Source organism: Nonomuraea antri (assembly GCF_013283785.1).
Taxonomy (GTDB): domain Bacteria; phylum Actinomycetota; class Actinomycetes; order Streptosporangiales; family Streptosporangiaceae; genus Nonomuraea; species Nonomuraea antri.
On sequence record NZ_JABCPZ010000062.1, the window covers coordinates 1 to 47,444 of the forward strand.

A 47,444-nucleotide genomic window follows, 5' to 3' on the forward strand; every position below is an offset into this window, starting at 1 on the left:
GCGACTCCCGGCACCTCCTCGACAAAACCGCTGACCAGCCAGTTGACGTCTCGGGCCGCCTGGCTCAATTCCTTCATGCGTCGTCCTCCTCTAGCTCCGGACTGCCCAAACGCACGCCGCGGGCGAACCTCGTGCCGGGCACGGCCGCGCCGCAGACGGCGCCCCCCGCTCCGCCGGTCTCCCCCGACCGGCTGCGTAACAGGCTCGCCAGCTACCAGCAGGGCGTGCGCAAGGGACGCGCGGAGCTAGAGGAGGACGACGCATGAAGGAATTGAGCCAGGCGGCCCGAGACGTCAACTGGCTGGTCAGCGGTTTTGTCGAGGAGGTGCCGGGAGTCGCGCACGCGGTGGTCGTCTCCGCGGACGGCCTGCCGATGGCCTTTTCCCGCGGTTTCCCCAAGGACCGCGCCGACCAGCTGGCCGCCATCGCGGCCGGATTGATCAGTTTGACCCAGGGCGCCTCGCGGGTCTTCGAAGGCGGCGGGGTCACGCAGACCCTCGTCGAGATGGATCGCGGCCTGCTGCTGGTGATGTCGATCAGCGACGGATCCTGCCTGGCGGTGCTGGCCGCGCCCGACTGTGACATGGGCCTGGTGGCCTACCAGATGACGATCCTGGTCGAGCGTGCCGGGCAGGTGCTGACGCCTGCCGTACGGGCTGAGCTCTCGGCCTCTCGCCCCTGGTGATGATGGGAGAGCGCAGTGGCATCGTGGCATGACGGGGAGCCGGAGCCCGAGCGGAGCTCGCTGGTGCGGATGTACACCGTCACCGGCGGCCGCACCGCTCCGCGCACCGGCCTGGCCATGGAGGCGCTGGTCTCGTCGGCGACCTCGGCGCAGCTGGGCATGTCGTACACCAGGGAGTACCGCGCGATCAGCGACCTGTGCCGCCAGGTGCGCTCGGTCGCGGAGATCTCCGCGCTGCTGAGCATCCCCCTGGGCGTGGCCCGGGTGCTGGTGGCCGACATGGAGGTGGAAGGGCTGGTCAGGGTGTACCAGCCGCAGCTCAACGCGGGCCTTCCGGACAGGAGCCTGCTCGAAAGGGTGCTCAGTGGACTACGCAGGCTCTAGCCGGCTCACCTCCACGAAGATCGTGGTGGCGGGCGGGTTCGGCGTCGGCAAGACCACCTTCGTCGGCGCGGTGTCGGAGATCATGCCGCTGACCACGGAGGCGGTCATGACCGAGGCCTCGTCCGGCGTGGACGACCTGGCGCACACCCCCGGCAAGACGACCACCACCGTGGCGATGGACTTCGGCCGGGTCTCCCTCGACCGTGACCTGATCATGTACCTGTTCGGCACGCCGGGCCAGCAGCGGTTCTGGTTCATGTGGGACGACCTGGTCAAAGGCGCGATCGGGGCGGTGGTGCTGGTCGACACGCGGCGGCTGGCCGACAGCTTCTCCGCGATCGACTACTTCGAAGAGGCCGAGCTGCCGTTCGTGGTGGCGCTCAACGGCTGGGACGGCGCGTTCCCGCACATCGAGAGCCAGGTCAGGGAGGCGTTGTCCCTGTCGGGGCACGTGCCGATCGTGCGCACCGACGCGCGTGCCCGCGAGGCGGTCAAGAACACCCTGATCACGCTCGTCGAGCACGCGCTGAGCGTGCGTTCCTCCTGATCCCCGGCCGGGTCTCCTACTGGTCGATCCACCAGTGGGCCGCGACCAGCTCGGCGACCAGCGTCTCGGTCAGCAGCGGGACGTCCGCCTCGGCCTCGTGCGCGTAGCGGATCGCGGCGGCGGCGTCCTTCACCTCGGCGCCGACCGAGATCACCGTCGAGCCGCGCTCGCGCACCCAGTCCATGGCCTGCTCGTCGTAGCGCGAGCCCGGGTAGAGCAGCGCCCGGTAGTCGAGGGTCTTGGTGAGGTAGACGTCCACGTGGGACCAGTCGCCGCTCTCGCAGGCGTCCGCTCGCCGGCGCGGGCCCTCGCGGAACATCAGCGCCGACTGCTCGGCCGACGACAGCCGCTCGGCCGGGGCGATCGTGTGGACGCCGTGCGGGCCGTCCAGCAGCTCCAGGGCCAGGGGGAGCCATTCGTCGCGGCGTTCCAGCAGGTCGGCGGTGGCCTCGGCGGTGCGGCGGACGAGCGCGGGCAGGTCACGGTCCACGCCGGTGAGATGCGACTCCAGGGCCAGCAGCAGCGCCAGCGTGTGCTGGAAGGTGCGGCAGGCGACGCCGCCGCGCTCCTCGCCCGCGTGCATCGGGATCACCAGGTCGGCCGACTCCTCGATGGGCGAGCCCGCCCGGTTGGTGAGCGCGGCGATGAACGAGGGGCCGCCCGCGTAGCGGGCCACCGCGTCCAGGGTCTCGCGGCTGCCGCCGGTCGCCGAGATCGGCACGACCAGCGTGTTCTCGCCGGCCGGGTAGGTGGCGGCGGCCGAGGCGTAGTCGGCGTAGGCGTCGATGCCGGCCGCCCGCAGCCGCAGCGCGGCCACGCCGGCGGCGTAGCGGGAGCTGCCCATGCCCAGGAACAACACCCGCTCGACGGTCGAGGGCAGCCGCTCGAACGGGTCGCCCTCGGCGAGTACGTCGGCCAGCTCGGCCAGCGCGGCGGGCTTGGCCTCCAGGTCGGCCAGGTAGAGCTCGGAATTCACGGGGTCGTCTCCTCGGTGTACCAGGTGCGCAGCACGCCCATGGGGGCGTAGCGCCAGCGGGGCAGGTGGCGGGCTGCGTAGATCAGCTCGCGGCATTCCTGCTCGATCTCGAACGGGCGGATGAGTGAGGTGTCCAGGAGGTCCGCCGCGCCGTGCTCGGACAGCCGGGCGCGGTAGGCGGTGAGCAGGGCCTCGCGGGAGCCGGCCGCCCAGCTCGCCGCGTCGGCCGGCGGGGTGCCCCGGCGTTTGATCGCCACCTGGGCGACGTGTTCGAGGCTGGTGGTGAGCTGGGCGACGTCCCTGGCCGCGGGCTGGGGGGCGTCGGGGTCGGCGACGGTGGGGTTGCCGTCGAAGTCGATCACCGCGTAGCCGTCGCGCCAGCGCAGGATCTGGCCCACGTGCAGGTCGCCGTGGATGCGGATGCGCGGCGTGGTGACCGGCCGGGCGAGGGCGGCCAGCTCCGCGCGCAGGTCGCCGGCCCTGGCCCGCAGCCACGCACCGTCGGTGCCGTCGGTCAGCGACAGCGCCTCGTCGAGCGCCCGCTCCGCCCTGGCCGCCAGATCAGCGGGATCGGCGGGCGGGCCGCCTTCGGGACCGGCTTCGGGACCGCCGGGCTCCAGCGTCGACAGGGAGAGGTGCAGGTCGGCGGCGAGCCGGCCGAGGTGCGACGCGAACGCGGTGCTGCCGGACTCGGCGTCGGCCACGCACCACTCCCAGCCGTCCTCGGCGTCGGGGAGATAGCCGGTGATCAGCGCGAGCAGGAGTTCGCCGTGCTCGTCGGCGCGGGTCAGGGCCGCGTACGGGGGCGCGGTCTCGTTGAATCCCGTATCAGTCAGGTGGGCGAGGATCTCCGGGGTCCGGTGCGGCAGCCTGACAGGCGGAGTCAGCCATTTGACCACCACCTGGTCGCCGACGACCACCGAGTAGTTCGTCTGGTCGACGTGGTCGCCGAAATCCCGCTCAGCCGGGACCCCGGTGTGGGGAGCCCCTGCCCCGTGCGAGAAAGTGGGCAGCGGGCGGAATCGGCGGACGCCGAACGGCGGTGGAACGTCGCCGGTCAACAGCGTCACGAGCGCCGCGGTGAGGCCGCGATCTCCGGGGGTGAGTGGGTTCTCACCCAGGGAGAGCAACCGGCTCCCTATTGAATCCCAATTCAACAGTCTGACCAAACTTCCTGGTAGCAATGTCGGGAAAAGTCTTGCTCATGTTGATTTCTGCTGCAACACTCCTTGATCTGGTCTGCCGTGCCCGTAGGTCGCGCGACCCTTGAAACATCGCACTTTCAGAAGGAGTAGCGGACGTGTTCCGTACCCGGTTCAGCCGTCGTCTTCCGGCAGCCGTTGCGGTGGCCGGCCTCGCGCTCGCCGTCGCGGCGTGCGGTGGAGAGTCGACCAGCTCAGACGGCACGACCAAGGCAGCAGCCGAACTCAAGCCCAACGCGGACCTGTCGAAGCAGTCGCTCCAGATCACGGTGTGGGACGGGTACACGCCCAAGGAGCTGCCGGAGCGCGTCAAGACCGACCTCAAGGTCCAGGACCTGAAGATCGCGCTGCACGACACCAACGAGACCGCCATGACCAAGCTCACCGTCAGCGGTGACAGCGGCATCGACGTGGCGTTCGTGTCCGGCCAGTACGCCCAGGCGCTCAACGCGATGGGCCTGCTCGAGCCGATCCACCCGGAGCTGATCCCGAACCTGGCCAACCTCTACCCCGAGGCCACCCAGCTCTCCTACGACAAGGGCAACAAGTTCTCGGTGCCCTACACGTGGGGCACCACCGGCATCTGCTACCGCAGCGACCTGGTCAAGGCCACGCCGACGAGCTGGAACGACCTGCTCAAGCCGCCGGCCTGGGCCGAGAAGAAGGTCACCATGATGACCACCGAGCGCTGGCTGGCCCTGCCCGCGCTCAAGTCGCTCGGCTACTCGATCAACACCGACAAGGACGAGGAGATCGCCAAGGCGAAGGAACTCCTCATGGCGGCCAAGCCGCACCTGCTCGGCTACGACGACACCACCTTCGGCGACCGCCTGAAGTCCGGCGAGGCCCTCATGGTCGAGGCCTGGGACGGCTGGTGCCCGACCACGGACGAGAAGCAGAACATCAAGTTCGTGGTGCCGAAGGAGGGCAGCGACCTCTGGGTGGACACCATGGTGATCATGAAGTCCTCCAAGAACAAGGAGGCGGCGCATGCCTTCATCAACTACATCCTCAACCCGGACACGCACCGCTGGGCCGCGGAGAACATCAACTACAAGGTCCCGAACAAGGCCGCGATGGACAAGGTGCAGATCCCCGAGGGCTCTCTCCTCGGCATCAAGCCGGCCGAGCTGCTGAACGGCGAGTCGATCATCGACCTGGGTCAGGGGTCTACCAAGTACACCCGTCTCCAGACCGAGGTCACGGCGAAGTCGTAGTCTTGCGGTGAGCACAGAGGTCAAGGCGGCTCAGCCGGCGTCCCCGTCCCGGGGCCGCCGGCTGGGCGCGTTCGTTTTTCTCACGCCGGGTCTGGCGTACCTGGTCGTTTTCCTGCTGGTGCCGCTGGCGCTGGTGCTCGGTTACACGGTCTTCCAGCGCGGCCGCTACGGCGGCGTGATCTACGAGTTCACCACCGAGAACTTCACCCGCCTGGCGGACTCGCTCTACGTCGGCGTGTTCGTCGACTCCCTGAAGATCGCCACGCTCACGACGCTGATCGCGCTGCTGCTCGGCTATCCGACGGCGTACCTCATCGCGCAACTGCCGCGTAAGTGGAAGACGATCGCGCTGGTCGCCATCGTGCTGCCGTTCTGGACGAACTTCATCATCCGGGTCTACGCCTGGATCATGCTGCTGAGCCCGGTCGGGCTGGTCAACTCGGCGCTGGGCACCGAGCTGGAGCTGCTGTACAACCAGGGCGCGGTGGTCACCGGGCTGCTCTACTCGTACCTGCCGCTGATGGTGCTGCCGCTGTACGCCACGATCGAGAAGCTCGACCCGCAGTTGCGCGAGGCGTCGGCGAACCTGGGCGCGTCGGCGTTCACCACGTTCAGGAAGGTCACACTGCCGCTGACCGTGCCCGGCGTGCTGACCGGCAGCCTGTTCGTGTTCGTGCCGAGCTTCGGCAACTTCGTCATCCCCGAGATGCTCGGCGGCGGCAAGACCGTGATGGTGGGCAACCTGATCCGCACCGAGTTCCTCAAGGCGCGCGACTGGCCGTTCGGCTCGGCGCTCGCGCTGGCCCTCATCGCGGTGCTGGTCGTGCTGCTGACGGTGCAGTCGTGGGCGGCCCGCCGTGCGTAGGTCGAAGCTGCTCTACCTGCCGTTCTGGGCGACCTACGCCTTCCTGTACCTGCCGATCCTCGTGCTCGTCGTGATGTCGTTCAACTCCGGCGAGTCGGCCTACAGCTACGAGGGCTTCAGCCTCAAGTGGTACGGCCAGCTGCTGGAGAACGAGCGCGTCATGGCGGGCCTGGTCAACACGCTGATCGTGGCCGCGGGCTCGACGGTGATCGCCACCGTGCTCGGCACGCTGCTGGCCGTCGGCCTGGCCAGGTACACCAGGTCCAAGACGCTCGACGCGTTCGCGCTGATGCCGGCCGTGCTGCCCGACCTGGTGATCGCGATCGGGCTGCTGCTGTTCTACGGCCTGATCCAGCTCACGCTCGGGCTGTACTCGGTGATCATCGCGCACGGCGTGTTCGCCATGGCGTTCGTCGCCGCCGTCGTCCGCACCAGGCTCACCAACAGCGACACCTCGCTGGAGGAGGCCTCGCGCGACCTCGGCGCCGGGCCCGTGGTGACGTTCATGAAGATCACGCTGCCCCAGCTGCTGCCCGGCATCGTCGCCGGCGCGCTGCTGGCGTTCACGCTGTCGCTGGACGAGTTCGTGATCGCCTTCTTCACGATCGGCAACGTCGAGCAGACGCTGCCCATCGTCATCTACTCAATGATCCGTTTCGGGGTGACCCCGGAGATCAACGCGCTGGCGGCGATCCTGCTCCTGGTGAGCTTCACGGCGGTGATCGCCGGGCAGCGCCTGACCAAGATCGGGGAGTCACGTGCTCAAGATTGACGGCATCAGCCGCAGGTTCGGCAGCGTCACCGCGCTCGACGACGTCTCGCTGCGGATCGAGCAGGGCGAGTTCTTCGCGCTGCTCGGGCCTTCGGGGTGCGGCAAGACCACCCTGCTGCGCATCCTGGCCGGGTTCGAGACCCCCGACAGCGGCACGGTCACGCTCGACGGTGAAGACCTGCTCGGCAAGCAGCCCAACCGGCGGCCGATCAGCCTGATGTTCCAGTCGTACGCGCTGTTCCCGCACATGACCGTGGCCAAGAACGTGGCCTACGGCCTGGAGCGCGAGAAGCTGCCGCGCCAGGAGATCAAGAAGCGGGTCGGCGAGGTGCTGGAGACCGTGGGCCTGTCGGCGCACGGCGGACGCAAGCCCGCCCAGCTCTCCGGCGGCCAGCGCCAGCGTGTCGCATTGGCTCGTTCCATCGTCAAGCGGCCCCGGCTGCTCCTGCTGGACGAGCCGCTGTCGGCGCTGGACAAGAAGGTCCGGGCCGACATGCAGCTGGAGCTCAAGCGGTTGCAGAACGAGGTCGGCATCACCTTCGTGGTCGTCACCCACGACCAGGAGGAGGCCATGTCGCTGGCCGACCGCATCGCCGTCTTCGACAGCGGCAGCGTGCGCCAGGTCGACGAGCCCATCTCGCTGTACGAGCGGCCGCGCTCGCCGTTCGTGGCCGACTTCGTCGGCGCCAACAACCTCTTCCACGGCGCCGCCACCGGCCTGGACGCGCTGCAGAGCGACGAGTTCGGCATGCTGCCCGGCACCCCGCTGACCGAGCTGGGGGCAGGTGCGAAGGCGCTGCTCGCGGTGCGTCCGGAGAAGGTCGAGCTGGCCGACGACAACGCCGTGCGCGGTTTCAAGGGCAGCGTGCTCGACGTGAGCTTCTACGGCGGCGTCTCGCACATCTCGGTGGACGTCCCGGGACGGGCCAAGCCGGTGCTCGTGGCCGTGCAGGGCGCGAGCACCGTGCGTCAGGGCGCCAAGGTGAAGCTGCGCTGGGAGGCCAAGGACGCGGTCATCATGGCGGCCGATCAATGATCGAGGTCGTGACCCGTCACCGTGCGGGCGTAGGACAGGATCAGCTCGGCCGCCTCCTCGGGGCCGATCAGCGGGTGCCTGGCGGTGATGCGGTAGCCGTAGGCGTCCTCGAGCGCCACCAGGTTGCGGGAGATGGTCAGCGCGTCGGCCCGCAGCGTGAACACCCCGAGCGCGGCCCCGGTGTCGAGGATCGACTGGTACATCGACACCTGCCGGTCGTAGAGCGAGGTGAGCAGGACGCCGTAGACCCGGTTGCGCCCGGCGGCCCCGCCGAGCTCGTTGAGCAGGCGCACGTCCGGGTCGAGCGGCCCGGTGGGCAGCCCGGACCTGATCGTGACGACCAGCTTCTCCGCGGGGTCGGTGAGCCTGGCGAGCTGGCGCATCCGCTGCTCGTAGAAGCGCTCCATGCCGGCGTGCTGGGCCTCGATCAGCAGCTCGCTCAGGTCGGGGTAGTGGTAGAGCACGGCGCCCGAGGTCAGGCCGGCCTCCTCGGCGACATGGGAGAGCTGTACACCGTCTATGCCATGGCGGATGATGGCCCTGCGCGCGGCCTCGATCAGGTCGATGCGCCGGTCACTACGGCTTTTGCGCTGGGCCACGCGCACCACCCCATTCGTTCGTTCCGCGTTCAGTTAGCCGTGACCATAGTGCCCTGAAGTTGACCTTCCCGCTAGATCAGTATTTGAATTCCTCTTCAATTTGCTAGTCCACCCCCGGAGCGGTCTGATGTCTCTCACCATCCTGTTCATGCCGGAAAGCGCCTACGGGCCCACGAACAACTCCATCGGCATCGGCGACATCCTGCGCAATCGCGGGCACCGCGTGGTCTTCGCCGCGGAGTCGTCGTGGAAGGGCAAGCTCGAAGCGCTCGGCTTCGAGGAGGACCTGGTCGACCTGGCCCCGCCGGCCGAGGAGGAGCAGGACGCGGGCCAGTTCTGGAAGGACTTCATCCGCGAGACCGCGCCCGAGTACCGCAAGACCACCTTCGAGCAGCTCGAAACCGTCACCAAGCCCATCTGGGACTCGCTCATCGACGGGGCGAAATACTGCGAGCCGCAGCTCAAGGCCATCATCGAGCGGGTGAACCCGGACGTCATCGTCGAGGACAACGTGATCACGTTCCCGGCGCTGCTGACCGCGGGCAAGAAGTTCGCCCGCATCGTCTCGTGCAACCCGCTGGAGGTGCGCGGCGCCGACGTCGCGCCGGTCTTCTCCGGCCTGCCCGCCGACGACCGCGGCGAGTGGGACGCCTTCCGCGCCGAGTACGAGCGCACCCACAGGGAGATCTGGACCGCCTTCAACGAGTGGTGCGTCGAGCAGGGCACCGAGCCGCTGCCCGACCTGGACTTCATCCACGAGGGTGACCTGAACCTCTACGTCTACCCGGAGATCCTCGACTACACCGACGCCCGGCCGCTCGGTGAGTCCTGGCACCGGCTCGACTCCTCGGTGCGCGAGACCGACGAGGACTTCACGCTGCCGTTCGACCGCGGCGAGAACGGGCTGATCTACTTCTCCCTGGGCTCGCTCGGCTCCTCCGACGTGGAGCTGATGCAGCGGGTGATCGACGTGCTGGGCACCACCCCGCACCAGTACATCGTCTCCAAGGGCCCGCTGCACGAGGAGATCAAGCTGGCCGACAACATGTGGGGCGCCGAGTTCCTGCCGCAGACGAAGATCATCCCGCTCTGCGACCTGGTCATCACGCACGGCGGCAACAACACCACCACCGAGGCGCTGCACTTCGGCAAGCCGATGATCCTGCTGCCGCTGTTCTGGGACCAGTACGACAACGCCCAGCGGGTGGCCGAGCTGGGCTACGGCGTCCGGCTGGCGACCTACGCCTTCACCGACGAGGAGCTGACGGGCGCGGTCGAGCGCCTGCTCGGCGACACCGAGCTGCGTGCCAGGCTGGACGCGGCGGGCGCGGAGATCCGCGGCCGCGACGGCCTGCGCAAGGCGGCCGACCTGATCGAGCAGCTCGGCCAGAAGTAACACCGGGACCCCTGTCCCAGCGGAGTGACCCGTCCCGGCGGAGCGATCCGCCCGGGGCGGGTCGCTCTCGTCGGAGGCCCAGGACCCGGGCCTCCCGGGCGCCGCCCGCCCATCGCCACACCTGAGGAACGAGCCCCATGCGTGAACTGATCAACCCCGCCACCGGCCTGCCCTGCGCCGAGGTGCCCGACACCCCCGTGGGTGACGTGGCCGAGACCGTGCAGAAGGCCAGGAACGCCTTCGCCGAGTGGTCGCAGACCACCCCCGCCGACCGGGCCAGACTGCTGCTGCGGCTGGCCGATCTGGTCGAGTCCGACGCCGAGGAGCTGACCAGGCTGGAGGTGGAGGAGACGGGCAAGCCGGCGGCCGTGTTCAGGGACGGCGAGCTGCCGTTCGCGGTGGACAACCTGCGCTTCTTCGCCGGCGCCGCGCGCTCGCTGGACGGATCGGGCGCGGGCGTGTTCAGCGCCGGCTACACCTCGGTCATGCTGCGCCGTCCGGTCGGCGTGGTCGGCTCGATCTCGCCGTGGAACTTCCCGTTCATCATGGGCGTGTGGAAGGTCGGCCCGGCGGTGGCCGCGGGCAACGCGGTGGTGATCAAGCCCGCGCCGCAGACGCCGCGCACCACGCTGCGGCTGGCCGAGCTGTTCACCCGGGCGGGCGCGCCCGACGGGCTCGTGCAGGCGATCACCGGCGGCGCCGAGGTGGGCCAGGCGCTGGTCACCGACCCCGGCGTGGACGTGGTCAGCGTCACCGGCTCCACCGAGACCGGACGGGCCGTGATGACCGGCGCCGCCCAGACGCTCAAGCGGGTGCACCTGGAGCTCGGCGGCAAGGCCCCGGCCCTGGTCTTCGCGGACGCCGACCTGGAGGAGATGGCCCGCGGCGTGGCGATGGGCGCCACGTACAACACCGGACAGGACTGCACGGCCGCCACGCGCGTCTACGTCGCCAGGGAAACCTACGGTGACGCGGTCGAGGCACTTCGGGCAACTCTTGCCAAAATCACCGTGGGCGACCCCTGGGACCCGGCCACCGACATCGGCCCGCTGATCTCGGCCGCGCACCGGGAGCGGGTGCACGGGTTCGTCTCCCGCGCCGGTGGCCGGGTGGTCTGCGGCGGCGAGCCGATCGAGGGCCCCGGCTTCTACTACCCGCCCACTCTTGTAACAGATGTCGCACAATCGAGCGAGATCGTGCAGGGTGAGCTGTTCGGACCGGTTCTGGTGGTCCTGCCGTTCGACGGCGAGGACGAGGCGGTGCGCCTGGCCAACGACACCCGCTATGGTCTGGCCTCGTCGGTCTGGTCGCGGGACGTGGCCAGGGCGATGCGGGTGGCCCACCGGCTCGATGTGGGCGTGACCTGGGTGAACGACCACCTGCCCATCGCCAGCGAAGCGCCGCACGGCGGCGTCAAGGGCAGCGGGTTCGGCAAGGACATGAGCCAGGAAGCGGTACAGGAGTACTCGGTCACCCGGCACCTGATGGTGAAGCACGCGGCGCCGGCTGAGCGGGATTCGTTCCGGCCTGCCTGAAAACGTGTACGGCGAAATGCGACCAGATGAGCCACTTTGGTCGTGTTTGATGGGATATGTTCGGTTGGCCGATCTGGTACGGGTTGTGTTCCAATTACCCAGCCCGCAGAATCCCATGCGCCACACGCGTGTCAGATTTTTCGAGCACGTAACGGCGAGAGGTTGCGAGAGTCAGTGAGGACGGAAAACCCCCGGCACACGCGGTCAGGGGAGTACACAGGCGGACGGTTCCGGCTGGGGAACTGGCGCGTGCGCTCAAGGCTGATCGCGCTCATCCTCATCCCCACCATCGTGGGCGTGCTCCTCGCCGGCGTGCAGCTGGCCAACGCCATCGGCACCAGCGCCGAGTACCGCCGGTTGACCCAGGTCGCCGAGCTGGTCCAGCGCATCGGCACGCTCAACCACGAGCTGGCCAAGGAACGCACGCTCACCGCGTGGTTCGGCGCCGGCGCGCTCAAGGCCGGGCGCATGACGCAGATCCGCACCCAGCGGCAGGCGTCCGACGCGGCCAGGAAGCAGGTCATGACGGCGCTGAGCGCCATCGACGAGTCGCACTCGGCGCGCGTCCAGGACAGCGTGGCCGCCATGCGGCGCTGGCTGACCGGGCTCGACAGCCTGCGCGACTCGCTCATCGCGCGCAGTGTCCCCCCGCGCGCCGTCATCAGCGTGTACTCGACGATGATCAACGTGTTCTCGTCGGTGCAGGCGGACCTCGGCACCGGCGTCAACGACGACCGGCTGCAGGGTGACATCGCCGCGCTCGGCGCGCTGGAGGCGGTCAAGGAAGAGATCGCCCGCCAGCAGGTCATCCTGATCGTCGCCCTGGTCGAGACCAAGCTGGACTACGACGACCTGTCCGACTTCCTCGGCTCCTGGAACCGGCAGCAGGCCGAGCTGGCCACCTTCCAGCAGGAGGCCTCCGCCGAGGACCTGCTGGCCTACCAGACGGGCCTGCGCGGGCCGCAGATCGACCGCGCCGACGCCATGCGCCAGCGCGCCCTGGCCCAGCTGCGCGCCTACAACCAGATCCGCAACCTGGACGTCACCACCACCCGCGACCTCAGCCTCTGGTACGACAGCACCACGCTGACCGGCAACGCACTGCGCAAGATCGAAGACAGCCTGGCCAACAAGATCGTGACCAGGACCCGCGAGCTGAGCGACTCCGAGCAGCAGAACGCGATCGTCTCCGGCGCGACCATCCTGGTCCTGCTGCTGCTCGTGCTGGTCATCACCACCCGCGTGGCCGGTTCGCTGGTCCGCCCGCTGCGCCGGCTGCGTGCCGAGGCGCTCCAGGTGGCCACCACCCGGCTGCCCGAGACCGTCCGCGTGCTGCGCGAATCCGGTGACGGCGCGCAGGTGCCCGACGTCCCGTCGGTCGGCGTCAACACCCGCGACGAGATCGGTGAAGTGGCGCGGGCGTTCGACGAGGTCCACCGCGAGGCCATCCGGCTGGCCGGTGACGAGGCCAAGCTGCGCGCCAACGTCAACTCCATGTTCGTCAACCTCTCGCGCCGCAGCCAGACGCTGGTCGAACGGCAGCTGCAGCTCATCGAGGGCCTGGAGCAGGGCGAAGAGGACGAGCAGCGGCTCGCGAACCTGTTCCGCCTCGACCACCTGGCCACCCGCATGCGCCGCAACAGCGAGAACCTGCTGGTCCTCGCCGGCCAGGAGGCCGCGCGCAAGTGGAGCGAGCCGGTGCCGCTGGTCGACATCGCCCGCGCCTCGCTGTCGGAGGTCGAGAACTACGAGCGGGTCCAGATCCAGATCCCCTCGGGCACGCTGATCGTCGGCCCCGCCGTCACCGACGCCGTCCACCTGCTGGCCGAGCTGATCGAGAACGCCATCTCCTTCTCGCCGCGCGAGAGCCGCGTCCAGGTGACCAGCACCGCCGTCGAGGGCGGCGCCCTGGTGACCATCAACGACCTGGGCATCGGCATGAGCCCGGACGAGCTGAACGAGGCCAACTGGCGGCTGGCGAACCCGCCCGTCGTGGACGTGTCGGTGTCGCGGCGCATGGGCCTGTTCGTGGTCGGCCGCCTGGCCCTGCGCCACGGCATCAGGGTCCAGCTCAAGATGCGCGAGACCGGCGGGCTCAGCGCCCAGGTGCTCATGCCCGACATGCTCATCACCGGCGCCCAGGGCAAGCCGCAGCAGGGCGGTCAGTACGAGGCGTTCACCTCGTTCGACCCCAGCATGTTCAACCAGCCCGCCGACACCGGCGCGCTCGCGGCGCCCGCGCCCAGGGTCGACACGCCGATGGACACCCAGTGGCCGGGCTCGCTGCCCGCGCCCGGCAGCGCCGGGAACGTGCCAGGCGGCACCGGGAACTGGCCGTCGTTCGCCGAGGACGAGGCGAAGTGGCCGTCGTTCAGCGAGGAGCCGGCGGCCCCGTCGTTCGGTGAGCGCGCGCCGTCCTTCGGTGAGCCGGGGCCGTCCTTCGGCGAGCCCGCCCCGTCGTTCGGTGAGCCTGCTCCGTCGTTCGGCGAGGTCGCCCCGTCGTTCGGTGAGCCGGCGTCGGGCTTCGGCGATCTGGGTGGCGCGCGTCCCGAGGAGCCGCGCTGGCCCTCGTTCGCCGAGCCGCCCTCGTTCGCCGAGCCGCCCGCCGCCGCCCCGCAGTCCGACGAGCTGCGCTGGCCGTCGTTCGCGGAGCAGCCGCCGCCGCTTCAGGACGAGCCGCGCTGGCCGTCGTTCGCCACCGAGCCGCCCGAGTCGCGCGACGAGCCGCGCTGGTCGTCCTTCGGCGACCAGCCGCAGCGCCGGGGGCTGTTCGAGTCCGAGCAGAAGCCGTGGCCGCAGTACGGCGAGGAGTCCAAGCCCGCCGACGCCTTCCAGCAGAACGGCGGCGCGCCGCACAACCCGTTCGGGCCCGGCGACTACACCTCGCAGGACATGACCGGCCCGCTCCCCGTGGTGCGTTCCTCGCCCATCGAGGAGCAGAGCGAGGAGTTCCTGCCGATCTTCTCGTCGGTCGGCTCCGACTGGTTCCGCCGGCCAGAGCCGGAGCCCGAGGCCGAGCACGAGGTGACCGCCGTGCAGCCGGCCGTGCCCGCCGACCTGTCGGCGCCCCCGCCGCCGGTCGCGCCACCTGCCGCGCCATCTGCCGCGCCGCCGGAGACGGCCGCGCCGTCGGCGCCGCCGCTGGGACGCGGTGGGCTGCCGCAGCGCCGGCCGGGCGCCTCGGGCGCGGGCGCGACCTGGTCGTCGCCCGCCGACTCCGGCTTCCAGGCCGCGCAGGCCGCCGCGCAGCCGGCCCAGGGGGGCACCACGTCCTCCGGGCTGCCGCGCCGCGTGCCCAAGGCCAACCTGGTGCCCGGTACGGCGAGCCTGGCCGAGCCCCCGCTCACGTCCCCGGCGCCGCAGGTTTCGCCGGAGCGGTTGCGTAGCCGGCTCTCCAGTTTCCAGCAGGGTGTGCGGCAAGGCCGCGCCTTCACCCGCGGAGAAGAGAATGAGGAGGAGAAATGAGAGAACTGAGCCAGGGAGCGCGTGGCATCAGCTGGCTGATCACTGACTTCGTGAACAACGTGCCCGGCGTGGCACACACGGTCGTGGTCTCGTCCGACGGTTTGCCGCTGGCCTTCTCCGAGGGTTTCCCCAAGGACCGGGCCGACCAGCTCGCCGCGGTCGCCTCAGGTGTGATCAGTCTGACCCAGGGCGCCGCCCGGGTGTTCGAGGGCGGCATGGTGACCCAGACGGTCATCGAGATGCAGCGCGGCCTGTTGATGATCATGTCGATCAGCGACGGTTCGTGCCTGGCCGTGCTCGCCGCGCCCGACTGCGACATGGGCCTGGTGGCCTACCAGATGACGCTGCTCGTCGAGCGCGCCGGTCAGGTGCTCACGCCTGCCGTACGCGCTGAACTGCAGGCCACCCGCCCCCGCTAGGTGGCGGTGACAGGAGATCATGGTGTCAGGTCAGGGTTGGGCTGGTGATAGCACTCCGCCGCATCCGGCGGCGCCACGTCCGCAGAAGCCGAGCTCCCTGGTACGGCCCTATGCCGTGACCGGGGGGCGGACGGCCCCGCGGATGAAGTTCGCCATGGAGGCGCTGGTGTCCTCCGTGACGTCGGAATACCAAGACATTTCTCTACTTAGTCCGGAGTATCAGGCGATCATCAACCTGACCCGGAACGTCCGGTCAGTGGCTGAGATCTCCGCCCTTTTACGCCAGCCTTTGGGCGTGGTCCGGGTGCTGATCGCCGACATGGCGTCGGAGGGCCTGATCCGCGTGCACCAGCCTGCGCTGGACGCGGGAAAGCCGGACCTCAACCTGCTCGAAAGGGTGCTCAGTGGACTTCGCAGGCTCTAGCCCCGGCCTGACCTCGACGAAGATCGTCGTGGCCGGGGGCTTCGGCGTGGGCAAGACGACGTTCGTTGGCGCGGTCTCGGAGATCCTGCCGCTGACCACGGAAGCGGTCATGACGGACGCCTCCGCGCACGTCGACGACGTCTCGCTCACGCCGAACAAGACCACCACGACGGTGGCGATGGACTTCGGCCGCGTCTCGCTGGACCGCGACCTGATCCTGTACCTGTTCGGCACGCCAGGACAGCACCGGTTCTGGTTCATGTGGGACGACCTGGTCAAAGGCGCGATCGGCGCGGTCGTGCTGGTCGACACGCGGCGGCTGGCCGACAGCTTCCCGGCGATCGACTACTTCGAAGAGGCGAAGCTGCCGTTCGTGATCGGGATCAACGGCTGGGACGGGCAGTTCCTGCACAACGAGGACGAGATCCGCGAGGCGCTGTCCATCGGCGGGCACACGCCGGTCATCCGGCTGGACGCCAGGGCCAGGGACTCGGTCAAATCGACTCTGATCACGCTGGTGGAACACGCGCTGACCCGCCACATGCACACGCCGGCCTGACGCCGGCCCGCCCGATGCCGCCCGGCCACGTGCCGGGCGGCATCGGCTTTTCCGGCTGTCCGCCGTTTCCGCTAGGCCGCCAGGAGGCTGGTGAGCAGCGCCGACACCAGGTGCGCGCGGACGCCGTCCGGGTCTGGCCTGCCGCCGTGCCAGGTGCAGGCGACGTTGAGCCCGGCGACCCGTCCGGAGCCGAGCACGGCGGCGGCCGCCCGCAGCAGCGCGGGCACGTCCGGGCCGCCATCCGCCGGATAGCGCAGCCCGGGCAGCTCGCCGGGGTCGAGGACGTCCAGGTCGAGGTTCACCAGCAGCGGCCCGGACGGCAGCGCCGCCGCGGACACCTCCGCCAGCGACAGCCGCCGCAGCGGCGCCGACGCCAGGAACGCCGACTCCGGCGGGTCGAGATCGCGGCCGTCGACCAGCACCACCCGATCCACCGGCGGCGGACGCAGGCCGAGCCGGTCGGCGACGAGATCAGGACGGTAGCCGAGCAGGAACCGCAGCGCCATGCCGCCGAGGTAGCCGGACGGGGTCGTCTCCAGCGTCTGGAGGTCGCCGTGCGCGTCGAACCAGACGACCGAGGCGTCGATCCCGGCCCGCTGCAGCCCGGCCAGCATGCCGATCGTCACCGTGCAGTCTCCTGACACGACGGCCGCGGGCGCGCCGCCACGCGCCGTGCGCGCCACGGACTCGGCGACGGCGTCGTAGAGCCCGGCGAACCTGGTCCAGACGTCCGCGTCGGGGAGGTCCACGGTCAGCTCGGCGACGTCCGCGCCCGGCGGCAGCGGGACGTTGAGATCGGGGACGTGCTCGTCGAGGTGGTAGGGCACATGAAGGGTCGGCATCCGCGTCACGATAACAACCGGACCACGCCCGGGGCGATCATCCGCCCGGAGCCACCCGGTCACGCCCGGGCACCGGAGAGCCGGATCGCCCCGAGGCTCGCTCGTGGGCGTGGAAGGCGGCGACGCAGACCAGCAGGGCGAGCGCGAACCCCGGCGTCCAGGCCAGCCGGGCCGCCACCCACCCCGGGCCGTCGGGCACGGTGTGCAGGCCGGGCAGCGGTCGCGCGGCCACCAGCCCGAGCGCGGTCACCGCGATCATGGCGGTCTGGTGCCAGAGGAAGATCGTCATGGCGGCCAGGTTGGCGAGCGCCACGGCCGCCCACGCGGCGGGCCGGCGCAGCAGCCGGCGCAACGGGCCGAGCAGGAGCAGCGCGGCGCCGCTCTGCGCCAGGCCGAAGGTGACGGCGGCGAGCGTGGGCGGGTCGAGGTTCGAGACGGGCGCGCCCGGCACCCCGACCATGGCCGCCGGATAGCCCGCGCCCAGTACCAGCCCCGCGGTGGCCACGACCCCACCGGCCAGCAGCCCCCACGCCGCCCGCCGGGTGCGCGGACCGCCCAGGCCGCCCTGGCACCCAGATCCGCCCTGGCATCCCGATCCGCCCCGGCACTCCGGCTCGCCCTGGTCTCCCGGCCCGCCCCGGTGGGGCCGGTTCAGGTGGGCGCCCAGGCAGTAGGGGACCAGCCAGCCGGCGGCCACGTTGATCCAGCCGAGCCAGGCGGGGGCGTCCAGGCCGAAGCGGGCCGCGTCCACCAGGGCCACCGTGAGCAGCGGCCAGGCCGGATGCAGGCGTGCCGCGAGCGGGGTGGCGGCCGTCAGCGCCGCGAAGACCAGCAGGAACCACAGCGGGGACCACACCAGCTTGGCCAGCGCGCGCACGGTGTCCAGGTCGACGCCCGCCGCGAGCATCGCCACCGCCACCACGGCCCACACCGCGACCACCGGCACGACGGGACGGGCCAGCCTGGCCAGCCGGGCGCCCAGCCAGTGCCGGTACGTCTCGCCCGCGGCCATGGAGCGTGCGTGTCCGCGCGCGCCCGCGTATCCGCCGACCAGGAAGAAGACCGCCAGCGTCTGGAACACCCAGGAGAGCGGCACGAACTCGGGCAGCGCGCGCAGCGGGCTCGTGGTGCGCAGCGTCCCGCTGTCGGCGACCAGGGCGGTCACCAGCCAGTGGCCGAGCACCACGCCGAGGATGGCCAGCGCGCGCAGGGCGTCCAGGCCGCGATCACGGCCGGCCGGGGTCGCCGCGACGACCCGCGGGACCAGGCCCCCCGGCGCGGTGCGGTGGCCGGTCGGGTCAGCCATCGGCGCCTGCCGGGAGCGGGTTCCCGCCGCTGACGATCCTGGCGATGTTCTCCAGTGCCACGGACCCGGCCCGCAGGTAGTCGCTGTGACCGCCGTTCCCCGCGGGGAAGACCCGGGCGCCGAAGCCGGGGGAGACCGGGTCGGCACCGAGGCCGACCGTGGCGAACGGCAGCCGCCAGCGCACGTTCGGCACCTCGGAGATCCAGTCGCCGGCGCCCACCCCGGCCCAGACGGTCGCCCTGGTCCGCAGGCCGGCCGCGGTCTCGGCGGTCACGCCCGCGCTGCCGTACAGGACGAGGTCGGCCACGTCCAGGCCGGACGCCGCCCGCCCGCACACCACCGAGCCGTAGGAGTGACACACCAGGGAGACCCGCGCGCCCGGCTTGATCGCGGCCAGTTCGCGCACGAACGCCCGCAGCGCCGGCACCCCGGCGTCGGCCAGGTCGGCGGTCAGCGACTGGAGGCTCAGGGTGCTGGGCGTGCGGTAGCCGAGCCAGGCCACGACCGCGGACCGCCCGCCGATCGCCGCGTGCAGCCGCATCGAGCCGCCGCGCAGGAGCCCGTACTTGTCCAGGTTGGTGTCGGCCCCCGGCACCACGACGGCGATCGTCCCGGCGTCGGCCAGGTCGCCGAAGACCTCGACGGCCCGGCCCCCGTCACGGCCGTCGAAGGACAGGAACCGCCGGGCCGGATCGGCCATGCCGGCCAGCATCGAGGCCCGGCGGCGATCGCCGTGGCCGGCGGCCATCCGCTGGGCCGCGCGTACGGCGTCATGGGTGGCCGCGTATCGCCGGGCGAGGGTGGCGGGGCTCGCGTCGGTCAGCGGTGGCAGGCGGCCCGGGTCGGGCGCGGGGACCGCCGCGGGGCGGGCCGCGCCCATCACCGGCGCGGCCAGCGAGGCGGCGAGCAGCGCGGCGAGCAGACTGCGCCTGAGCCGCCCTAGCCTGAGCCGCCCTAGCCTGAGCCGCCCGTGCCTGGGCCGCCCGCCGCGCGGGGCGCGAGCCGGTCGATCGATCGGGTTCACCCGCTGAGATTGCCTCGCGCGGGCCCGGCTCCACATCGCACCGCGGAGCCCATTCACGGGCAGGCGATCAAACCCCGGATGTACGACCTTGGTGCGATGTCCGGCCCGCGCGGACGCGCCCCGGACCCCGCGCCGGGCAGGTCAGACCGCGGCGGCGTGGCCGCGGACCATGCGGCCGACCTCGGCGCGCAGGTGCACGAAGTTCGGGTCCTCGCGGGTGGTGATCTGGTCGCGCGGCGACGGCAGGTCCACCTTCAGGTCGCCCACCACCTGCGCGGGCGCCTTGGACAGCACCACCACGCGGTCGCCCACGTAGACGCTCTCGTCGATGTCGTGCGTGATCAGCACGATGGTCATCTGGTGGTGGCTGCGTACCTTGAGCACCAGGTCTTCCAGGTCCTCGCGGGTCTGGGCGTCCACGGAGCCGAACGGCTCGTCCATGAGCATCAGCGACGGACGGTAGGCCAGCGCCCGCGCGATCGCCACGCGCTGCTGCATGCCGCCGGACAGCTGGAACGGGTACTTGCGCCCGGCGTCGGAGAGGCCGACGGACTCCAGCGCCTCGTGCGCGGCCTCGCGGCGCTGACGCTTGTCGAGGCTCTTGCGGCGCAGCGGCAACGCCACGTTGTCGGCCACCGACATCCAGGGGAAGAGCGAGCGGCTGTAGTCCTGGAAGACGACGGCCAGGTTGTCGGGCGTCTGGCGCACCAGGTTGCCCTCGACCCTGATCTCACCGCCGGTGGGCGTGATGAGGCCGGCGATGGAACGCAGCAGCGTGGACTTTCCGCACCCCGACGGCCCGACGATGCACAACAGCTCACCTTCGGCGACGCTCAGGCTGAGTCCTTCGATGGCGCGGTGCTCGTTGGGGCCGCCGCCGCCGTAAACGTGGGAGAGGTTGTCTATCTCGAGCAAGGCGAATTCCTCGGGGGGAGCGAGACCAGGGACAACATGGCGACTCTATCGAAACCGGGAATAGCTGCACATGTCGTATGAATATTTCGGACGCGATCTTACTCCTGGCTGATCGCCGAGCGACACCCGTGAAGATCCACATCACCGGTGCTCACACGGCACGCGCGGGCGTACGGCCGGGTCCGTCGAGGGAATATAGGGCCTCCGAAAGGCCCGTCCGCAACTCGTCGTCGAGATCGCGGCCGGATCGAGCGGAGGCCGGTCGTGCGTCAGGTGGGTCGGAGACCTGCCCGCCCGATCACCTGAACCGGGCGGGCCGTCCCGAGGAGCACGTGGTCACTCCTGGGGCTGGTCTTCCGGCGTCAGGTTCTCCTGGCCACCGAGGTCATCCTGGCCCAGGTTCTCCTGGCCACCGAGGTCATCCTGGCCCAGGTTCTCCTGCTCCGGGGCGGCCTCGTCCGCTGTGTCCTGCTGCGGGGCGGCCTCGTCGGCGTCCTGCTCAGGGAACAGCTGGTCGAGGTTCTGGTCGCCCGACTCCTGGCGGGCGAGCGCCAGCGGGTCGAAGTTCTCCGGCGAGAGGGCGTCCGGACCGGCCTGCCCCGGGTCGAAGCTCGCCTCGTCCTGGTTGTCCGGGGCCCAGTAGTCCTGGCCCTGGTTGTTCGGGGACCAGTAGTCCCGGCCCTGGTTGTCGCGGGACGCGTCACCCGGCGCGGCCTGCGTGCTGTACAGGTCGGGACGGTGGTGCGAGTGCCACGGCTTGAACGGGAACCACGGCCACGGCTTGTGCGGCCACTTGACCACCTTTCCGGGAGGTCCGGGAGGACCCTGCGGCCCCTGCGGGCCGGCGGGACCCTGCGGGCCCTGCGGTCCGGCCGGGCCCTGCGGTCCGACCCTGCCGTGGCAGTGGCGGTGACGGTGGCAGTGGCGGTGACGCCAGCCGCCCCACCAGCGCGGGCCGCAGTGACGGTGACGGCAGCCGAGCGCGGGCTTCTCGTGGACGAGCGTGGCGGCGCTCGTCTGGGCGATGGCGCCGGTGGTCACCCCGGTCTGGGCGCTGGCGACCTGACCGAGCGGCAGGAGTACGGCGCCGGTGGCCAACGTGGCCAGAGCGAGTGTGGCGGCCCGCCGGTGGCGGATTACGCTTTTCATCTTCACGGTCATTCGTTTCCTGTGTGTCGGTGATCCGATCTAGATCCTGGTCGCCCTCCCCGGCTTCCAGATGGATTCCGACATACCCATACTCAACGTTCGGGGACGCCATTTCCCGGTTAATGTCTGCCCCAAGCTTATTCTCTATTGCCGCAATTTCAGGAAATGCTGTCATCCAGCCGAATTGTCCGAATCGTCCCAGGTCAACAGGGGTGTGAACGCGAGCACGCCCGGCGCGAGGCGCGCCGGGCGTGCGCATTTGCGGCGAAGGCTATTCCGACACTTGCTGCGCCTGGTGATGCCAGGCGAGCACGCGCCGTTCCACCACCAGGAACAGCTCGTTGAGCACATATCCGAGCACGCCGAGAAGCACGATTCCGGCCCACATGGCAGGCAGGTCGAACATCGACCAGGCGTCGGTGAGCTGGAACCCGATCCCGTTCGTGGTCCCGGGCAGCAGCTCGGAGAAGACCATGACGATCAACGAGAGCGACAACGCCAGCCGCAGCCCGGCGAACATCTTCGGCAGCGCGGACGGCAGCACGATCCGGCGGATCCGCTCGGCCCGCGACAGCCTGAACACCCGGCTGGTGTCCAGGTGCAGCGGCTCGACCGAGCGCGCCCCGTCGGCGGTGTTCAGCAGCACCGGCCAGACGATGCTGAACACGATGAACGCCAGTTGCATCTTCACCCCGAAGCCGAACACCACCAGGAACACGGTCACCAGCGCCGGGGGCGGGATCGCGCGCAGGAACTGCAGCACGCCGTCGAGGTAGTCGTACACCCGGGCCGACATGCCGATCGCCAGCCCGAGCAGCACCCCGAGCAGCGCGCCGACGGTGAAGCCGACGGCCATCCGGCCCAGGCTGGGCAGGATGTTCTGCACGGCCATGTCGGTCAGGAACAGCCGCTCGGGCGGCCCGGAGAACCACATGGTCCCCATGCGCAGCACGATCTCCGCGGGCGGAGGGAAGAACGTGCTGGCCGCCAGCCGCGTGGCGCCCTCCCAGACCCCGACGAGCACCACCAGCACGCACACCCGGAACAGCGCGGTCTTCATGGGCGCGGTCTTCACTGGCGTGGTCTTCACTGGCGCGGTCTTCATGTGCGCGCCCCCAGCCGTTCGTGGTGCCAGCGGAAGGCCCGGCGGTCGGCGGCCACCAGCAGCGCGTTGACGAGCACGCCGAACAGGCCCACCCAGAACACGCCGGCCAGGATGTCCACCATCCGCGCGGGCACCGCCAGGCCGGCGAAGAAGATGAACACGCCGATGCCCTCGCCCCGCCCGGCCACGATCTCCGTGCTCACGGTCAGGATGAGCGCCACCCCGGCCGACAGCCTGAGCCCGGTGGTGATGAACGGCGCCGACGACGGCAGCGACACCCGCAGCAGCACCGCGAGCCGACCGAACCCGTACGAGCGCAGCGACTCCTTGGCCACCGGGTCGACGCCGCGCAGGCCGTACATGGTGTTGTAGAGGATGGGCCACAGCGCGGCGTAGACCACCAGCGTGATGCGCAGCCGCAGGTCGGTCCCGATGACCAGCGCGACCAGCGGGATGAGCGCCACCGACGGGATGGGACGCAGGAACTCCACCACCGAGCGCATGGCCGCGTCGAGTATCGGGACGCTGCCCAGCAGCAGGCCGAGCGGCACCGCGATCGCCGCCGCCAGGCCCAGCCCGGCCGCCCAGGCCAGCAGGCTGGTGGCGGCGTGCGTGCGGAACGCCGGATCGAGCAGCAGCTCGCCGGCCCGCTGGAGTATCTCCGTGGCGGGCGGCAGGAACTCCGCGTCGACCAGGCCGGTCCTGCTGAGCAGTTCCAGCAGGACGACGAACGCGAGCACCCCGCCGGCCCGGCGCGACCACCTGGTGGCGGCCGTCACCGGGCGGGCGAGTACGGTGGCGGCGCTCACCCTGAAGCGGTCGCCGACATCAACGTCTTGACGTCGATTTCCCTGGCGAGCCACTTGGCCTCCATCATCCAGTCGGCGACGCGCTGGAGTCTGGTGGCGTTGTCGGAGCTGGAGAAGAACGGGAAGGTCACCGTGGCGGCCGTCGCCGCGTCGATCTGGGTGAAGTTCGGCAGCACCTTGGCCACCACCTCACGGTTGTTCTCCATCATCTTGGCGGCGTTGTGGATGGCCCGCTGGAAGGCGGCGGCGGTCTTGGGGTTCTGGTCGTACCACTCCTGGGTGCCGACGTAGCCGGAGATCGGGAACTCCTTGGCCGGCCCGGAGGCGGGGTCGATGATCTTGCGCGCGCCCATCTGCGACGTGGCCGCGGTGACCATGGGCTCGCCCAGGTAGGCGGCGTCGATCTGGCCGCCCTTCCACGACGGCATGATGTTCTGGAACGTCACGGGCACGTACTTGATCTTCGCCGGGTCGACGTCGTTGGCCTTGAGCACCTGGGTCAGCGCCAGCTCCTGGAAGTTGTGCAGGACGTTGACGTTGATCGTCTTGTTCTCGAGGTCCTTCGGCGTCTTGATGGGCGAGTCGGGCAGCGCCATGATGCTCAGCGAGTCGGGCGCCGCGCGCGATCCTTCGGCCAGGATGCGCAGCTTGATCACGTTCTTGTCGTGGGCCTGGAACATCGACACGTAGTTGCCGAACATGGCGTCGATCTCGCCGTTCCGCAGCATGGGGATGGCCTCGGGTGCCGCCTGCACGACCTGCGGGGTGACCTCCAGCCCCTCCTTCTCGAAGAGCTTCTGGTCGATCGCGACGTAGATGGCGGCGCTGTCGATGGCGGGGAGGGTCGCGACCTTCAGTTTCGTCTTCTCCAGCGCGCCTCCGCTGGCGGACGCGGACGGCGGCGCGCTGGCCGAGCCGGAGCCGGCGCCGCTGCACGCGACGGCTCCGAGTGCCAGGACAAACCCGATGACGGCGGCCTTGGAATGGCGGCCAAGCCTCATGTCTGGGACTCCCTTCACAGGGGTGCGGTGGTGCCAGGAGGGGGAACCGGGAGGGCTGCCTCCCGGGGCTGCGTGCCTGACGCACAGCATGGGGTCCGACGGTAGGTACCACCTGGATGACGGGTTATTGCGAAGCTAACACTTGAGGTTGCAATGCCAATGTGACGCTATATCGTGACAAATTGGTGCGAGGGGAAAATCGCAGAATCGGGCCCGGTGTGAAAGGAGTGACGTGTGGGTGCGGCGGTGTCGCTGATGTCATGCTTACGATCTTCCTAACGATCTTTAAATGATCGTGTGAGGCGCATGAGGCAGCCTGTTCCAGCAGGTGAGAGGCGTTATACCGATTCCGATCCAAATTTTCGGACGAATCGGGATATATGCCTCGATGAGGCACTTTTGGTGGTTGGACGTAGCCATCACCTGTGCTCAAATGACCCTCATCTCGATTGTACGAATGGCCCCCACAAGCATTCACCGCATGGTCATCGAGAATTCCCCTCCGGGGCGAGAGGTTGCGAAGGCAAGTGAGAACGCAGAGCGATGAAGCTTCCGCCGACCGCGAGCCGCACGGGCACCAGAAGCGCCGGGTGCCCAAGCCATCCTCGAGCAGGTTCGGCCTGGGCAACTGGCGCGTGCGATCGCGCCTTGTCGCGCTGATCGTCGTCCCCACGGCGGTGGCCGTGGGACTGGGCGGGCTGAACGTCGTCACTTCGCTCGCGGACGCCAGCGGCTACCAGACGTTGAGAGAGGTCGCCGAGCTCAGTGAACAGATCGGCGCCGTCACGCACGAGCTGTCGTTCGAACGCGACCAGACGGCTCTCTACATCGCGCAGGGCCGGCCGGAAGACCGCCTGCCCCAGCTCCGCACCACCTACAGCAGCGTCGACAACCTGATCGGCGAGGCCAAGCGGCGCGCCGACGTGATCGCGGACACCCACGGCGACGCGGTACGTCCGGTGCTGCGCCGCCTGCAGGAGATCAAGTCGCTGCGCGACACGGCCGCGGGCAAGATCCAGCCGCTGCCGCTGATCCAGAAGTACTCGCAGATCATCTCCGCCCTGCTGCAGTTCCACGACCAGGTGGGCCAGGTGGCGGTGGACGACGAGGTCTCACACAGCGCCAGCGCCATGGCCGCGATCAGCCGGGCCAAGGTGCAGGCGTCCAAGCAGCGCGGCATCCTGGCCAGCGCGCTCGACAAGAAGGCCTTCGACAGCGGCGAGCTCGACGCGCTCACCGCCGCCAAGGCCCAGGAGGAGAGCGAAGAGGCGCTGTTCGCCACCCTGGCCACGCTCGACCAGCTCGAGCTCTACCGCAACACGGTCGTCGGCAGGGACGTCGACCAGACCGACCTGTTCCGCCTGCGGGCCATGGCCCAGTCGGCGGAGAGCCGGCCGCTGAGCATCGGCGTGCGGCCGGACAAGGACGTGAGCACCTGGTTCGACGTCAGCACCGGGAAGATCGACGCGTTACGCAGCGTGGAGAAGACGCTGGCGTCCTCGGTCATCCTGCGGGCCCGCGGGCTGGAGGACGCGGCCAACCGCTCGGCGCTGATCTCCGGCGGGCTCATCCTGCTGCTGCTCATCGTGGTGCTGGCGATCATCTCGCTGATCGCCCGCTCGCTGATCAGGCCGCTGCGCAAGCTGCGCGGCGAGGCCCTGGACGTGGCCGGCCACCGCCTCCCGGAGACCGTGCGCCAGCTCAGGGAGAGCACGGACGGCACGGTCGTCCCCGTCACCCCGATCGGCGTCACCACCCACGACGAGATCGGCGAGGTGGCGCGGGCCTTCGACGAGGTGCACCGCGAGGCGGTCCGCCTGGCGGGCGAGGAGTCGCGGCTGCGCAGCAACGTCAACGCGATGTTCGTGAACCTGTCGCGCCGCAGCCAGACGCTGGTCGAACGGCAGATCACCCTGATCGACGGCCTGGAGCAGGGCGAGCAGGACGAGCAGCGGCTCGGGAACCTGTTCAAGCTCGACCATCTGGCCACCCGCATGCGGCGCAACAGCGAGAACCTGCTGGTGCTGGCCGGCCAGGACCCGCCGCGCCGGTGGAGCCAGCCGGTGAAGCTGGTCGACGTGGCCCGTGCCTCGCTGTCGGAGGTGGAGAACTACGAGCGGGTGGTCCTCCAGGTGCCCGACGGCGTCTCGGTGGCCGGTCAGGCCGTCAACGACGTCATCCACCTGCTGGCCGAGCTGGTGGAGAACGCGTTGTCGTTCTCGCCGCGCGAGACCAGGGTGACCGTGTCGGGCAGCAGGATCGACGGCGGCGGCGTCATGCTCTCGATCACGGACTCCGGCATCGGCATGACGCAGGAGGAACTGGCCCAGGCCAACGAGCGGCTGACCGACGCGCCGTCGGTGGACGTCTCCGTCTCGCGGCGCATGGGGTTGTTCGTGGTCGCCAGGCTGGCGCACCGGCACGGCATCCGGGTGCAGCTCCGTCCGCACAGCTCGGGCGGGCTGACCGCGATGGTGCTGGTGCCCGAGGCGATGCTCGGCCACGGCGCGCCGACCTTCCCCGGCATGACCACGGGCAGCGGGCCGCGCGAGGAACCGCAGGCGGGCGCGGGTCAGCGCGACGAGTCGCCCTACCCGGGCGCCGGGCCGCGCGAGGCCCCGTTCGCCGGCGCGGGCCCGCGCGAGGCGCCGTACACCGGGGCGGGTCAGCGGGACGAGCCGTACGCGGGCGCCGGGCTGCAGGCGGCGCCGGCGCCGACCGACTGGCCAGAGCCGACCTACCAGCTTGGCCCCGGCCGGCTCGGCCCCGGCCATCCGTCCTACCCGTCGAACCCCGACGCGGGCGGCTCCTGGCCCCAGTGGCCGCCGGACGCCGGCGGCTGGCCCGCCGACCAGAACACCAGAGCCGGCGGCTTCGAGATCTCCGACGTGTGGACGCCACCGCGCAACCCGTCCTGGAACGGCGAGAGCGGACAGCCCGCCGCCCGGCCGCCGATCGACGGCTGGAGCGACCGGGCCGACGCCGGAGCGCAGCAGCACCGGCCGCGCTACGAGTTCCCCGAGCCCGACGTCGCCTCCACCGGACCGATCCCCTCGGTCAAGCCGGCCACGGACGGCGACGACTACCTGCCGATCTTCGCGGCCGTCGAGTCCGCCTGGTTCGGCCGCGGCGAGAGCGCGGGCAGCTGGGGCTCGGCCAAGTCGGACGCCGGCTGGAGCGCCGCCCAGGCGGCGGCCGAGCCGGCCCAGGGCGAATCGACGTCCGCCGGGCTGCCCAAGCGGGTGCCCAAGGCCAACCTGGTGCCGGGTTCCGCCGACACCGCGGCCGCGCCCAAGGGCGTGACGCCGATGCCGTCGGTCTCGCCCGATCGGGTGCGCAGCCGTCTGTCCAGCTTCCAGCAGGGCTTCCGGGCGGCCCGCGACGACATCACCGAAGGCAGAGCAGCATTCCAGTCCGGTCAGAACCACATTGATGGCAGGGAGGAGGGGGCATGAACGACCTCAGCCACGCGGCACGCGGGGTCGACTGGCTGATCACCGACTTCGTCAGCACGGTCCCGGGCGTCGCGCATGCGGTGGTGGTCTCTTCTGATGGGTTGCCACTGGCGGCCTCGTCGGGCTTTCCGGCCGACCGGGCTGATCAGCTGGCCGCGATCGCGTCGGGCTTGGTGAGCCTGACGCAGGGTGCGGCGCGGGTGTTCGAGGGTGGTGCGGTCAATCAGACGATCGTGGAGATGCAGCGCGGGCTGATGCTGATCATGTCGATCAGTGACGGTTCGTGTCTGGCGGTGCTGGCGGCCCCGGACTGTGACATGGGGCTGGTGGCGTATCAGATGACGTTGATGGTGGATCGCGCCGGTCAGGTGCTGACTCCGGCGGTGCGCGCGGAACTGCGCGCCAGCCAGACAAGGTGACGGCGCGTGACGGACCCTAGATGGACGAGCGGCGGTTGGGGACCCCAATCCCAACCGCAGCCGAGTCCTGACCCCGCTTCACCGGTCCGTCCTTACGCGGTGACGGGAGGACGGACCGCTCCCCGGGTGAAGCTCGCCATGGAGGCATTGGTCTCCTCGGCGACGGCCGAGCACCGGGAGTTCTCCCACATCACCCCGGAGTATCAGGCGATCAGCCAGCTGTGCCGGCAGGTCAGGTCGGTGGCGGAGGTGTCGGCGCTGCTGCGGATCCCGCTCGGGGTGGTGCGCGTGCTGATCGCCGACATGGCGGCCGAAGGTCTGGTACGCGTGCACCAGCCGCAGCTAGAAGCCGGACGACCAGACGTCAACCTGCTGGAAAGGGTGCTCAGTGGACTTCGCAGGCTCTAGCCCCGGCCTCACCTCGACCAAGATCGTGGTGGCCGGCGGTTTCGGGGTAGGGAAGACGACATTCGTCGGCGCGGTGTCGGAGATCATGCCGTTGACGACCGAGGCGGTCATGACCGACGCTTCGGCCGGCATCGACGATCTCAACCTGACACCGCTGAAGTCGACCACCACCGTGGCGATGGACTTCGGCCGGGTGTCGCTCGACCGCGACCTGATCTTGTACTTGTTCGGCACGCCGGGACAGCACCGGTTCTGGTTCATGTGGGACGACCTGGTGCGCGGGGCCATCGGCGCGGTGGTGCTGGTGGACACGCGGCGGCTGGCCGACAGCTTCCCGGCCATCGACTACTTCGAAGAGGCGCAACTTCCGTTCGTGGTCGGCGTGAACGGCTGGGACGGCCAGTACCCGCACAGCGACGCGGAAGTACGCGACGCCCTGACCCTGGCCCCGCACATCCCGCTGGTCAGGCTCGACGCCAGATCCAAGGACTCGGTCAAGAGCGCGCTCATCCATCTCGTCGAGCACGCGCTGAACGTGCGCATGGCCGTGCCGGGCTGGAAAGGCTAGACGCTCCAGGAGGGGCGCTCGTTGAGCGCGCGGACGTCGGAGTCGGTGATGCCGCGCTGGGCCTCGGCCATCGCGGCCAGCTCCGCCCCGCTGAGCACCTCGGAGATGTCGGTGAACCCGTCAGGCGCCCGCTCGGCCACCAGCCTGACGGTCTCCTCGATCGGCAGCGACCGGTGCAGCAGCACCAGGGCCGAGGTCGGAGGGCGCCGCTCCGCCTCGTAGGCGGCCAGCGCCGCCCGCGGATCGTCGATCGTGGCCAGGCATCTGGCCAGCACCCGCGCGTCCAGGACGGCCTGCGAGCCGCCGTTCGAGCCCACCGGGTAGAGCGGGTGGGCGGCGTCGCCGAGCAGCGTCACCCGTCCTTCGCCCCAGAAGGGCAGCGGGTCCCTGTCGACCATGGGGTATTCGAGTATCCGGCGCGAGGCCCGCATGAGCGCGGGGATGTCGAAGTGCCGGTAGTCCCAGCTTGCGAAGTGCGGCGCCACGTCCTCGATCCGGCCAGGGCGCGACCAGTCGGCCTCCTTCACCACGCCGGGCTCGCCCACCTTCACCTCGGCCACCCAGTTCACCAGCGTGGGGTCGGCGGCCGAGATGGGATAGGTGACGAACTTGCCGGCCAGGTTCGAGCCCGACACGAGCACCGTCGAGCCGTCGAGGATCGGGCCGTCCAGGATCGAGGCGGTCTCGGCCACGCCGCGCCACATGCGGATGCCGCCCCACAGCAGCGGATCGTCGGCCGGGTGCAGCACGGCGCGCACCGTCGACAGCACGCCGTCCGCGCCGACCAGCACGTCCGCCCGCTCGCGCAGTGACCGGCCGGAGACCTGGTCGCGCAGCGTCACCGTGACGCCGGAGCCGTCCTGCTCGAAGTCCGTCAGGCGCAGGCCCAGCCGGACCGGGCCGACGCGGTCCTCGACCGCGGCCAGCAGCATCATCTGCAGCTCGCCGCGGTGGACGGAGTACTGCGGCCACCGGTAGCCGGCCGCCAGCCCGCGCGGCAGCGCCAGGATCTCGCCGCCGAACCGGTCGGTGAAGGTCATGAAGCTGGTCTCGACCCCGGTGGCGGCCAGCGGCTCGCCCAGGCCCAGCTCGGTCAGCTCGCGTACGGCGTGCGGCTGCAGGTTGATGCCCACGCCGAGCGGCCCGAGCGTGTCGGCGGCCTCCACGACCACGCAGTCGAGCCCGGCCGCGTGCAGGCTGAGCGCGGTGGCCAGCCCGCCGATACCGGCGCCGACGATCATCGTGCGCATCGGATTCCCGCACCGTCCTTCCGGGGTCAGACGTTCCTGGTTGCGTGCCTGTGCCAGCCCAGCAGCCGGTGCTCGGCCAGCACGAACAGCGAGTTCACGACGTAACCGAGTACGCCGAGCAGGGCGATCGTGGCCCACACCGCGGGCGTGTCGAAGCCGCGCTGGGCCTGCAGGAGCTGGTAGCCGATGCCGTCGGTGCCGCCGAACAGCTCGGAGATCACCATCAGGATCAGCGCCAGCGACAGGCTCAGCCGCAGCCCGGCGAAGATCTTCGGCGAGGCGGCCGGGATGATCACGACCCGCAGCCGCTGCGCCCGCGACAGGCCGAAGACGGTGGCCGTCTCGGTGTAGGTGCGATCCACCGCCCTGGCGCCGTCGATGGAGTTGAGCAGCACCGGCCAGATCACGCCGAACACGATCGTGGCCAGCTGGGTGGGGCCGCCCGCCTGGAACAGCACCACGAACAGCGGCAGCAGCAGCGGGGGCGGGATGGCCCGGCCGAACTCGAACAACGCGTCGACGTAGTCGGTCGCCGCCCGCGAGCGGCCGAGCATCACCCCGGCCACCACGCCGACCAGCGCGGCCAGGACCCAGCCGCTGAACATGCGGCCCAGGCTGGGCAGGATGTGGCCGATCGCGTCGTCGGTGAGGAACAACCGTGACGGGGGACCGGCGAACCACAGCTCGTACATGCGGTCCACGATCGTGGTGGGCGGCGGGAAGTCGGTGTCCTGGAGCAGCCGCGTGACGAGCTCCCAGACGACGAGCACCGCGAACACCAGCCAGAGGCGGGCGACGGCCTTGCCGCCGCGCACGGCGCCGCGCCCGACGGCCCTGCCGCCGCGCACGGTGCCGCGGACGACGACCTTGCCTGCCTTCTTGATCGCGGGTTTCACGACGGCGCCGCCCCCGTCCGCATCAGGTGCCAGCGGAACAGGCGGCGCTCGCCGCTCAGCAGCGCCAGGTTGGCCAGCACGCCGAAGATCCCGGCCCAGCAGGTGGCCGCCATGATCAGGTCGGTCCTGTTGCCGCTGCCCGCCTGGATGACGTAGACGCCGATCCCACTGGTGCCGCCGGCGAGCAGCTCCGCGCTGACCGCCAGGATGAGCGCGATGCCGGCCGCGATCCTGATCCCGGTGGCGATGAAGGGCGCGGCGCTGGGCAGGCTCACCCTGGCCAGCACCGCCAGCCGGCCGAAGCCGAAGCTGCGCAGCGTGTCCTTCGACAGCGGGTCGACGTCGTGCATGCCGTACAGGGTGTTGATCAGGATGGGCCAGACGGAGGCGTACACGACGACGGAGACCTTCATCATCGCGTCCTGCGGGATCAGCAGGATCGCCAGCGGGATGATGGCCACCGACGGGATCGGACGCAGGAACTCCAGCACCGGCCTGACCGCGCGCTCCACCGGCGCCAGCGCGCCGAGCAGCACGCCCAGCGGAACGCCGGCCGCGATCGCCACCAGCAGGCCGAGCGCCCAGTTCGTCAGCGTCGTGGCGAGCCCGTCCAAGAACGTGACGTCGGCGGCCAGGAGCGCGGCCTCGCGCAGGATGACCGAGGGCGGCGGGAAGAGCAGGTCCTCGCTCAGCCCGAACCGGATGACCAGCTCGCCGGCCAGGAGGAACCCCGCGGCGCCGACGACGCCGCGGAGCAGTCGCGCACCCGTCATCAGCTCGCCGGGGCGACGATGACCGACTTCACGTCGACCGGGCTGTCGAGGTACTTGTGGGCGAGCATGATGTCGGCGACCTTCTGCAGCCGCTCGGCCGTCAGCGTGGCCGGGTAGGTGCCGAGGGTCATCGTCGACGCCGTCTGCGCGTCGATCTTCGTGTACGTCGTGATGATCGACTCGACCTCCTTGCGGTCACCCGCGGCGAGCCGCTGCGCCTTGGCGATCGCCCGCTGGAAGGCGGCCAGCGTCTTCGGGTTCTCCTGCACCCACTCGTCGGTGGCCATCCAGCCGGCGATGGGGAAGTCCGCCATCTCGCCGGTCATCGTGTCGGCGATCACCCGGAAGCCGTGCTTGGCGGTGTTGGCGGTGATGAACGGCTCGTTGATCCAGATGGCGTCGGCCTGCCCGGCGCTGAGCGCGTTGCCCATGTCGGGGAACGGCTTCTCGGCGAACTTGACGTCGGCCTCGGTCAGTCCGGCGGCCTTGAGCTGGGACGTCACCGCCAGCGTGGCGATGTTCCTGAGGTTGTTGACCAGGACGGTCTTGCCCTTGAGATCGGCCACGGTCTGGATCGGCGAGTCCTTCGGGACCATGATGACGAAGGTCTTGGGCGTGGCCTGGTACATGTCGGCGACCAGCTTGATCTTCTCGCCCTTGCTCACGGCCGCGAACGTCGAGACGTAATTGGTCTGCGAAATGTCCAGCGCACCGCTCTTGATCTGCGGCATCGCGGCGGCGCCACCGGTGATGACGACCGGTTCCACGGTCAGGCCCTCGTCCTTGAAGTAGCCCTTGGCGTTGGCGATGTAAAGCGCGGCGACGTCGATGATCGGCAGCGCGCCGACCTTGATGGTGGTCTTTTCCAGGCCCTTGCTGTTCTGCGTGGCGCCGGTCGGCTCGGCGCTACCACCGCAGCCGGAAAGTGTGAGCGCGACCGTGACGCCGAGCGTAACGGCGAGACAGCGCAGTTTCCTTGTCATGGGAGGTTCTCCTGCAGGTCTCGTTGATCACGAGCGGGGTGACGGGCGTGAGCGTATCGGAGGGAAGAACGGCGTTGAAGCGCTATGCCTTTTAAATGTCATTTATGGCCTTATGTCCAGATATGAGGGAATGCCCTGGTGCGCGTTGACGAGGCCGATTCTGAGATGATCGGATAGGCGGCTGTCTCCCCTCCCTCAGCACCCCCAGGAGCATCATGTCCAAGCGTCGTGGCTTAGCCCTGTCCGCAGCCTTCACCGCGCTGTTCCTCAGCCTCGCCGCACCTGGTGCGGCGGCCGGCGCCGAGACCACCGACCCCACCCACCCCGGGCCCGTCTACCAGACCGTCACCGGCAAGGGCGGCCTGCTCTCGCTGCAGACCAACGGCCGCCCCGACGGGCAGGACATGGTGTTCCGCATCTCCGGCTCGGTCTACGCCAACATCGAGGGCAACAACTACGACCCGCACCTGCGCCACGGTCAGAAGCTGTTCAACATCGAGGGCTACAACATCAGGCGGCTGTACCGGGTGCCCAACACCAACCAGCTCTACCAGCTCTCCCGCGAGATCGTCTTCTACACCGACCCCGCCAACCCGACCACCATCCTGCGGGAGTGGCGCAACCCGATCGACCTGAAGACGTACCCGGTCGTCCCGATCAACAACGACGCGGTGAACTTCGGCCCGTTCAACGTCACCTCCTCCTACGCCGGGCCGCCGCTGCGGGTCATGCACGACGAGACCCAGTGGACCAGCGACATCCCGGTGCGCACCGACTTCGGCGCGACGCTGAGCGAGACGTTCGGCCTGACCAACGGGGTGTACACGGCCCAGGAGATGTTCGACTTCTACGTCGACGACCGCGAGGTGGCGGCCCGCACCGTGCCCGGCACCGTACCGACCGGCGCCATGAAGACCAAGATCAGCTGGTCGCGCACCAGCCCGTGGGCGCCGTTCATGTGCCTGGCGGAGACGAGCGTGCGCGGGCAGCTCACCTACCACGCCCGTAGCTGGTCGCTGAACTCCTACGCCGACATCGAACCGTGGCTGCGGGCCGAGATCGACGCCAGCTGGCCCCTCTACAAGGCCGCGCCCACCTCGCCCGGCCCGAGCGAGAACTCCTGGGTGTCCTTCTACAACAAGCAGCTCGCACACGGCACCACCACCTGGTGGGCCTGGTGCGGCGCCAACGGAAGAGCATGATGACCGATGTGAGAAACCCGCTGACCGGCCAGCCCGATCGGCAGCTCGACCCCGTCTCGCCCGCAGCTCTGGCCGCCACCGCGGCCGAGCTGCGGGCGATGGCCCCCGCCTGGCGCGCGGCCGATCGCGGCGCGGTGCTCACCGCGTTCGGCGAGGCCGTCGCCGCCTCCGACGACCTGCTCTCGGCCCTGGTCGCCGACACCGGCCGGGTGGGGGAGTCGGCGCTGGAGCGCCAGATCGTGGCGGGCATGATCGCCCGCTGGGTGCGCCAGGCGCCCGCCCTGCTCGCGCCGCCGGTCGAGAGCGCCGCCTCGCTGCCCGGCGTCTCGGTCTCGGGCGACACCGTGCCGTACGAGCTGGCCGGTGTGATCAGCCCGTGGAACTTCCCGCTGCTGCTCGGCCTCATCGACGCGATCCCCGCGCTGGCCGCCGGCTGCCCGGTGCTGGTCAAGCCGAGCGAGGTGACACCGCGCTTCATCGAACCGCTGATGCGCCTGGTGCCCGCCGAGCTGCCGCTGCGGATCGTCGAAGGCGACGGCGCGACGGGCGCCGAGCTGGTCGGACTGGTGGACGTGGTGGTGTTCACCGGCAGCGTCCCGACCGGCCGGCGGGTGGCCGAGTCCGCGGCCCGCGCCTTCATCCCGGCCTTCCTCGAACTGGGCGGTAAAGACCCGGCGATCGTGCTGGCCGGCGCCGACCTCGACCGGGCCGCCTCGGCCGTCCTGTGGGGCGGCACCGCCAACGCCGGCCAGTCGTGCCAGTCGATCGAGCGGATCTACGTCGAGCGCGAGGTCCACGACGAGTTCCTGGCGCTGCTCGCGGGCAAGGCGGCCCAGGTCGGGCTCACCTGCGAAGGCGGCCCCATCGGCCCGATCATCGGCCCGGGGCAGGAGGACGTCATCGCCGCCCACCTGGCCGACGCCGTGGCCAAGGGCGCCCATGTGCACACCGGCGGCGCCGTCGAACGCCACGGCGGCGGCCACTGGTTCCGCCCCACCGTGCTGTCCGGCGTCGACCACACCATGCGGATCATGGTGGAGGAGACGTTCGGCCCGGTCCTGCCCGTCATGGCGGTCTCCGGCGCCGACGAGGCCGTGGCCCTGGCCAACGACTCCGAGTACGGACTGTCCGCCGCGGTGTTCGCCGCCACGGAGGAGCAGGCCATGGCGGTGGCGAGCCGGCTGGCCGTGGGCGCGGTCAGCGTCAACGACGCCTCGCTCACCGCGCTCGTGCACGAGGGCGAGAAACACTCCTTCCGGCTGTCCGGGCTCGGCGGCTCCCGCATGGGCCCCGCCTCGATCAGCCGCTTCCTGCGCCGCAGGGCCTTTCTGTTGAACCGCTCCACTGCCGCCGATCCGTGGTGGCACCAGACCAAGGGATAGATCATGGGACTTCGCGAGGACATGCCGCTGCTGGCCAAGCACGTGGGCGAATGGGCCGGCGAGTACGTGCACGTCGACGGCGCCGGCAAGGAGCTCGACCGGCACCGCGTCGAGATGACCTGCGCCATCACCGAAGACGACCGCTACCACCAGACCAACCGCTACTTCTGGGACGACGGCCGCACCGAGGTGCTCGAATTCCCCGGCAGCTACCTGGGCAACGGCCGCTGCGGCTTCGACACCGAGCGGCTCAAGGGCGAGTTCTGGGAGCTCGACTCCTCCACCATCTACCTGACCTGGCAGTACAAGGCCGAAGGCGAAGACCTGCGGCTGTACGAGCTGATCGTGCTCAGCGACGACGGCAAGTCGCGCAACCGGGTCTGGCAGTGGATCAAGGACGGCGAGTGCGTCAAGCGGACCCTGATCAACGAGAAGCGGGTCAGCTGAATGACGTCCTTCCGCGCCCTGGCGCTCCAGCTGGAGACCAGGGCGATCAACGGGGCGGCGGACCCGCGCGCCGAGATGCGGGCCGCCATCGACAGGATCGACCGGCAGGTCGGCGGCTCCAAGGCGTGGCTCGGCCGCGACCTGCGCCTGGTGGTGCTGCCCGAATACGCGCTGACGGGCTTCCCGATGCGCGAGAGCTTCGCCGAGTGGCGTGACAAGGCCGCCCTCGACCCCGAAGGACCGGAGTACGCGGCCCTGGCCGCGATCGCCACCGGGCACGAGGTGTTCCTGTGCGTGAACGCCTACGAGACCGACGAGCACTTCCCCGAGCTGTACTTCCAGTCATCGGTGATCTTCTCCCCGGCCGGGGAGGCGGTGCTGCGTTACCGCCGGCTGCACTCGATGTTCTCCCCGAGCCCGTACGATGTCTGGGAACGCTACCTGGAGGTCTACGGCATCGACGGGGCGCTCCCGGTGGCCGAGACGGAGATCGGCAACCTGGCCGTGATCACCTCGGAGGAGATCCTCTACCCCGAGCTGGCCCGCTCGCTGGCTCTGCGCGGCGCCGAGATCCTCTGTCATCCCACGTCGGAGGCGTCGTCGCCGGTGCTCACGCCCAAGGCCATCGCCCGCCGGGCGCGGGCGGTGGAGAACCTGGCCTACGTCGTTTCCGCCAACAGCGGCGGGCTGACGGGCATCCCGATCCCCGGAGACTCCACCAACGGCGGCTCCGAGCTGATCGACTACGAGGGCCGGGTGCTGGCCCAGGCCGGGTCAGGGGAGTCGCTGGTCGCCGCGGCCGAGCTCGACCTGGCCGCGCTGCGCCGCTATCGCCGCCGTCCAGGCATGGCCAACCTGCTGAGCAGGGTCAAGACCGGGCTGTGGGCCGACGAGTACGCCAGGCACGACGTGGAGCGGCCCGACGGCCTGCTGCACGAGATGCGTGAGCGGCCCTGGTTCGCCGCCCGCCAGGCCGAGGCCATCGAGCGCCTGTACGGCTGAGCCTCCGGTGTTCCGAGCCCGGTCACGCCGGGCTCGGAACGTCCGGATACCTCAGACCTCGTTCCTGCGCGCGCTTCTGTGCCAGCGCAGGAACCGGCGCTCCACGGCCACGAAGAGCGCGTTCAGCAGCACGCCCAGGACGCCGAGCAGCACGATCCCGGCCCACATGGCCGGGATGTCGAAGTCGCTCTGCGCCTCCAGCATGCGGTGCCCGATGCCCTCGCTGCTGCCGACCAGCTCGGAGATCACCATCATGATCAGCGCGAGTGAGACGCTGAGCCGCAGCCCGGCGAAGATCTTCGGGGCGGCGGCGGGCAGGATGATGCGGAACAGCCGGGTGGCCGGGCTCAGCTTGAACACCTCGCCGGTCTCGACGTACTGGCGGTCCACGGTGCGGCCGCCGTCCATCGAGTTGATCAGCACCGGCCAGACGACGCCGTACACGATCGACGCGAGCTGCATCTCCGTGCCGATCTTGAACAGCAGCAGGAACACCGGCAGCAGCGCCGAGGGCGGCACCGAGCGGCCGAAGTGCAGCAGCGGCTCGACCAGCGCGGCCAGCGCCCGCGAGCGGCCCATCGCCAGGCCGACCGCGACGCCCACCAGCGAGGCCAGCGCCCAGCCGGCGAACAGCCTGGCCAGGCTCGGCACCAGGTCGGCCACGGCCTCGTCGGTGAGGAACAGGCCGGTCGGCGGTCCGGAGAACCACATCTCGTGCAGCCGGACCATGATGGTGCTCGGCGGCGGGAAGTAGACGGCGTCGATCTGCCGCGTGGACAGCTCCCACGCGATCGCCGCCACGGGCAACATCCAGTACCAGCGTGCCCTGCTCAGGAACCCGGTCACGTCGCCTCCCCGGCCCTGGCGTGGTGCCAGCGGAACAGGCGGCGTTCCCCGGCGGTGAACAGCAGGTTCGCGGCCAGCCCGAGCACCCCTGCCCACACGGTCGCGGCCAGCATGCGGTCGATGCGGTTGGCGGCGCCCGCCTGGCTGAGGAAGGTGCCGATGCCGCCCTCGCCGCCGGCGATCAGCTCCACGCTCACCGCCACGATCAGCGTGACGCTGACCGCGATCCTGATCCCGGTCGCGATGAACGGCGCCGCGCTGGGCAGCGACACCCGGACGACCACGGGCAGCGCGCCGAAGCCGAAGCTGCGCAGCGTCTCCTTGGCCAGCGGGTCGACGTCGGCCAGGCCGTACATGGTGTTGATCAGCAGCGGCCAGGAACAGGTGTAGACGATCAGCGAGATCTTGGCGTCCGCGCTGTCCGGAAAGAGGAACATGGCCAGCGGGATCAGCGACACCGACGGGATCGGGCGCAGGAATTCCACCACCGGCCGCACGGACCGTTCCACCACCGGCACCGTCCCGAGCAGCAGTCCCGCCGGTACGGCCACCGCGATCGCGATCAGCAGCCCGATCGCGCAGGCCTCCAGCGTGGCCAGGACGTGCTTGAGGAAATCGGCCTCTAGAACGAGCCCGGCCGCCGAGGCGAGCACCGTCGAGACGTACGGCATGATGTCCCGATCGATGAGGCCCAGGCGGCCGGCTGCTTCAACCAGGGCGAGGAACCCCAGGACGCCCGCGGCGCCCAGGGCTCCTCGCCTGATTCCCTGCTTGGTCATCCCGAGATGGTCGCGATCTGCTGTGTCACGTCCACCTTGGCCTTGAGGTAGCCGTACCCGGTGAGCAGGTCGGCCAGCTTCTGGAAGTTGGCCTTGTCCACCTCGGCGGAGAACACGCCGAGCTTCATCGCGGCCGCGGCCTCGGCCGGGATCTGGGTGTAGGTCGGAATGACCTCGTTGATGGCGTTGCGGTCACTGCCCGCGATGGCCTGCGCCTTGGACAGCGCGCGGTGCAGGGCGGCGGCCGTGTTCGGGTTCTTGGCCAGCCAGTCCTCGGACACGCCCCAGCCGTCGATCGGGATGCCGGCGGTCGGGCCGTCCATGGTGTCGATCACCTGGGTGGCGCCGAGCTGCGTCTTGGCGGAGGTCAGGAACGGCTCCACCAGCCAGGCGGCGTCCACCTTGCCCGACGACAGCGCGGCGAGCTGCTCGGCGAACTGCACCGGGACGTACTTGACGTCCTCCGGGTTGAGCCCGGCCTGCTGCAGGTGCGCGTTGGTGGCCGTCTGGCCGAGGGCCTTGAGCACGTTGACCGCGATGGTCTTGCCCTTGAGGTCCTTGGCCTCCTTGACCGCCGAGCCCTTGGGCACGACGACGCCGGCGATGCCGGGGGCGGCCTCCTGGCTGTGCTGGAACAGCTTGAGCTTCGCCGCGCCGGAGTCGTTGATGGACAGCAGCGAGACGTAGCTGGTGAGGAAGGCGTCCATGCTGCCGTTGAGGATCTTCGGCATGACCGCCTGCGGGGCCTGGATGACCTCCGTCTTGACGGTGAGCCCCTCTTCCTTGAAGAAGCCCCGCTTCTCGGCGATGAACAGCGGCGCCGAGGAGGGAACGGGGACGATGCCGATCGTCAGGGTGGTCTTCTCCAGCTTGCTGCCGCTCTGCGCGGGAGCGGCGCTGGGGGACGCCCCGGTCGATCCGCCGCCGCTGCCGCAAGCCGCGAGCCCGATGGTGAGTGCGAGCCCGACGGCGCAGGCGCGTGCCAACTTCATTTCAGTGTTCTCCGTTACTGGCCTGAACCGGTGACGACCATGGCCTTGACGTCGACCTTGGTCTTGAGATAGCCGAATTCGCTCATCAGGTCGGCGACTCGCTGAATGCGTGCCGGGTTGAGCGAGGTGGGGAAGGTCCCCATCGCCATGGTCATGACGGCTTCCTTCGGCGTCTGGGTGTAGAGGGGCACCACCTCGGCCAGGGCGGCGCGGTCGGTCGCGGCCAGGCGCTGCGCCTTGGCCACCGCGCGCTGGAAGGCGGCGGCGGTGTTGGGGTGCTTGGTGACCCACTCCTCGGTGGTGGCCCAGCCGTCGATCGGCAGGGCGTCGGTCGGGCCGGTGTTCGTGTCGACCAGGAGGCGGGAGCCGGACTGCTGCGCGGCGGACAGGAACGGCTCGACCAGCCAGGCGGCGTCCACCTGGCCGCTCTTCAGCGCGGGGATCTGGTTCTGGAACGGGATCGCGACGAACTTCACGTCCTGCGGGGTCAGGCCGTTCACCTGGAGGTGCGCGCTGACGGACAGGGTGCCCAGGTTGTTGAGCGAGTTGACGCCGATCGTCTTGCCCTTGAGGTCCTTGGGCGTCTGGAGCTTGGAGTCCTTGGGCACGACGACGCCGGCGATGCCGGGGGCGCCCTGCAGGGTGTCCGAGAGGATCTTGATCTTCTCCGCGCCGCTGTCCTGGATGTTGAGCAGGGAGACGTAGCTGCCCTTGAAGACGTCCATGGCGCCGTTCTTGATCTTGGGCATGACCTCCTGCGGGGCCTGGATGATCTCGGTCTTGATCGTCAGGCCCTCCTCCTTGAAGAATCCCCTCTTGTCGGCGATGAACACCGGGGCGGAGGAGGGGACGGGGGAGACGCCGATGTTCAACGTCGTCTTCTCCAGGCCCCCGGACTTGGCCGAGGAGTCCGTCCCCGCGGGGTCGGACGTGCCACTGCAGGCCGCAAGGGATACGGCCGTTAGAAGTCCGGCAATACACACACGGACGTTAGGCCCGAATTTCATGAGTCTCCTCGGCGAGTCAAGCTTCGAGCCGCGCTCCGCGCCGGAAGGAGGGGGGCGGTCGCGCGGACAGGCGGAGATCGTACAGGAGGGGCAAAGACTAATGCCATGAAATGCCCCAATTCGAGACCTACGGTTAAGTATGGTTTGTCATGTAATGTCCGAATTGGGGTAAATACGGGTTTTATGGGGTTAAGGTCGTTGTTAAGGCAATCTGGAACGGTCCTAAAGAGTCAGTGGTTTTGTAAGGTTGGCCCGGCTCGTCAGTATGTGCTCAAATTGCACCTTGTCTCGGGCGCGCATCATGCGCCTCGCGTGCCCCGTGCATTAACGCGAGAGGGTGGAGCCAGTGGCGAAACAATCGGCCGAGGACGGCCGAGGTCCTCATCCGCCTGCGCGAACACCCAAGAGAAGAGTTCAGAAGAGGGCGAGGGGCGTGAAGAGCAGCAGATTTTCGCTGCGTAACTGGCGAGTGCGGTGGCGTCTCATCGCTCTCATCGTCATTCCCACCGCCGTGGGTGTCGTGGTCGGCGCGCTGCAGATCGTCGCGTCGATCGGCAGTGCGAACCAGTACCAGCGCGTGCTCGAGAAGGCGGAGCTCAGCGCCTCGATCACCGAGCTGACACATCAGCTCGACCTGGAGCGCGACCGGGCCGTGTACTACGTCGGCGCCGGCCGTACGCCCAAGCGCGAGGCCGAGCTGCGCGACCACTTCGCCACGGTCGACGCGGCCGCGGCGAAGGTCAAGGAAAAGGCCGGGGTGATCAGCGCCGCGCACGGCGAGAGTGCGTGGAATGTCGCCCGGTCGATGCTCGGCCGGCTGGCGGAGATCAAAGTCACCCGTGAAACGGTGATCAAATCGCAACTTCCCGCCCTGCCCGCCATGCTGAAGTACGCCCAGATCATCAACGTCTTCCAGCAGTTCCACGACGAGATCGGCCAGGGTGTCGAGGACGAGGCGCTGAGCAACGGCGTACGAGCGCTCTCCGCGCTCACCAAGGCCAAGGACGCCGCGTCCGAGCAGCGCGCGCTGCTGGCCGGCGCCGCCGAGGTCGGCTTCTTCCAGACCGGCGAGCTCGAACGCTTCATGGCCGCCCGCGCCAAGCAGGAGAGCGAGGTGGCCGTGTTCAAGGCCCTCGCCTCGCTGGACGAACTGCAGGTGTACGACGACACCGTCACCGGCACGCTCATCGACCGCGCCGAGTCGTACCGGCTGCGGGCCATGGCCCAGACGAACGAGGGCACCAGGCTCAACATCGACCCCAAGCGGCGTGACGACTCCGACCGCTGGTTCGAGGCCATCAGCGGCACCATCGACTCCATGCGCGCGGTCGAGAAGCGCATGACCGACTCGATCACGCTGCAGAGCCGCGGCCTGGAGGACTCGGCCAGGCGCAACGCGCTGCTGGCCGGCGCGGGCAGCGCCCTGCTGCTCATCCTGGTGCTGTCCGTCACGGTCATCATGGCCCAGTCGCTGGTCAAGCCGCTGCGCAGGCTGCGCATGGAGGCTCTGCAGATCGCCGGTCAGCGCCTGCCCGACACCGTCCGCACGCTGCGCGAGTCCGGCGACGACACCGCGCTGCGGGTCGAGCCCATCGGGGTGCACTCCCAGGACGAGGTCGGTGAAGTGGCGCGGGCCTTCGACGAGGTCCACCGCGAGGCGGTCCGCCTGGCCGGCGAGGAGTCCAGGCTCCGCGCCAACGTCAACGCGATGTTCGTCAACCTGTCCCGCCGCAGCCAGACCCTGGTCGAACGCCAGATCACCCTTATCGACGGCCTGGAGCAGGGCGAGCAGGACGAGCAGCGGCTCGGCAACCTGTTCAAGCTCGACCACCTGGCCACCCGCATGCGGCGCAACAGCGAGAACCTGCTGGTCCTCGCCGGCCAGGACCCGCCGCGGCGCTGGAGCCAGCCGGTCAAGATGGTCGACGTCGCCCGCGCCTCGCTGTCCGAGGTCGAGAACTACGAGCGCGTCGTCCTCCAGGTGCCCGACGGCGTCTCGGTGGCCGGACAGGCCGTCAACGACGTCATCCACCTGCTCGCCGAGCTGATCGAGAACGCCCTGTCGTTCTCGCCGCGCGAGACCCGCGTCACCGTCTCCGGCAGCAGGATCGACGGCGGCGGCGTCATGCTCTCGATCACCGACTCCGGCATCGGCATGACCCAGGAGGAACTCGCCCAGGCCAACGAGCGGCTCACCGACGCCCCCATCGTGGACGTCTCCGTCTCGCGGCGCATGGGACTGTTCGTGGTCGCCAGGCTGGCGCACCGGCACGGCATCCGCGTCCAGCTCCGCCCGCACGGCTCGGGCGGGCTCACCGCCATGGTGCTCGTGCCGGAATCGCTGCTCGGCCAGCAGACCGCCGCCTACGCCAACTCGCCGAGCACGCCGCGCGAAGAGGTGTACGCCGCCCCGCAGGCCGCCGCCTCCGCGTCGTGGCCCGCCACGCCGTACCAGATGGGTCCCGGGCATCCCTCGTACCCGTCCGACCCGCAGCCGAGCGGATCCTGGCCGGCCACGCCCCAGTGGCAGTCCTCCGGCCCGCCGTCGAACAACACCGGCGGCGGCTGGCCGTCGGAACCGCTCGACGTGTGGGTGCCCGCCCGCGGGCCCGCGACCGGCGATCAGCCGCTGCCCAAGCGGCCCACGCAGGACGAGCCGCCGTCCGCCTGGTCGCGCACGTCCGAGCCGTCGTCGTTCGGCACGTCCGAGCCGTCTCCGTTCGGCACCGTCGAGCCTTCGCCGTTCGGCGCCGCGGAGCCCGCTTCGCCCTTCGGGACCGTCGAGCCGTCGTCGGCCGCCCAGTCGCGGAACTCGCGGTTCGACTTCCCCGACACCGAATCCTCGTCGTTCAGCTCGCGCTTCGACTTCCCCGAGACGGAGTCCGCGGCCACCGGCCCGATGCCGGTGGTCAAGCCGGCCTCCTCGGGCGACGAGTTCCTGCCGATCTTCGCCGCGGTGGAGTCGGCCTGGTTCGAGCAGACCGAGAGCGGCGCCACCTGGGGATCGTCCCAGGCCGACGCCGGATGGAACGCCGCGCAGGCGGTCGTGCAGCCGGTCAACGACGGTTCGACGGCCTCCGGGCTGCCCAAGCGGGTGCCCAAGGCCAACCTGGTGCCGGGCTCGGCCGACACGGCCTCCGCGCCCAAGGGCGTGGCGCCGATGCCGTCGATCTCGCCGGACCGGGTGCGCAGCCGTCTGTCCAGCTTCCAGCAGGGCTTCCGGGCCGCACGCGACGACATCAGTGAGGGCAGGTCCTACCCGGCCGCCCCGAGGAACGAAAGCAGGGAGGAGGGCGCATGAACGACCTCAGCCACACGGCGCGCGGCGTCGACTGGTTGATCACCGACTTCGTCAACACCGTTCCAGGCGTCGCCCACGCGGTGGTTGTCTCATCCGACGGTTTACCGCTGGCGGCCTCGTCGGGCTTTCCGGCCGACCGGGCCGATCAGCTGGCCGCGATCGCGTCGGGCTTGGTGAGCCTGACGCAGGGTGCGGCGCGGGTGTTCGAGGGTGGTGCGGTCAATCAGACGATCGTGGAGATGCAGCGCGGGCTGATGCTGATCATGTCGATCAGTGACGGTTCGTGTCTGGCGGTGCTGGCGGCCCCGGACTGTGACATGGGGCTGGTGGCGTATCAGATGACGTTGATGGTGGATCGCGCCGGTCAGGTGCTGACTCCGGCGGTGCGCGCGGAGCTGCGCGCGAGCCAGACCAGGTGAGCGGCGTGACCGGGCGACGCGAGCGAGCCATCAGGCACGGTGACTCCGTCGCGTGGCCGACCGAGGAGGCCGTGTGACGGATCCCAGGTGGAACAGCGGCGGATGGGAGCCCCAGGCATGGGAGCCCCAGCAGCCGCCACGCTCCGACCCGGCTTCGCCGGTCCGTCCTTACGCGGTGACGGGAGGACGGACCGCTCCCCGGGTGAAGCTCGCCATGGAGGCCCTGGTCTCCTCGGCGACGGCCGAGCACCGGGAGTTCTCCCACATCACCCCGGAGTATCAGGCGATCAGCCAGCTGTGCCGGCAGGTCAGGTCGGTGGCGGAGGTGTCGGCGCTGCTGCGGATCCCGCTCGGGGTGGTGCGCGTGCTGATCGCCGACATGGCGGCCGAAGGTCTGGTACGCGTGCACCAGCCGCAGCTGGAAGCCGGAAGGCCGGACGTCAATTTGCTGGAAAGGGTGCTCAGTGGACTTCGCAGGCTCTAGCCCCGGCCTCACCTCGACCAAGATCGTGGTGGCCGGCGGTTTCGGCGTGGGTAAGACGACGTTCGTCGGCGCGGTGTCGGAGATCATGCCGCTGACCACGGAGGCGGTCATGACCGACGCCTCCGCCGGCATCGACGACCTGGGGATGACCCCGCTGAAGTCCACCACCACGGTGGCCATGGACTTCGGCCGGGTCTCGCTCGACCGTGACCTGATCCTCTACCTGTTCGGCACGCCCGGACAGCACAGGTTCTGGTTCATGTGGGACGACCTGGTACGCGGCGCGATCGGGGCCGTCGTCCTGGTGGACACGCGGCGGCTGGCCGACAGCTTCCCGGCCATCGACTACTTCGAAGAGGCGCAGCTGCCGTTCGTGGTGGGCGTGAACGGCTGGGACGGCAGTTACGCGCACACCGACACCGAGGTGCGCGACGCTCTGACCTTGGCCCCGCACATCCCGCTGGTCAGGCTCGACGCCCGGTCGAAGGACTCGGTCAAGAGCGCGCTCATCCAGCTCGTCGAGCACGCCTTGACAGTCAAGATGGCCGTGCCAGGCTGGAGCGGCTAGCGGAGCGGATAGGCTGAAGTCTTAGACGTATATTCGCTTCGAGGACTGGCCAACCACGTGTTCGAGACGCTTTCCGACCGGCTGACATCGGTCTTCTCCTCCCTCCGATCCAAGGGTCGGCTGTCCGACGCCGACATCGACGCCACCACCCGTGAGATCCGCATCGCGCTGCTCGAGGCCGATGTCGCACTTCCGGTGGTCAAGGCGTTCGTCGCTCAGGTGAAGGAGCGCGCCCGCGGCGCCGAGGTCTCCCAGGCGCTCAACCCGGCGCAGCAGGTCGTCAAGATCGTCAATGACGAGCTGATCGAGATCCTCGGCGGCGAGACCCGCAGGCTGCGCTTCGCCAAGACCGCGCCGACCGTCATCATGCTCGCCGGCCTCCAGGGTGCGGGTAAGACCACCCTGGCGGGCAAGCTGGCGAGCTGGCTGCGCGAGCAGGGCCACGCGCCGCTGCTGGTCGCCGCCGACCTGCAGCGGCCCAACGCGGTCCAGCAGCTCCAGGTCATGGGCGAGCGCGCCAAGGTCGCCACGTACGCGCCCGAGCCCGGCAACGGCGTGGGCGACCCGATCGCGGTCGCCCGCCAGTCGATCGACGAGGCCAGGCGGCTCAACCACGACATCGTCATCATCGACACCGCCGGCCGCCTGGGCATCGACCAGGAGATGATGAAGCAGGCCGCCGACATCCGCGACGCGGTGCGTCCGGACGAGGTCCTGTTCGTGGTCGACGCCATGATCGGCCAGGACGCCGTCACCACGGCCCAGGCGTTCATGGAGGGTGTCGGCTTCGACGGCGTCGTGCTGACCAAGCTCGACGGCGACGCCCGCGGCGGCGCGGCCCTGTCGGTGCGGCACATCACCGGCCGGCCGATCATGTTCGCCTCCACCGGCGAGAAGCTGGAAGACTTCGACGCCTTCCACCCCGATCGGATGGCCTCCCGCATCCTCGACATGGGTGACATCCTCACCCTGATCGAGCAGGCGCAGAAGACGTTCGACGAGGAGCAGGCCGCCAAGATGGCGGGCAAGCTCACCTCGGGCGAGAACTTCACGCTCGACGACTTCCTCGAGCAGATGATGATGGTCCAGAAGATGGGCCCCATCAAGAACCTGCTCGGCATGATGCCCGGCATGGGGCAGATGCGCGACCAGATCAACTCCATCGACGACCGCGACCTCGACAGGATCGCGGCCATCATCCGGTCGATGACCCCCGCCGAGCGGCAGGACCCGAAGATCATCAACGGGTCGCGCCGGGCGCGCATCGCGAACGGTTCAGGTGTCACGGTCAGCGCGGTCAGCAACCTGGTCACCCGCTTCTTCGACGCGCAGAAGATGATGAAGCGGATGGCCGGGGGAATGGGCATTCCCGGCATGCCGGGTGGGCGCGGCAAGGCGGCCAAGGCGTCGAAGAAGGCGAAGAAGGGGCGCAGGGTCAGCGGCGACCCGCGTAAGGCGGCGCTGGAGAAGTCCTCGTCCGGGTCGTCCGAGGAGTCGGCGGCGCCCAAGCAGGGGGGCATGCTGGGCAACCTGCACGGCAAGCTGCCTCCGGGGATGGAGCTGCCGCCGGGGTTCGACCCGTCCAAGCTCAAGCTGCCTGGTCAGTGAGGTCGTTCGCGGACAGTCGGTGATCAGACAGGAGGCCCCGCCCGGGATCGGGCGGGGCCTCCTGGCGTTCGTCAGCGGTTGTCGTTGTCGTTGGCGGTCGCGGTTGCGGTTGCGGTCGCGGTTGTCACGTCAGCGGTTCGCCGCGTCAGCGTCCGTCACCTGAGTGGTCGCCGCGTCAGCGGGTGTTTCGCCAGCGCCAGCGGATCAGTGCGCCGAAGGCGATCAGCAGGAGCGCGATCGCGGCGGGCGCCTCGACGGGCAGGCCGGTGAAGGGCAGGGTGCGTGGCAGCTTGCCGTTCCAGTGGCCGTCACCCGGGCCGTCGCCTGGGCCGTGGTCCGGGCCTGGGCCGTCGTGCGGGCCGTGACCGTGCGGGCCGTGGTGGTGGCCGGGGTGGTGGCCATGGTCATCGGGGTCGTCGGGGC

Annotated in this window: 46 protein-coding genes and 1 pseudogene; 27 read left to right on the top strand and 20 right to left on the bottom strand. The window is 69.9% G+C overall.

The window, feature by feature from the left end:
• The 4 genes from HII36_RS55750 to HII36_RS21320 form a co-directional block, all read left to right on the top strand.
• The coding region (locus tag HII36_RS55750; protein ID WP_217369775.1) for a hypothetical protein at positions 1-266 on the top strand (266 nt) is incomplete at its 5' end.
• Positions 263-685, top strand: coding sequence for a roadblock/LC7 domain-containing protein (locus tag HII36_RS21310; RefSeq protein ID WP_173524996.1), 423 nt, complete (start codon positions 263-265; stop codon positions 683-685). The genes HII36_RS55750 and HII36_RS21310, both read left to right, overlap by 4 nt.
• Before the next feature lie 69 nt (positions 686-754).
• Complete coding sequence (locus HII36_RS21315) at positions 755-1,069, top strand: DUF742 domain-containing protein (RefSeq protein WP_217369781.1); 315 nt, start codon at positions 755-757, stop codon at positions 1,067-1,069.
• Entirely contained in the window at positions 1,050-1,616 is a 567-nt protein-coding gene (locus HII36_RS21320) for a GTP-binding protein (RefSeq protein ID WP_173524998.1), read from the top strand. Before HII36_RS21315 ends, HII36_RS21320 begins: the two co-directional genes overlap by 20 nt.
• A gap of 16 nt (positions 1,617-1,632) precedes the next feature.
• Here HII36_RS21320 and HII36_RS21325 read toward each other — a convergent pair whose 3' ends face one another.
• Both HII36_RS21325 and HII36_RS21330 read right to left on the bottom strand, forming a co-directional pair.
• A complete protein-coding gene (locus HII36_RS21325) occupies positions 1,633-2,592 on the bottom strand; it encodes an SIS domain-containing protein (protein ID WP_173524999.1) in 960 nt (319 codons plus the stop codon).
• On the bottom strand, positions 2,589-3,662 hold the full coding sequence (locus HII36_RS21330; RefSeq protein ID WP_173525000.1) for a phosphotransferase: 1,074 nt from the start codon (positions 3,660-3,662) through the stop codon (positions 2,589-2,591). The genes HII36_RS21325 and HII36_RS21330 overlap by 4 nt, the downstream gene beginning before the upstream one ends.
• A 230-nt stretch (positions 3,663-3,892) precedes the next feature.
• On the opposite strand from HII36_RS21330, the gene HII36_RS21335 reads away from it, so the two are divergent.
• The 4 genes from HII36_RS21335 to HII36_RS58720 are packed head-to-tail and all read left to right on the top strand — an operon-like array spanning position 3,893 to position 7,684.
• Entirely contained in the window at positions 3,893-5,011 is a 1,119-nt protein-coding gene (locus tag HII36_RS21335; RefSeq protein ID WP_173525001.1) for a polyamine ABC transporter substrate-binding protein, read from the top strand.
• A gap of 7 nt (positions 5,012-5,018) precedes the next feature.
• Positions 5,019-5,876, top strand: a complete 858-nt coding sequence (locus HII36_RS21340; protein ID WP_328807811.1) for an ABC transporter permease — start codon at positions 5,019-5,021, stop codon at positions 5,874-5,876.
• The gene (locus HII36_RS21345; RefSeq protein WP_173525002.1) at positions 5,869-6,648 is read left to right on the top strand and encodes an ABC transporter permease; all 780 of its coding nucleotides are present in this window, start codon (positions 5,869-5,871) and stop codon (positions 6,646-6,648) included. Before HII36_RS21340 ends, HII36_RS21345 begins: the two co-directional genes overlap by 8 nt.
• Positions 6,635-7,684, top strand: a complete 1,050-nt coding sequence (locus HII36_RS58720; protein WP_173525003.1) for an ABC transporter ATP-binding protein — start codon at positions 6,635-6,637, stop codon at positions 7,682-7,684. The genes HII36_RS21345 and HII36_RS58720 overlap by 14 nt, the downstream gene beginning before the upstream one ends.
• Here HII36_RS58720 and HII36_RS21355 read toward each other — a convergent pair.
• On the bottom strand, positions 7,678-8,283 hold the full coding sequence (locus HII36_RS21355; protein WP_328807812.1) for a TetR/AcrR family transcriptional regulator: 606 nt from the start codon (positions 8,281-8,283) through the stop codon (positions 7,678-7,680). The two genes, HII36_RS58720 and HII36_RS21355, sit on opposite strands and share 7 nt — an antisense overlap.
• A gap of 127 nt (positions 8,284-8,410) precedes the next feature.
• Between HII36_RS21355 and HII36_RS21360 the strand changes: the two genes are divergently transcribed.
• The 6 genes from HII36_RS21360 (at position 8,411) to HII36_RS21385 (ending at position 16,081) form a co-directional block, all read left to right on the top strand.
• Positions 8,411-9,679 carry a glycosyltransferase gene (locus HII36_RS21360; protein ID WP_173525004.1) on the top strand — a complete coding sequence of 423 codons (1,269 nt, stop codon included), beginning with the start codon at positions 8,411-8,413 and terminating at the stop codon, positions 9,677-9,679.
• Between the two features lie 137 nt (positions 9,680-9,816).
• A complete protein-coding gene (locus HII36_RS21365; protein WP_173525005.1) occupies positions 9,817-11,214 on the top strand; it encodes an aminobutyraldehyde dehydrogenase in 1,398 nt (465 codons plus the stop codon).
• Between the two features lie 249 nt (positions 11,215-11,463).
• Positions 11,464-14,679, top strand: a complete 3,216-nt coding sequence (locus tag HII36_RS21370; RefSeq protein WP_173525006.1) for a sensor histidine kinase — start codon at positions 11,464-11,466, stop codon at positions 14,677-14,679.
• Positions 14,676-15,098 carry a roadblock/LC7 domain-containing protein gene (locus HII36_RS21375; RefSeq protein WP_173525007.1) on the top strand — a complete coding sequence of 141 codons (423 nt, stop codon included), beginning with the start codon at positions 14,676-14,678 and terminating at the stop codon, positions 15,096-15,098. Before HII36_RS21370 ends, HII36_RS21375 begins: the two co-directional genes overlap by 4 nt.
• 19 nt (positions 15,099-15,117) lie before the next feature.
• Positions 15,118-15,522, top strand: coding sequence for a DUF742 domain-containing protein (locus HII36_RS21380; protein ID WP_236003714.1), 405 nt, complete (start codon positions 15,118-15,120; stop codon positions 15,520-15,522).
• Between the two features lie 7 nt (positions 15,523-15,529).
• Positions 15,530-16,081, top strand: a complete 552-nt coding sequence (locus tag HII36_RS21385) for a GTP-binding protein (RefSeq protein WP_173525029.1) — start codon at positions 15,530-15,532, stop codon at positions 16,079-16,081.
• Between the two features lie 71 nt (positions 16,082-16,152).
• Here the strand turns inward: HII36_RS21385 and HII36_RS21390 are convergent, their stop codons facing one another.
• The 8 genes from HII36_RS21390 to HII36_RS21425 all read right to left on the bottom strand — a co-directional run bounded on the left by HII36_RS21390 (position 16,153) and on the right by HII36_RS21425 (position 24,232).
• Positions 16,153-16,923, bottom strand: coding sequence for an arginase family protein (locus HII36_RS21390; RefSeq protein WP_217369777.1), 771 nt, complete (start codon positions 16,921-16,923; stop codon positions 16,153-16,155).
• A gap of 37 nt (positions 16,924-16,960) precedes the next feature.
• On the bottom strand, positions 16,961-18,229 hold the full coding sequence (locus tag HII36_RS21395; protein ID WP_173525008.1) for an acyltransferase family protein: 1,269 nt from the start codon (positions 18,227-18,229) through the stop codon (positions 16,961-16,963).
• Complete coding sequence (locus tag HII36_RS21400) at positions 18,222-19,253, bottom strand: alpha/beta hydrolase (protein ID WP_328807813.1); 1,032 nt, start codon at positions 19,251-19,253, stop codon at positions 18,222-18,224. Before HII36_RS21400 ends, HII36_RS21395 begins: the two co-directional genes overlap by 8 nt.
• Positions 19,254-19,394: 141 nt before the next feature.
• Entirely contained in the window at positions 19,395-20,168 is a 774-nt protein-coding gene (locus HII36_RS21405) for an ABC transporter ATP-binding protein (protein WP_173525009.1), read from the bottom strand.
• Between the two features lie 336 nt (positions 20,169-20,504).
• Positions 20,505-21,317 carry a hypothetical protein gene (locus HII36_RS55755; RefSeq protein WP_217369778.1) on the bottom strand — a complete coding sequence of 271 codons (813 nt, stop codon included), beginning with the start codon at positions 21,315-21,317 and terminating at the stop codon, positions 20,505-20,507.
• 271 nt (positions 21,318-21,588) lie between these two features.
• Positions 21,589-22,407, bottom strand: coding sequence for an ABC transporter permease (locus tag HII36_RS21415; protein WP_328807814.1), 819 nt, complete (start codon positions 22,405-22,407; stop codon positions 21,589-21,591).
• 11 nt (positions 22,408-22,418) lie between these two features.
• Positions 22,419-23,231, bottom strand: coding sequence for an ABC transporter permease (locus HII36_RS21420; protein ID WP_173525010.1), 813 nt, complete (start codon positions 23,229-23,231; stop codon positions 22,419-22,421).
• Entirely contained in the window at positions 23,228-24,232 is a 1,005-nt protein-coding gene (locus tag HII36_RS21425) for an ABC transporter substrate-binding protein (protein ID WP_173525011.1), read from the bottom strand. The genes HII36_RS21420 and HII36_RS21425 overlap by 4 nt, the downstream gene beginning before the upstream one ends.
• 590 nt (positions 24,233-24,822) lie before the next feature.
• Between HII36_RS21425 and HII36_RS58725 the strand changes: the two genes are divergently transcribed.
• The 4 genes from HII36_RS58725 to HII36_RS21445 are packed head-to-tail and all read left to right on the top strand — an operon-like array spanning position 24,823 to position 29,082.
• Entirely contained in the window at positions 24,823-27,687 is a 2,865-nt protein-coding gene (locus HII36_RS58725; RefSeq protein ID WP_173525012.1) for a sensor histidine kinase, read from the top strand.
• Entirely contained in the window at positions 27,684-28,106 is a 423-nt protein-coding gene (locus tag HII36_RS21435; protein WP_020546542.1) for a roadblock/LC7 domain-containing protein, read from the top strand. The genes HII36_RS58725 and HII36_RS21435 overlap by 4 nt, the downstream gene beginning before the upstream one ends.
• Before the next feature lie 6 nt (positions 28,107-28,112).
• Entirely contained in the window at positions 28,113-28,514 is a 402-nt protein-coding gene (locus HII36_RS21440) for a DUF742 domain-containing protein (protein ID WP_173525013.1), read from the top strand.
• Positions 28,495-29,082, top strand: a complete 588-nt coding sequence (locus HII36_RS21445; RefSeq protein WP_173525014.1) for a GTP-binding protein — start codon at positions 28,495-28,497, stop codon at positions 29,080-29,082. The genes HII36_RS21440 and HII36_RS21445 overlap by 20 nt, the downstream gene beginning before the upstream one ends.
• On the opposite strand, the gene HII36_RS21450 is transcribed toward HII36_RS21445, so the two are convergent.
• Genes HII36_RS21450 through HII36_RS21465 form a run of 4 tightly spaced genes read right to left on the bottom strand, consistent with a single transcriptional unit; the run spans position 29,079 to position 32,984 of the window.
• A complete protein-coding gene (locus HII36_RS21450; protein ID WP_173525015.1) occupies positions 29,079-30,332 on the bottom strand; it encodes a flavin-dependent oxidoreductase in 1,254 nt (417 codons plus the stop codon). The two genes, HII36_RS21445 and HII36_RS21450, sit on opposite strands and share 4 nt — an antisense overlap.
• 26 nt (positions 30,333-30,358) lie before the next feature.
• Positions 30,359-31,228, bottom strand: coding sequence for an ABC transporter permease (locus HII36_RS21455; protein WP_328807815.1), 870 nt, complete (start codon positions 31,226-31,228; stop codon positions 30,359-30,361).
• Positions 31,225-32,001: an ABC transporter permease gene (locus HII36_RS21460; RefSeq protein ID WP_173525016.1), complete on the bottom strand. Its 777-nt coding sequence runs from the start codon at positions 31,999-32,001 to the stop codon at positions 31,225-31,227. The genes HII36_RS21455 and HII36_RS21460 overlap by 4 nt, the downstream gene beginning before the upstream one ends.
• Positions 32,001-32,984 (bottom strand): ABC transporter substrate-binding protein, encoded by a 984-nt coding sequence (locus HII36_RS21465; RefSeq protein ID WP_236003715.1) that lies wholly within the window; start codon positions 32,982-32,984, stop codon positions 32,001-32,003. The genes HII36_RS21460 and HII36_RS21465 overlap by 1 nt, the downstream gene beginning before the upstream one ends.
• A 215-nt stretch (positions 32,985-33,199) precedes the next feature.
• Between HII36_RS21465 and HII36_RS21470 the strand changes: the two genes are divergently transcribed.
• Genes HII36_RS21470 through HII36_RS21485 form a run of 4 tightly spaced genes read left to right on the top strand, consistent with a single transcriptional unit; the run spans position 33,200 to position 37,017 of the window.
• On the top strand, positions 33,200-34,186 hold the full coding sequence (locus tag HII36_RS21470; RefSeq protein WP_173525017.1) for a DUF1838 family protein: 987 nt from the start codon (positions 33,200-33,202) through the stop codon (positions 34,184-34,186).
• 8 nt (positions 34,187-34,194) lie between these two features.
• A complete protein-coding gene (locus HII36_RS21475) occupies positions 34,195-35,568 on the top strand; it encodes an aldehyde dehydrogenase family protein (RefSeq protein ID WP_217369779.1) in 1,374 nt (457 codons plus the stop codon).
• 3 nt (positions 35,569-35,571) lie between these two features.
• A complete protein-coding gene (locus HII36_RS21480) occupies positions 35,572-36,015 on the top strand; it encodes a DUF3598 family protein (RefSeq protein WP_173525018.1) in 444 nt (147 codons plus the stop codon).
• Complete coding sequence (locus HII36_RS21485; RefSeq protein WP_173525019.1) at positions 36,016-37,017, top strand: nitrilase-related carbon-nitrogen hydrolase; 1,002 nt, start codon at positions 36,016-36,018, stop codon at positions 37,015-37,017. It abuts the gene before it with no gap.
• 51 nt (positions 37,018-37,068) lie between these two features.
• Here the strand turns inward: HII36_RS21485 and HII36_RS21490 are convergent, their stop codons facing one another.
• The 4 genes from HII36_RS21490 to HII36_RS21505 are packed head-to-tail and all read right to left on the bottom strand — an operon-like array spanning position 37,069 to position 40,641.
• On the bottom strand, positions 37,069-37,863 hold the full coding sequence (locus HII36_RS21490) for an ABC transporter permease (RefSeq protein WP_328807816.1): 795 nt from the start codon (positions 37,861-37,863) through the stop codon (positions 37,069-37,071).
• Positions 37,860-38,642 carry an ABC transporter permease gene (locus HII36_RS21495; RefSeq protein WP_173525020.1) on the bottom strand — a complete coding sequence of 261 codons (783 nt, stop codon included), beginning with the start codon at positions 38,640-38,642 and terminating at the stop codon, positions 37,860-37,862. Before HII36_RS21495 ends, HII36_RS21490 begins: the two co-directional genes overlap by 4 nt.
• Positions 38,639-39,634, bottom strand: a complete 996-nt coding sequence (locus HII36_RS21500; protein ID WP_173525021.1) for an ABC transporter substrate-binding protein — start codon at positions 39,632-39,634, stop codon at positions 38,639-38,641. Before HII36_RS21500 ends, HII36_RS21495 begins: the two co-directional genes overlap by 4 nt.
• A gap of 14 nt (positions 39,635-39,648) precedes the next feature.
• Positions 39,649-40,641, bottom strand: a complete 993-nt coding sequence (locus HII36_RS21505; RefSeq protein ID WP_268959573.1) for an ABC transporter substrate-binding protein — start codon at positions 40,639-40,641, stop codon at positions 39,649-39,651.
• A gap of 511 nt (positions 40,642-41,152) precedes the next feature.
• Here HII36_RS21505 and HII36_RS21510 point away from each other — a divergent pair.
• The 5 genes from HII36_RS21510 to ffh all read left to right on the top strand — a co-directional run bounded on the left by HII36_RS21510 (position 41,153) and on the right by ffh (position 47,021).
• Positions 41,153-43,942: a sensor histidine kinase gene (locus tag HII36_RS21510; protein WP_173525023.1), complete on the top strand. Its 2,790-nt coding sequence runs from the start codon at positions 41,153-41,155 to the stop codon at positions 43,940-43,942.
• Complete coding sequence (locus HII36_RS21515; protein ID WP_173525024.1) at positions 43,939-44,361, top strand: roadblock/LC7 domain-containing protein; 423 nt, start codon at positions 43,939-43,941, stop codon at positions 44,359-44,361. Before HII36_RS21510 ends, HII36_RS21515 begins: the two co-directional genes overlap by 4 nt.
• Positions 44,362-44,536: 175 nt before the next feature.
• The gene (locus HII36_RS21520; protein ID WP_173525037.1) at positions 44,537-44,845 is read left to right on the top strand and encodes a DUF742 domain-containing protein; all 309 of its coding nucleotides are present in this window, start codon (positions 44,537-44,539) and stop codon (positions 44,843-44,845) included.
• Entirely contained in the window at positions 44,826-45,413 is a 588-nt protein-coding gene (locus HII36_RS21525; RefSeq protein ID WP_173525025.1) for a GTP-binding protein, read from the top strand. The genes HII36_RS21520 and HII36_RS21525 overlap by 20 nt, the downstream gene beginning before the upstream one ends.
• Positions 45,414-45,470: 57 nt before the next feature.
• Positions 45,471-47,021 (top strand): signal recognition particle protein, encoded by a 1,551-nt coding sequence (gene ffh, locus HII36_RS21530; protein ID WP_173525026.1) that lies wholly within the window; start codon positions 45,471-45,473, stop codon positions 47,019-47,021.
• Positions 47,022-47,196: 175 nt separating this feature from the next.
• Here ffh and HII36_RS21535 read toward each other — a convergent pair.
• Positions 47,197-47,444: pseudogene (locus HII36_RS21535) on the bottom strand (hypothetical protein); the annotation flags it as partial.

Excerpts from the sequence above, each read along its gene's own strand:
- HII36_RS21310 (WP_173524996.1), top strand. The coding sequence starts at position 263 with ATGAAGGAATTGAGCCAGGCGGCCCGAGACGTCAACTGGCTGGTCAGC.
- HII36_RS21315 (WP_217369781.1), top strand. The coding sequence starts at position 755 with ATGTACACCGTCACCGGCGGCCGCACCGCTCCGCGCACCGGCCTGGCC.
- HII36_RS21360 (WP_173525004.1), top strand. The coding sequence starts at position 8,411 with ATGTCTCTCACCATCCTGTTCATGCCGGAAAGCGCCTACGGGCCCACG.
- HII36_RS21365 (WP_173525005.1), top strand. The coding sequence starts at position 9,817 with ATGCGTGAACTGATCAACCCCGCCACCGGCCTGCCCTGCGCCGAGGTG.
- HII36_RS21375 (WP_173525007.1), top strand. The coding sequence starts at position 14,676 with ATGAGAGAACTGAGCCAGGGAGCGCGTGGCATCAGCTGGCTGATCACT.
- HII36_RS21380 (WP_236003714.1), top strand. The coding sequence starts at position 15,118 with ATGGTGTCAGGTCAGGGTTGGGCTGGTGATAGCACTCCGCCGCATCCG.
- HII36_RS21390 (WP_217369777.1), bottom strand. The coding sequence starts at position 16,923 with ATGCCGACCCTTCATGTGCCCTACCACCTCGACGAGCACGTCCCCGAT.
- HII36_RS21395 (WP_173525008.1), bottom strand. The coding sequence starts at position 18,229 with ATGGCTGACCCGACCGGCCACCGCACCGCGCCGGGGGGCCTGGTCCCG.
- HII36_RS55755 (WP_217369778.1), bottom strand. The coding sequence starts at position 21,317 with ATGAAAAGCGTAATCCGCCACCGGCGGGCCGCCACACTCGCTCTGGCC.
- HII36_RS21425 (WP_173525011.1), bottom strand. The coding sequence starts at position 24,232 with ATGAGGCTTGGCCGCCATTCCAAGGCCGCCGTCATCGGGTTTGTCCTG.
- HII36_RS21435 (WP_020546542.1), top strand. The coding sequence starts at position 27,684 with ATGAACGACCTCAGCCACGCGGCACGCGGGGTCGACTGGCTGATCACC.
- HII36_RS21450 (WP_173525015.1), bottom strand. The coding sequence starts at position 30,332 with ATGCGCACGATGATCGTCGGCGCCGGTATCGGCGGGCTGGCCACCGCG.
- HII36_RS21460 (WP_173525016.1), bottom strand. The coding sequence starts at position 32,001 with ATGACGGGTGCGCGACTGCTCCGCGGCGTCGTCGGCGCCGCGGGGTTC.
- HII36_RS21465 (WP_236003715.1), bottom strand. The coding sequence starts at position 32,984 with ATGACAAGGAAACTGCGCTGTCTCGCCGTTACGCTCGGCGTCACGGTC.
- HII36_RS21470 (WP_173525017.1), top strand. The coding sequence starts at position 33,200 with ATGTCCAAGCGTCGTGGCTTAGCCCTGTCCGCAGCCTTCACCGCGCTG.
- HII36_RS21480 (WP_173525018.1), top strand. The coding sequence starts at position 35,572 with ATGGGACTTCGCGAGGACATGCCGCTGCTGGCCAAGCACGTGGGCGAA.
- HII36_RS21485 (WP_173525019.1), top strand. The coding sequence starts at position 36,016 with ATGACGTCCTTCCGCGCCCTGGCGCTCCAGCTGGAGACCAGGGCGATC.
- HII36_RS21495 (WP_173525020.1), bottom strand. The coding sequence starts at position 38,642 with ATGACCAAGCAGGGAATCAGGCGAGGAGCCCTGGGCGCCGCGGGCGTC.
- HII36_RS21500 (WP_173525021.1), bottom strand. The coding sequence starts at position 39,634 with ATGAAGTTGGCACGCGCCTGCGCCGTCGGGCTCGCACTCACCATCGGG.
- HII36_RS21505 (WP_268959573.1), bottom strand. The coding sequence starts at position 40,641 with ATGAAATTCGGGCCTAACGTCCGTGTGTGTATTGCCGGACTTCTAACG.
- HII36_RS21515 (WP_173525024.1), top strand. The coding sequence starts at position 43,939 with ATGAACGACCTCAGCCACACGGCGCGCGGCGTCGACTGGTTGATCACC.